Here is a 57,671-nt window from a genome sequence, read left to right on the forward strand (position 1 = left end):
GGTGTCGACCTGCTCGGCGGTAAAGGCGTGGCTCTTGCCCGACAGGTCGGACGTCTGGAAGCTCCACTTGCCGTCGGTTCCCGTGGTCACCGAACCGACCGAGGTCGTGCCGTCCGACAGCTTGATCTCGCTGTTGGGATCGGCCGTGCCCTTGATCGTTGCCGTGTGATCCCAGTGCTGGCGCACATTGGTAACCTCGACGGTTGAGGTGTCCTTGGTGCCGCCACCGCTGGTGCCACCACCGCTGTGCGAGCCAATCGGCGGATCGATCGGCTGCGACAAGGCGCTGGTGTTGCCGGCGGCATCGGTCGCCGTCGCGGTGAAGGTGTGGGACCCGTGCTTGAGATTCGGGGTCGTCACGCTCCAGTCGCCATCACTCGCGACGGTCGCGGTGCCGAGCAGGGTCGTGCCCTCATAGAGCTTGATCGAGCTCCCCGCTTCCGCCGTACCGGATACCGTTGCGCGGTTATGCGTGGTGGGATCGCTCAACAGGATCGGAGCATCGGGGGCAGCGCTATCCACCGTGACATCCAGCGCAGCCGAGGCCTTGCTGGTGACGCCGGAGACCGTGTCGGTCGCGGTGAGGCTGTGCTTGCCGTCCGGCAGCGCGACGGTCGTGTAGTGCCACGCTCCGTTCGCATCCGCCGTGACGGTGCCGAGCTGGGTCGTGCCGTCGAGCACCTTGACCGTGCTGTTGGCAACCGCAGTCCCCGCCAGGGTCACCGTTTTGTCGCTCGTGATGTGATCACCGGCAGTGCCGGTATCGTTGGAGAACGAGGCAATCTTCGGCGCGGCCGGCGCAGTGGTGCCGGTGCCCGACGTGCCCGTGCCGGTGGTACCTGTACCCGAGGTACCCGAACCGGACGTGCCCGAACCGGTGGAGCCCGTCGTCGTTCCAGAGCCAATGACCGCTTCTACAGCCGTCGACGCAGCGCTGACGTTGTCGGCGACGTCGGTCGCCTTCGCCGTCAGGGCGTGCGAACCGGCCGACAGCGCAGACGTCGTGACGCTCCACGCCCCGCTCGCGTTGGTTGTCGCGGTGCCGACCTGGGTCGTTCCGTCATACACCTTGATCGCGCTGTTCGCTTCGGCGGTCCCCGACATCACGACCTGATTGGCAGTGTTGACGGTGTCACTCGCGATGGTCGGTGCAGCTGGCGCCTTGGTGTCGACGCTGACCGCCACCGCAGTCGATGCCACGCTGGTTTGCCCCGATGCGTTGGTCGCGGTCGCCGTCAGCGTATGCTTCGCATCGGTCAAGACCTTGGTGATGTAGTCCCAGCTTCCGGTCGAAGTCGCGGTCGCCGTACCGATCTGCGTCGAACCGTCATAGACCTTCACGGTGCTGCCAGCCGCGGCGGTGCCGTGCAGGGTGATCTGGCTGGCGTCAGTGATGCCGTCGCCGGTCTTGCCCGTATCGGGTGACCAGGATGCGATGGTCGGCGCTGCCGGGACTTCGGGCGTTGCGGGGGGCATCGTGGGTGAGGTCGTCGTCGTACCGCTATTTGCCGACGTGTTGAGCGCCGACGCCAGCGCCGCGCCGTCCGTGTAATTCCCGGAGAACACCGAGCTATTGCCGCGGATCATCGCGTCGCCGTATTGCGCGCCACCGATGTGGTTGTTGGTGAATGACACACCGGTAATCGAGGCAGTGCCCAGGTTGGAGTCCGCGTATACGGTATAGGCGCCACCAGTCAGGAGGTTATTGGTGACGGTGACATTCGAGACCGGCCCGAAGTCGTTGTCGATCATGATCGCGGAGGTCCATCCCCACTGATTGATGATCGAATTGCCGGTGATCTGAATGTTGGAGAGGCCTCCGTCAATCTGGATGCCGTCATAGTGAGGCGATCCGCCTGCGTGGAGATCGTGGATGTAGTTGCCCTGGATGACGGAGTTGCTGCCGGGAACGATGCCATTCTCCACATTGAAGATGTTGTTCCCAATGAACGTGCCGCTTCCCATGATGCCCTGATTGCCGGTGCCATCCGGTGCACGGCCGGTGCCATCGATGGTGCAATTCTGGACCACTGCGCCCGTAACTCCGGAATCAATGGTCACTGCAGCCCAACCGCCGGACGTGACCTTGCAGTTCTCAAGAGTCACATTGTCCGCTCTGATGTAGACGCTGCCGGTGATGTTGAGTCCCGAGACCACCGCCCCCGCCTGCGTGATGATCACATCTCCAGAAGGAGTCAGCGTTACCCCCGCCGGCACCCCGGTGTTCGTCGCGTCAGGCCATGCGTTCGTTGTCGTTGCCAAAATAGTTTCTCCGTCTTCTCTGTATTATCCCCGTTAACTGACACCAGTGCTTATTGCGAGTTTGCGTCCTCGATTTAATTGGTGATCGAGGTACGCCAGGTGCCGTGCTTGTGCGGCGTTAATGGTCGTCTGCAGACGGCCTTTTTTTGACAAGACCACGGCTCCGCTAAGGTCATTTCGCCACAAGCGCCGCCAGATTCCTGTTTCCGGAAATACAGCGCGGAAATCTACGTTACGGAAATTAAAAGCGATTTCGTTTTAGCCGCGATCAAACGACGGCAAAACATGCGCGCGCCACACTTCACAGAAAAATTCTTTCGTGCTGGCTCGTTGCAACGGATCGAGCGACTCCGAAATCGGCCCCGCTCAACGTCGGCGCACATTAAATAAACCATCGGATGTATAAATAACCAGCGACGCGCATTATTAAATACGGCGCGAGAATGTCCTCTGCAGCAGACAGCGGCAAGACATCAGCCGAATTTGCCGTGCTGCTCCGTTGGCTGAGATGCGCGCCTACCGGCGAAGCCATAGGCGATGCAGGATGACTTCGTAAATGGGCTTAGGTGACAAAGCGGTGCGGCTCGATTTCGCCGGGCAACGTCAAAGCACTGCCTGGTCTAAGTCTTCCGGCACAAAAATACTTTTTCGCCGCGGATCAGACCATATTGCGCAACTTGAGGCTCGACCGCCGTATACTCGTCGACGACAAAGCCCGCTCGTTCGAGCCGGCGTCGGAAATCACGACCGAAGAAACGGACGTGATCATGCTGGTTGAAATACAGGATCCGATCTTCTTCTGTTTTCTGCCTCGATCGATCCTCGAACGTTTCTTGCCACCCCTCAATAAGAGGGATCATCGCGATCAACGTCCCGCCCTTACGCAAGATCCGAAAGAGTTCGGGTATGGCCAAGCGATCGTTGACGTGCTCGAGGATATGGCAGCAGATGATCAGATCGAACCTGTCGCTTTCGAGGTCTATCTTTTCGATATTGATGTCGAAATCAGCGCCTTTCCCTCCGAACTCGCAGGTGACGTAACTTCGCGGCCTTCTCGCCTTGATATACTCCGTGAGCCCCTTTTCGGGCGCGAAGTGGAGGATGTCCTTCCCCGCAAACAGGTTCTGCTCGGCGTCGCAAAGCGCCAGCAGACGGTGCCGCTCGTGCGACAAGCAATTCGGGCATAGCGAATCGAAATTGATCCCCAATGCCAGCGGATTTGCGTACGCGAAAAATCGACCTCGATACCCACATACCGAGCAGGTCCTCTCAAAGCGTCCGAACAGGAAACGGATCGTCCGAAGTCCGCTGCGCAATGACCAGACATAAGGTCGCAAACGTCCCTTGATGCCACCAATCGACGATGATGCCACGTCAAAATTGCTCATCTTGCGCTCCCAACATCTGCCATTCCCTGAGCGAAGCACGCACGCCGATGCAAACGCCCCAAAACGTCCACATGTAGTTCCAGAAATGCACCGTCAAACCCGTGAACAGGAACACCATGCAAGCGATCGTAAATCCCGTCTGAATCCCGCTTGGGTGGCGCCCGGGCACAGGCAATACCGCCGAGAGATTCAAAACGATCAGCAGGATGGTGACCGGTACGCCGTAATGAAGGCTCGTGACCAGCCACACGCTGTCGACTGTGCGATCGAGTAAATAATAGCCGAACGTTACGAATCCGGCTCCCGTCAGAGGCGACTGCCACACCTGCGCCGAGACGGCGTCCCAGATCATGAGGCGATAGAATCCCGTTTGAGGCTCCAGTGTCGCGTGGGACAGCAGCCAGCTGAGAGGGTTATTCGTCACGGCGGTAACGGCCAGCAGGAACATGCCCGCTCCGGTCCAAAGCAGAGGCCATCGCCACGGGCAGCGGCACAACAACCGCTCATAGGCGTAGCTCGACATGACGAGGACCATCCCCATGACAGCGGCCGAAGATAACGACAGCAATCCGCCGAAGAAGCACAGACACGCCCACGATAGACGCTTGATGGAACTTGTCGTCGAGAACAGCACGATGGCCGCAGCCAGCGAACAGAACACGCCATAGAGAATAGGATGATCGAACGTCGATATTGCGCGTCGCAGACCTGCTCGGACTCCATCTGCGCCCGACGTACCATCGTCGACGAACGCCTCAGGCTGCGGCATGAGTGCCGCCATGATCTCGCGGACGATCCAATGCCCCGTCAACACGTCCGCTAGCGCAACGCATATCGCAATCGCCGTGAATGCCTTGATGAGGCGAATGAACTGCTGGACCGCCGACGGCTCCAGAACGAAGGCTCGCGCAACAAAGTATGCTCCGACAAAGTCGAGAGCTTCTGCAACAGCAGAAAACGCCGATTGAGGTCCGGCGGCGTAACCGGCCGCCGCCACCATGGCGAGCGCAAGCGTCCCCGCGAGCCCGTCCGACAGCAAGAGCCGACGACTCGGCTGCAATAACCGCGCAACCGCCGGCAACAGCAGGACCAGAAGGCATATTCTGGTCGGCGTTAGTTTTGCCCCGGCGATCAGCACCTGGAGCCCCGACGGCAATACGATGCCCATCAGAAGGAGCGGGACGGCCAGACTGCCCCGTTGGGGAATGGTCGATTGGAATCCGGCCGCAGTCGCGCGGATACGCGGCTGCCCCGCGAGGAGAGCATAGCCAGGATAGCTCATGAGGCTGTCTCCCTGGACAGGCCGGACCAAGCCATTAGATCCGACGAGCGCTTCAATTGGTGCGGAGCACGCCGACGCTTCATCTGATGGCCTCCTGCGCCGCGACGCTGCCAAAGTCCAGATTGCGCACCAGGCGCCAGCCGTCGGTCGCATTTCTGAGATAGGTGGGCCGGTTTCGCCGAAACAGGGTCGGCCCATACTGCCCCGAGCCGATGTGATTGTCGGTGATCGAAACACCCGAGATCGGATTGTCGTTGAACTTCGCGTCCGAGTAGACCGTATAGCTGCCGCCTGCGAGAAGATTGCCTTCGATGACGATGTTGGAGACCGGGCCAAACTCGTTGTCGATCATGATAGCGCCGGCCGCGCCGTGAGAATTGATGATCGTGTTTTGCCGGATGACCGTGTCAGAGATGCCGCCATCGATCTGGATACCATCGTAATGTGGCGCCCCGCCGGCATTGAGATCGTGAATAAAATTGTGTTCGATCAGATTGTCCTTGCCTGTCAGCACGATGCCGTTTTCGACGTTCGAGATGTTGTTGCGCTGGAACGTACCCTGTCCCATGATTCCCTGGTTGCCATTGCCATCGGGACCAGCACCCTGACCGTCGATCGTGCAATCCCTGACGACAACTCCTGTCCGATGCGGATCGATCTTGATAACGGCCCAAGCGCTCGCCGAGATGCGGGACATCTCGATGGTCACGTTATCGGCGTTGACGACGACGCCGCCCTGTATGTCCAGTCCTGAAATCGTCGTGCCGGAAACGGCAATCGTGAGGGGACCGGACGGCTTCAGCGCGAGATCACGAGGCGGCCCCGTGTTGCTTGCGTCCGGCCATTGGGAGGCGAATGCCAGCTTAGATGCGCCGTTCGCCTCAGCTGCCACAGCTGCGGCACTTTGGAGTGCTGCGACCACAACCGCTACACGGGCGGCCTCGAGCACAATCCCGCCCCAGCGCTTATGGCCAACCGCGAGCCTCGTGGCTCCTCGCCATCTCCGTCGCTGTCCTTCTACGCTATCTGATTTCATCGCTCTTCTCGCCGGAAACAACCCGACGCTCTCATGCCGGCTCGACTCTCGGCGCCTCGTAACCACCAACCCACTCTCGCCGACGCCTCCAGACGGCTTCCCAATAAACAGCGTTCTTTTGCCATTCCGCATTCCGCGCCAGGGCGGCCGCCATGCCGTAACCGTACCGGCGTGTAAGCGGCACGATCAGGTGCAAAGCCTGCCCGATCGTCCGTGCCGGCCAGCCGAAATGCCGATTGATCAGGGTGATTCTCCCCTTGAAAACCTTCACCCTCTTGTCGACAGGCACGACGTCGGATGCCCCGCCATAGTGGACGATGGTCGCCTCAGGCGTGACCGCGGGCCGTGCACCGAGCGAGCGCGCGCGATGACAGAGGTCTGCTTCTTCTCCGTACATGAAGAATGTGGGGTCGAACCCGCCGAGTCTCTCCCACACCAGCCGGTCGATCAGCAGAAAGCAACCTGTAACGATGTCGACGTGCCGCGCGGTATCTCGGTCCCATCCGCCATAGGCCTCGGAATTGAAAATCGGACTGCGACGACCGAAATAGGTGAACCCCAGCGCGAAGCACAACAAATTCCACAAACTTATTCTTCGAAAGCACGAGGTGCGATTGAGACTTCCGTCCGGAAACAGGGTGCGTCCGCCCCAGACGTGAAATGACGGATTTGCCTCGGCGAACTCAAAAAGAACATCGATCGCGCAGTCGAGAATAATGGTGTCTGGATTGAGCAGAAGCAATCGTCGGCCCCGCGCTTGTTTTGCAGCCAGATTGTTGGCGCGTGCAAAGCCGATGTTGTCGTTTAGGGCAATCAGCTTGATGTCAGGGAATTGACGGGCAATTGCGGCAGATGACTGGTCGGACGAATTATTGTCGACGACGATGACCTCATACGTCGTACCCATCGTCTCCGCGGCGATCGACGCCAGACAGTCGAGCGTCATGTCGCGGGTATTGTAGCTTACGACAATGATTGAGAGGTCCAGTTGCCGATCCGAGTCCGGACCTTCGTCATCATGGTACGCGCTGCTCATAGCGACTCTGCTCCTTTCGAAGAAACTGCGGCCCGCTCGTCGCGCTATCACCCGCGAACCTGAGTTCGGGTGCGGGTGTCGTCTCACTCCGCTGCACCGGCCTCGATTGTTCCTGTCAGATTGTTGCCCGGCTCATCACGGCGCACGGCGGCCTCACTCCCAACGCCTTGTCGGCTGCCTCGACCTGCAATGTGCGACGACAGCCAACGCGAAACCCACGCCTTTTGCTTTAGCGCCGGCGCTTCGACAAATCGCCAGGAGGCATACGCCAGAACGAGAGTCACGGATGCCGACAGCAAGGCCAACGGCCAACCGACTGCGAGATCGAACAGCGTCAGGAGCGCCAATATGACCGGTGAATGGATCAGGTATACGCCGTAAGACAGATCGTGCTTTAGTGGCACGCGACTAGCGGCCTCGGAGAGCCCGAGATAGATCACGACGTAGGGTATACACAGCGGCATCGCCACCGCACCCAGCCCGCTCGCAAGACCGATCAGCGCGCCCCCCACGGCGACCGCGGCCCCGATTCCGGAGAATGGGATACTTTCGCGGTAGAGATAGAGGGTCGTGCCGGCGATGAAGTAGACGAAGAGACCGATGAAATCCAAGAGCCGCTGCGGACAGGCCGCATGCAGCGATGGCGAGAGCGCCAGCCCAACATAGGTGAAGTATACCAGGGCGAAAGTGATCATCGTCAGCGCACGTCGGCGGAGAAAGCCCACCACGCTCATCGCCGCCAGCACCGCATAGGACCAGACTTCGATATTGAGCGTCCATAGCGGGCCGTTGACCTGCACTTCGTGTCCATGCCGCACCACGCCGGGCAGGTAGTGGGACATCAGGGTAACGGCGTTCTTCAGATACAGGTAAAGCTCGGCGCTGCCGAAATAGTCGGCTAGCGAATAGGTCGTCAGGGCTGGACCCAGCACGAACATCGACGCGATGACCACGACGAAGAGTGCGGGCAGGATACGCAACGACCTGTTTACGGCGAACCGGACGAGATCGCCAGATCGGGCCAGGCCAGGCGCCAGCAGGAAGCCGCTGACGCAGAAGAAAATGACGACTGCAAACAGGCCGAACTGGATGAACCCGCCGCTGAACCGGTAGAGGATGTCGTTTGTTCCCCACCAAGCATGGTGAGCAACCACCGTGAGTGCGGCCACAAGTCGTATCTGATCAAAACCGGGGCCTCTGGCCGAAAGGACGGCAAGCCGATCGCCGATCGTCGTTGCCCCGAGCGAAATCATCGATTTCTCACGCTAAATGATCCTTCTGCCGTTTCATGATTATACAACATTTAATATAAACCACAATTAAATGAGATGCCTATTTTAAATGGACCGAACCTCGCCGGCCGGGCGATTTGACTGAGGCGAGGCCGTTAATTCGGCTACCCCGTCAGTGCCTGGCATTCCTCCGGAGACGGTCACGATGATTGAGGCCGCAAGCCCGAGCGAAACAAACCCAGGCGCGAGCTTGCCCAGCCGGGAGGTCATGCCAAACAATCCATCGCCAGGATCCGCCGGAACTCCGAACATCCCTTCGATTCGCAGGCCTGAAGCGACGCACCACCTCGCCAGCTTGCGCCCCGAAGCGAAATGAGCGCCCACAGCCTCATAGCCGCTGGAGCGCCCGGACTGGAGACGCGCCCCGAGATAAGACCGAATGCCCCTTGGGGACATCGTGTTGGGCATCTGGATCACTGCGAGCGATTGCTCGTGCATGAACGATCGCAGCCTCAGAAGCAGTTTTTGCGGATCCGGAGCGAGGTGCAACAGATTGAGACATAAAACGCAGTCGTAGGTTTCGCGATTGGAGTCGATACTGTCCAGATCGGCGTAGATCATCTCGATCCCATCCCCGGCGGGGCCGGCTGCAATCACTGGATCGAGCGGAATCGCGGTGACGTGCAGGCCTCGCGCCTTCAGCCGCTTTTCCGTCTTGCCAGACCCACAACCGATCGAAAGCACGCTGCGCGCCGATGGCGGCACGAGCGCGATCGTCGCCTCGGATTCAGGTTCATAATAGTCCTTGGAAAAGCTAGCGCGGCGAAGGCGCGTCTCCGTTGGGAGCAACGAGTAGGGCGAACGACGGCCGTCCGCGATTTGCAGCAGAATTGCCTTCTGCCTGCCAATTTCTTCTTCCCCGATCCCCATCCGGCCGACGTACCGGTTGGTGAGGTGATGGACGGTGAAATCCTCCAGGTGTGAGATTGGCACCAGTTTCCGCAAACCACATTGGGTGTATGGATCCGTCGCGGCCGTACAGGCCAGATCATACTTTCCCTGATGCGGAGCTACATCGAAGCCACCCGAATGCAGGACATTGCCTAGCTGCTCCCGGGTAAGGACAAAGCAGGCGGCGTGCTCGTTGGTAAAATGCGCGAGAATATAGTCGCCGCGCCGCCTGACCGATGAGGAATCCCAGTGAAAGTGCGCGTGAATATCAGGATAGTTACGCTGGCCGTCTTCGCCGAATTCAACCCGCAGAAACCCGGCAACTTCGTCCGGAGATAGAAACGACGTTGCATCCAGCCAGGCGCGGATGTTCCTTTCGGTGATCAGAATGTCGTCTTCCGAGTAGATGAACAGATCGTATTGGTCACGACGTTCCGCAAACAGCTTCTTGTGCGCAAACGGCAGGGACCACGGGTTCCTCTCGGGCAGGCCGACAATGCATTCCACCCCGGTCGTCGCGCCCTTGTCGATGTTCGACAGCACGACGATATCAACGACGAGGGACATCGACCCGTATTCCCGGATGACCCGCTCGAGATAGCGGTCATTCGAGGTTCCATGGCTTGCGATCGCGACCAGTACGCGAGGCAGGCAACGGCCGTCTTGGCGCGCCACGTGCCGGGCAGCATGCTCGTTCATCGGATTGGGGTCCCGGTGAGGGTCAAAAGCGGGTCTCGCGTTTAAATCAGTCCAGAGTATATAACCAAATCTGAACCGGTCGACATTTATTATGATTTAAATTTTGATTATATCGCGATATGGTTCCCAGTAATGCCAGGTTGGTCTCTCAGAGTTTTGGCGCAACACCCGGAGAATCCCATCGCATGAAGGTGCTGGTCTATCCCCATTCCATGGAACTGGGAGGGTCACAGCTCAACGCAGTCCAGCTCGCCGAGGCGGTTAGAGACCTCGGTCATGAGGTCACCGTGGCGGCAGAGACTGGCCCTCTTCTGGACAGAGTAAGGGAGACGGGCCTCAGACATATCGAAATTCCTCGGCATCGGGCCCGCCCCTCACCTCGTGTTGGCCAGATGCTCCGCAGCATCGTCAATGAACGCACCGTAGACGTGGTGCACGGTCATGAATGGCCCCCCATTGTTGAAGCTTTTTTGAGCGTTGGACTATCGACGAGGGCTGCCGTGGTGGGAACGGTCATGTCGATGTCCGTCCCCTCCTTCCTGCCGCGCAGCATTCCTCTGACCGTGGGCACGGAGATGATCCGTCGCGCTGCGATCACTGCAGGACATCAGGATGTTACCTTGCTCGAGCCGCCAGTCGATACGAAGTCCGACCACCCCCTCGTCGATGGCACGGGCTTTCGCGCGGCTCAGAATATTGGTCCGGACGAGGTCGTCATAGCGATGGTCTGTCGACTTGTGCCGAACCTTAAACTAGAGGGCCTGCTATCGGCGTGCGATGCCGTCGGCGAAATAGCGCTCGACGGCCTGCCAGTGCGGCTGCTGATCATTGGTAATGGACCGGCACGACCGGACGTCGAGGCGCGTGCGGCCAGAATTAACTCGCTGGTCGGCCGGAACGCCGTCGTACTGGTGGGCGAGATGTCCGATCCGCGCCCTGGCTATGCTGCCGCGGACGTCATCATTGGCCAGGGTGGCTCGGCGCTGCGCGGAATGGCCTTTGGAAAGCCGCTGGTGGTCGTTGGTGAAGACGGGTTCAGCGAGCTGTTGACACCAGAGAGTGCACCGACCTTCCTGCAACAGGGCTGGTATGGATTGGGCAAGGGCTCGCGTGGAGCCGGCGCCAGCGCACTTCGATCGGCTCTCGAGACCATTCTCGCCTCTGCGTCGCTCCGTCAGGAGCTTGGCGGATTCGGCCGGCGGCTGGTGGAGCACCGCTTCGGCCTCGCGCACGCAGCGAAAACGATAGAGCAAACCTATCTGCATGCCCTAGGCAGCAAACCCTCAACCAGCCAACGATTGGCGGATGCCAGCCGATGCGCGGCCAGCCTTGCCAACTATAAGGTGCAGCGAAAATACCGGCGGTGGATGGGCTTGGCTTCTGCCGAAGACGACAACGATCGGGCGCGAATCTCTGCGGTGCTGTCCGCAAAATCGATCGCCCCTCGATCAGACAGGGCCGCGCCAGATCCCGCTCATACGATATCCCGGCAGGCCGATTAGTGACCCGCCACGGCGGCACCGCGGTTTGAGAGGGCAAGTTCAGCCTTCACCGCATCCACGATACGATCCTGATCCGCGCCGGCCATCTGCGCATAGAGTGGAAGCAGGATCGCGTGATCCTGAGCTAGCTCGGATTGCCGAAGATCATCGCGCGGCCCAATGCCGGCATAGGGCGGCTCGCGATGGGAGCACATGATGCCCCTGCGCGTAGCGATGCCCTGATCGAGCAGCGATTGCATCGTCGCCCGCTGATCCAATCGATCGGGCAAGCGTACGCAGTAACTCTGCCAGTTCGATCGTGCCCACGCCGGCTCGAACGGCAACCGCAGCCCCTCGATATTTCCAAGCAGTTCGGCGTAACGGGATGCCAGCGCGCGCCGCCGCGCAATCAGCTGCGGAAGTCGCTCGAGCTGTTTGCGCCCGATCGCAGCCTGCATATCCGTCATTCTATAATTGTAGCCGACGAGGACGTACTCCTCGAAAATGACACGCTGCGAACCATGACGCACGATATCCGGAACGCTCATCCCGTGTTGACGCAGAAGCCTGAACTTGCGATCGAGCTCGGCATCGGCGGTGGTGAGCATTCCCCCCTCACCAGTCGTGATCACCTTTCGCGGGTGAAAGGAAAAGCAGGCAATGTCTCCATGCGGCTTGCCGATCGCCTCCCATTGCCCGTTCATGCAGATCTGCGATCCGGCTGCACAAGCCGCATCTTCGATCACGGCGATCCCGTGGCGACGCGCCACGGCCATGAGCGCTGCCATGTCGCACGGCATGCCCATCTGATGCACCGCGATGATCGCGCGTGTGCGCTCGGTGATGGCTTCAGCCAGCCGAGCGCAATCCAAGTTGTACGTCTCGGGCTCGATGTCGACGAAAACTGGAGTGGCGCCCTGATATCGGATCACGTTCGCCGTTGCGATGAAAGAATGGCTGACCGTGATCACCTCGTCGCCGCTGCCAATACCCAGCGCGGCCAAGGCAAGTTGCAGGGCGGTCGTGCAATTCGCGACGGCACAGGCGTGCGGAGCGCCGACAAGCGCGGCGAACTCGTCTTCGAACGCAGCCACCTGCGGACCTTGCGATACCCAGCCCGACAGCACCACGGCGCGCGCAGCGTCGGCTTCTTCATCCGCTAGCAACGGAGCTGCGATCGGGATCACGATGCCGCCACCTGCCGCTGACGATCCGAAGGGAGTTCGCGTTCTGATCGCCACCATTTCACGAGGTCGGCGAGCCCCTGCTCGAGCGAAACCGTAGTGCGGAACCCCAGCAGACGATCGGCCTTTCCTGTCGATGCCAGCCGTCTCGGCACCGGATTGACCGAGCGCTCAGGCGCAAATTCGGGAGTCAGACCGCGGCGTCCCATCACCGAGGCAAGCACCGTAGCCAGTTGCGTCAGGCTGGTCTCAGTACCGCTCCCGACGTTGAAGACCTCGTCGGAAATCTTCGCCCTGGCCGCAAGGATGTTGGCGCGCGCGACGTCACGGACGTGAACGAAATCCATCGTCTGACGGCCATCACCAAAGATAACGGGAGGTAACCCGGCCTCAAGCCGCTCCATCCAGCGGATCAGGACCTCGGTGTACCGTCCGTAGATGTCCATCCGGCTGCCATAGACGTTGAAATATCGGAATGCCACGTAGTCGAGGCCGCATGCGTCGTTGAAGGCCCGCAGCAGCCCTTCGTTGAACGCCTTGGCCGCCCCATATAGCGTCCGGTTGTTGTACGGATTTTGCCGCTCGGTTGTCGGAAACTCCTCGGCCATGCCGTATACGGACGCCGAGGAGGCTGCGATGACCTTCTCGATGTCGTGCTTGATGCACAGCTCCAGGAGGTCGTAGGTGGCGTCGACCATGACCTCCTTGGCCAGGCGCGGCTCCGCCGCGCAATGAGTGATGCGGAGTGCGGCCTGGTGAAACACGATGTCGGCAGCCTTCACCAAGGCTTCCATCAGCTTGCGATCGCGTATGTCGCCGTGAACCAGTCTCACCGGTCCACGACCGAGCGCGCGCCGGAGATTTTCGGGGCGGCCTCTGACCATGTTGTCGAGCGCAACGATCTCGATGCACCCCTCATCGCAGAGCTGATCGACGATGTGGGAGCCGATGAACCCTGCCCCGCCAGTAATCAGAACGCGCTTTCCCTTGAGCTCAATCAAGACGCCCTCCTGTTGCAGGACCTTGTTGTGAAGCTTTGTGATTGCTGCGCGCGGTTGCTGGCGGCTTCGCTGGGCCGCAATGCTCCGGCGTTCCTCAACGTGGAGACAACGTCGCTCGCCCGGTCCGGCAGCAGCTCCGGATAAATGGGAAGGGAGAGAAAGTCGTTCGCAAGCATCTCGGTTACCGGCAGATCACCGGCCCGATAACCGAGTTCGGCATAGGCCTTCTGCAGGTGCACCGGAATGGGATAGTGAATCCCTGCACCGATGCCGGCCTCCCGCAACAATGTGAGCGCGTCGTCGCGACGCTGCAATCTGATCGAATAGACATGATAAACGTGGCGGGAGTACGAGGGCGATCGCGGACGGGCGAATGGGAGCTCAGAAAGCAGCTCGTTGTATCGTTCTGCGATCGATCGGCGGGCCTCGGTCCAGCCTTCGATGTAGTCCAGCTTGACATTCAGTATCGCGCTCTGAATCTCATCCATGCGATAATTGTATCCGGGAATGACGTGGTCGTATTTTGTCTCCTGTCCCCAGTCCCGCAGCAGTGACACGCGGTGCGCAAATTCAGGCCGATCTGTTACGACGGCCCCACCCTCGCCGAACGCCCCCAGATTTTTGCCTGGGTAAAAGCTGAAGCACCCCAGATCTCCGATCGAACCTGCGCGGCGCCCCCGGTATTCCGCGCCGTGCGCCTGCGCGGCATCCTCAATGACGACCAAACCGTAACGTTGCGCAATCGACATGATGGGATCCATGTCGGCCATCAATCCATGGAGGTGAACCGGCACAATGGCTCTGGTTCGAGGTGTGATTGCAGCCTCGATCAGACCGGGATCCATCGTCCACGTGACCGGGTCAACGTCGACAAAAACCGGCTTGGCGCCGCTGTAGAGTATCGCCGCGGTTGTCGCCACGAAGGTCATGGACACCGTGATGACTTCATCGCCCGGCCCGACGCCCGCCGCCAACAGCGCAAGGTGGAGCGCAGAGGTGCCACTATTCACGGTGAGGCAACGCGCAGTCCGGCAATATTCCGCAAAACGCCCCTCGAACGCCGCCACCTCCGGCCCGAGCACAAAATGCCCGCTGCTGACGACCCGTGCCACGGCGGCGTCGATTTCCGGCTTGATTTGACAGTATTGGGCTTTCAGATCCAGGAAGGGTATCAAGTTTCAAACCTTGGATTGGAGCAACCGTTATTAAATAATTAACTCGCATTATAATATTTAATCAAGCGCCAATTTCAACAAAATAAATTAGGTTAATTCAATCTAGTCCGAAAGACCGGCGGACGGGGGCATGATCGGCGGTGGCCCTGCCTCCGACTGCGGACATGGTCCGAGCGGGTACTCCGGCGACGGTGGCACCCGGGGCAACATCCCTCGTCACGACGGAGCCCGCGCCGACGGTCGCTCCCGCGCCGATCGTGACACCACATAGAATTGTGGCGTTGGAACCGATGGCAGCCCCCCTGCCGACATGAGTGCGCTCCAATGTCCAGTCAGAAGCTTGCTGAGGGCGACCATCCGCGGTCGTTGCCTTCGGATATTTGTCGTTCGTGAACACCACGCCATGACCGATGAACACTTCGTCCTCGATTGTGACGCCTTCGCAGATGAAACTGTGCGACGATACTTTGCACCGCGCGCCAATCTTTGCTCCCGCCTGGATTTCGACGAAAGCTCCGATCCTGCTCTCATCACCAACCGTGCAACCGTACAGATTGACCAGTTCCGGGTGAAAGATGCGGACATCGCGACCAAGTTCTACGTCTTGTGTGATAGGCATATCCCGCACTCCGAATGATGTCGTAGAACCGCTATGGCGCCGTCCGCGAAGGCCACAGCCCCGGCGCCATTCTGGCCAGGCCGGCTGCGACGTGGTGAAACTGCTGCAACAGCGGGTGCCCAGTGACCATCAGTCCAAGCCACCAACAGAGTACAGCGACGGAGGAGGCTGACGCCAACCCAGCGCCCGAGGGAAGGCCTCCAGCTTCCGTCAGCGCCGCGCAAATAGACGCGCCGGCAATCACCAGGCTTGTTACAGCGCCGCTTCGCCACAGGGCGCGTACAAATTCGGCGGGCCGAAGGCCGAGTTGTCGTCCCAGAAAGTAGAATGCAACCATCGCCTGAAATGGCAATGTCACAAGAGCGGATGCAGCAACAGCGTGCACGCCAAGAAACGAGGCGCCCAAGATGACCAGAAGTGATGGTGGCAGCGAAATCAACGACGAGATCAGCGCGTCCTGCACCCTTCCGACCGCAACAAACATCGGGTAGGTCAGGCACGCCGCAAAAAGCGCGAGGTTGCCGATACAGAGCAGCTGCACCAGCGAGACGGTCTCCAGCCACGTCGGGCCGAGCCAGATCAGAATGATCGGCCGCGCCATGATGGCCATAAACACCAAGAACGGCCACTGCACGGCGGAGAGCAACTGAATGGCCTCGAGATAAACGGTCTTGAGATCACCGCCTGCTTTGCTTCGCGCAATAATTGCCGGCATGACGATCGGACTTATCACTTGCGTGACCAGCTTGTCGAATATCTGTGTCGAGGCGGTTGCTCGGCTGTAAAGACCGACGGCGGTGAAGTCGAGCACTCTGGCCAGAAACAGCTGCGGCGCCAGGCCAAAAAACACATTTACGACGCTCACCGCGCCGGAGTAGAGGCCGAAACCGACGATCTCTCGGCAATCGACCAAGGATGGCCGCAGCGCGCCAAAATCTCTCCGCCATATCAACAGCATCACGGCCAGCACCGCGTTGCCGGCCACCCCTCCCCAGAGCGGGGCCATGTAGCTGAAGTGGGCCATTGCGAGGGCGACCGAAACGATAGCGATCGTCGTACCCGCCGCGAGGTTACAGATTGCGAGCACGCCAAACTGCATTTCACGACGGAACAATGCGGCTATGGTTCCGGAGAACGGCAGCAAGAGAAGATTTAGTGAGGAAATCTCGATCCCCGGACCTAAGCGGTCCAGCTCGAAGAAGCGCGCGATCGGCTGCGCAGACACGAACAGGACGAAAGCCGTGACAGCCGAAATCATGAGGGTAATCGTGAACGTGGTCTGCACGCTCGCGCGCGACAACTCTCGCTTCTGAATCAGATAGCTTGCTCCTGCAAATTCCTGGAAGCAGGCCGCAATGATGGACGTGACCGCGTTCGCGACGGCATAGATGCCAAACTCTTCCGGGGACAACAAACGGGCAAGCACGGCGGTCGCAACAAAGACCAGCAGCAGGCCGACGTAACGGTCGAGCGCCGAGAACAGAATGGAGCGCTGCACGGACTTCATTGCGTCGTCTGTCATGTCGGTCAGGTGAGCTGGGTCGCCGCGCGCGTCATGCTATCGCTCTGGCGCGCTGCCGAGTTCCGTAAGGTTCGCGCAGCAATACGGGCGCACCCTGCTTTGCGATCGAGCACGATGCCGCCTCCAGAACCTCGATCACGTGGAGTCCCGAGATGCCGCTGGAAATCGGCTGGTCACCGGTGCGGATGCAATCGACAAAATGATCGACCTCGGTCTGTAGCGCCTCCATAGTCGAGATATGCGGAGCCCACATGTCGCCGGCGCGGTATCCGATCCGGAATTGATGTGCATCTTCGGGAGGCGCGTCGAGCGTAATTCCCTTGTCATAGACCTTGATCTTTTCGGTCGGCTCGAGATCGTCGTAGACAATCATCTTCTTGCTGCCACCGATGAAAGTCTGGCGCACCTTGACGGGCGACAGCCAATTGACGCTGACGTGGGCCACGCATGCGTTGGCAAAGAACAGTGTGATGTGCGCCATATTTTCCGGCGAGCCGACAACGTGGCACGAGCCGGTTGCCGAGACAGCGATCGGCGCTTCATCGAGGATATGGTGGATGATCGAGATATCGTGCACCGCCAAGTCCCAGATCACATTTACGTCCTTTTGAAACAACCCGAGACTCGCGCGCGTGCTGTCGTAGTAGTAGATGTCGCCAAGTTCTCGGCTCAGCAGGAGCTCCCGGATCTTCTGGACCGCCGGCGTGTAGAGGAAGGTATGATCGACCATGAGCGTCAGTCCACGCCGATCTGCCTCTTCGATCAAGCGGGTCACGAGCTCAGCGCTCGGCGCGAGAGGCTTTTCGACCAGAACATGCTTTCCGGCTCTCAACGCCGCAATTGCCAGCTCGTAGTGCGTATGCACCGGCGTGGCGATAGCGATTGCATCGATACGGACGTCCTTCAGCAAGTCTTCGTAGCAAGAGGTCGTTTCCACCGCAGGGTAAAGCTGCTTCATCGCGCCGAGCCTCCCTGGGTGCAGGTCGCTCACGCCAACGACGCGGGTGGCAGGATTGATCGAGAAATTACGAACGAGATTGGGTCCCCAATAGCCGCACCCTACAACGCCGATTCCCAGTTGACTGTCTCGCATGCTAACCTCGATGCATCCAGATGATACGCCTCAACTCATCCCATTGCCGACGATCCCTTCACGCCGGGCACTAGGTCCGCGCTGGCATGTCCTGCCATATGCCCCGGGTATCTATGACGTCGAGATGTCGGCGCTCCGATAGGGGCACCATCTTGAACTCGTCATGATCGACAAGGAGAACCGCGATTTCGCAACTGCGCAGAGCCTCCTCGATGTTCACGAAAGCGACACGGTGATCGGCCAACTGAGGCGGCAGACGGCGAAGGTTCGGCTCAACGACCTTGACTCGTTCTCCGTATTTTGCCGCGAGATGCGTGGCGATCTCCATGGCAGGGCTCTCACGCAAATCGTCGACATTGGCCTTGAAGGTCAATCCACAACAAGCGACGTTTGCATAGGGATGATCGTCGATCAGCGCCTCTGTACGTTCGATGATCTTCTGAGTTTTGGCGTTGTTGACTTCCCGGCTTGTTCGCATCACCCGAGCGAGGTCTGGTGCGGAGTCGATGATGAACCAGGGATCGACCGCAATGCAGTGCCCGCCTACTCCCGGTCCTGGCCGTAATACGTTTACGCGAGGATGGCGGTTGGCGATGTCGATCACCTCCCAGACATTGATGTCGAACCGCTCGCAGATCAGCGAGAGTTCGTTCGCGAATGCTATGTTGGTATCGCGGAAGGCGTTTTCCGTCAGCTTGACCAACTCGGCTGCGCGCGCTGTGGTCCCGACGCAGGCGCCTCGAACGAACATTTTGTAGAAGCGTTGAGCACGCCGCGTGCATGTTGGCGTAATTCCCCCGATGCACCTGTCGTTGTTGATAAGCTCTGTCAGGATCCGTCCCGGCAACACGCGTTCTGGACAGTAGGCGACGTAGATCGCTCCGTCTTCCTTGCCGTTGACACCTATGTGTAGATCTGGCCTGCGTTCGACGATACGTTTTGCTATGGCCTCGGTCGTCCCGATCGGCGATGTCGATTCGAGGATGACGAGATTACCCGGCGCAAGGATGTCGACGATTTGGTCGACTGCAGCATTAACGCTTGAAAGGTCTGGACGGTTTTCACGGTCGATCGGCGTCGGCACTGCGATGATGAAGACGTCGGCAGGCTGCGGCTTGGTGGAGGTGGTCAGGGCACCGCTCGACACGACCTTGGAAACGAGACCATCGAGATCGGGCTCTGCAATGTGAATCTTTCCGGATGCGACCGTATCGACGATACGCTCATTGGTGTCGATACCGACCACCTGCATTCCCCGGCTCGCAATCAGCGCTGCGGTCGGGAGCCCGATGTAGCCAAGTCCAACGACATTGATCTTCTGAAATTCAGGCATCGAGAAGCACCTTCACGATACGCTCGCTCGCGTGCCCGTCACCAAACGGATTATGCGAACGGGCCATGGCGGCATAGGTCTCGTCATCGTCGAGCAGGCGAAATGTCTCGGCAACGATCTTGTCGTAGTTGGCGCCGACCAGGCGCGCCGTCCCGGCCTCCACCCCCTCAGGACGCTCGGTCGTATCCCGCATCACCAGGACTGGTTTGCCGAAGGTGGGGGCCTCCTCCTGCACGCCTCCTGAATCCGTCAGGACCAGATGTGACAACGACAGCAGGCTCACGAAGTCCGTGTATTCCTGTGGAGAAATGAGGACGACCCTCGGGTGATCCGACAATCGGGACGCAAACAAGTCGCGGACATTCGGATTCGGGTGCACGGGGAGCACCACAGCAACGTCTTCCCTGCACAGGATCGTTTCCAGTGCGTTCACGATGTTGACGACACCGCCGCCGAAATTCTCTCGGCGGTGGCAGGTCACCAAGATGATGCGCCGATTGCCGTGTCGCTTTTTGATCCCGTCCCAGCGGCACGAAAGCCCCGGATCGGATTCGACCATGGCTTTCGCGAGGATCAGCGCGTCCACCACCGTGTTTCCGGTGACATGGATGCGGTCGTCCGAGACGTTCTCGGAGCGCAGCGCGCGGGCAGCGCGCTCTGTCGGCGCGAAATGCTGATCGGCGATCGACCCGACGATCTTGCGGTTCACCTCCTCGGGCCACGGAGCGAAGATGTCGCCGCTGCGCAGTCCCGCCTCGATGTGCGAAACCGGTATCCGGTGGTAATAGGACGCCAGCGCGCCGACCATGGCGGTCGCCGTGTCGCCTTGGACGATAACCCTGGTAGGCTTCACTTTGTCGAGGAGCTCGCCGACCTCTCCGAGCAACCGGGCCGTCAGATGATCCAGCGACTGATTGGCCGTCATGACGTTCAGATCAAAATCCGGAACTACCTTGGCGAGCTTGAGGACCTGATCAAGCAACTGTCGATGCTGTGCCGTCGCACAGATCGTTAGCGAAATGTCCTTGCGATTCTCGGCCTTGAGTCGGTTGATGACCGGAAAGAGCTTGATGGCTTCTGGTCGGGTTCCCAAAAGGATGAAAAAATGCTTGCGCACGTCTCACCCTCCGATCCGACTCGGGCCCGGCGGCACGGCGCCCGGCGCGCCAAATGTATGCCCTATCGCTTGCTTGACGAGCGCTTGCACCAGGATGCCCGCAAACAACGTGTTCGTTGTGGCGTATCGCCACCACATCCGCCCGGGCTCTTGATAGATGCGGTAAAGCCATTCGAGGCCCAGCCCCTGAATCCGCGCCGGCGCGCGCCGAACGGTGCCCGCAAGGATATCGAACGCACCGCCGACGCCCATGATAAAGGGTACGCCGAGCTCGTCACGATGGGCGGCGAGAAAGCGCTCTTTCCGCGGTGTTGGCATGCCGATGAAGAGACAATCGGCCGCGCTGGACTGGATGTCCCGCACGACCTCCCTCTCCTGCTCCGGCTTGAAGTAACCATCGTGCCAGCCGGCGAAGACGAGTGAGGGATATCTCTCTCGCGCGCGCTGCATTGCCTGCTGCAGGACGGCGGGGGTGGCTCCCAGGAAATAGGGCTTGTAACCTTCCCGCGCACATACCGCGAGCAACTCGGCCAGGAGATCGACGCCGGCGACGCGTGACCTCGCCGGCAGCCCCAGAGCTCGAGCGCCCCAGAGAATTCCCATGCCGTCGATGCTGACGATGTCGCTGTTGGCGACATCGGCCGCGAGCATGGGGTCCGATCGCATATTGACAAATTTGGCAACGTTCAACGCGACATGTTGCAGCCGTCGGCGGCCGCGCATGGCGCCGCGCGCGAGCTCGACGGTTTCCGCCATTGTCAGCAGGTCGATGGGGCACGCTAGGAACGATGCTCGCATTTGAACCGACCTCCAAAACGCAATTTGTTTAAGTTGCATTTAAGATTATAATAACGATAATAATTGCCTAACATTTAATTGCAAGGATTAAATGCATCAACCTCCTTCAGAGACGCTAAAATATCGCCCCGGCAGATATGCCGCAGGCCAACGTGAATTAAATAGGGGCATCAACAAAATGATCTCGGTCATTATTCCCCACCTCAATCAGACTGACGCCCTGGAAGCCTGTCTGCGAAGCCTGGATGCGCAGACCCTGTCACGGGATTTGTTCGAGATCATCGTGGTGGACAACGGATCGACCGTGCCGCCGATAGACGTCATTGCCGGCCATTCCGGCGTCAGGCTGGAGCACGAGGCGCATCCCGGTCCGGGCCCGGCGCGAAACACAGGCGCCGCTTGCGCGAGAGGCGATATCCTCGCTTTTGTGGATGCCGACTGCCGAGCTCATCCGGACTGGCTGACCGCGATCCGTGAGGCGTTCCAGCAAGCCAGGCCGGCGACGATCCTTGGTGGAGAGGTTCGTATCAGGCCTGCCGCCGAAGGGCGTTTCACCGCGATTGAAGCCTATGAAAGCGTTTTTGGCTTTCGCAATCGCTTGTACGTCACCAAGCACGGCTACTCCGTCACGGCAAATCTTGCGGTTCGCCGCACCGACTTTGCGAAGATCGGACCTTTCCCGGGCATTCAGTTCGCGGAAGATATGCAATGGGGACAAATGGCCATCCGCGCCGGCTGCGAATTTCGCTACGTTCCCGGGATGATCGTGTTCCACCCTGCGCGCCGCTCTCTTCGAGAGCTCTATGCAAAATGGGACCGCCAAATCGCGCACTACCGCAACACCGCACAGGCTGCGCGCGGTTGGCAGCTGCGCTGGGTTGCCACGGCCCTGCTCGTCCTGGTATCACCGGCGGTCGGCGCCATCACTGTACTGACGAGCGGACGCCTTCATGGGATAAGCGCGCGCCTCAAAGCAATCGCCATTCTCTGCGCGGTTCGCAGCCATCGAACGACCAGGATGCTGGCCCTACTTCGGAAAGAGGGCACGGTTGTCTGGAATCGCTAGCCGATCGCGCTGCCGTTGCGCTGCGGCACGCTGCCGGCCGAGCTGGTTGGCTGTTCGAACGCGACGTTGTGACTGAGATCCTGCAGGTCGGTACGCCGACCGAATGACCACAAAATCCAACCGAGCTCGTAGCTGCGACACTCGAGCCGAACGCCCACATTTTGGCGGTCGATCAGCTCTCCCCCGTTCTCGCGCCAGATGTTCTTGATCGCGCGCAATACCCGCGGCGCCTTGGTCGTCAGTTCACCCTTGCGAACCTGCGAGCGGATCGTCAGGTTCAGTTCAGGCACGAGCATGGTCCGGCCCAGCTGGTTCTGACCGAGTACCCAGTTGAATCCCTTGACCAGCGCTTCCCGCGCTCCCCGTCGTCCAAAGCGCTCGGCCCATTCCAGCAGCGCTGGGGCCATTCCATACTGATGGACCGAATAGATCTCGTAGAAATCGAGGATGCGGCCGCTCGTCGCATCGAAGAACCACGGCCATTCACCTTGGGGACCTTGCAGCGCGATCAGATCGCGCACGCAAGTATCAGCCATGACGAGCGCGGACGCATCGCCGGTAAATTCGCCGTACTGATAGCAGGCGATGGAGAGATAGGTTTGCGTCGCAAATGATGCGAAACGGCGACGGAAACCGGACGGCGCGTCGAAGAACAATCCGGAATCGCCATGGAAACGTTCCTTCAGGAAACAGTAGAGCGGGCCGGCGAAGCATAGCCACTCCTTCTCGCCTTCCCTCGCCTGGGCGATGACACCCGTCAGCAGCATGCCCAGGTCCTGCGCCCGAAAAGCGTGCCACCGCGACTGATCCGAGAGAACCGCTTTCAACTCTCGCCTGACTGGCTCCGGAATCGGGAGGCGGAGCTCGGCGGCGGCCCACAGCGCCATGCCGAACGCATATTTGCGCACGGGGAGCGCGGTAAGCCTAAGGGCATTTCGATAGAATATCTCCGGGAGATCAATATCAGCCGGAAGTTTCGCGACCCGCGACATCCCAAGCAAGACGTTGAGAGTGTAGAACACGTCGCTATGCGGCAGCGACTCGTTCGGCGAAGCGGGCCGGTCGAGGTGATAAATATGCGACCAACGACGCTCCGCGGGCAACCAGCACCGCTCAAGCCCCTGCAACGCGTAGTTCACCAGCGGCGAGTTTGCTAACGGCGCCTTCGCCTCAGCGGGCACTAAGAATTTCACACCAGAATTCGGACTGATCATCATTTCCAGTACACCATTGTAAATTCGGCTCAGTACTCCCGGATGCTTTCATCCAAGCCGCGAAGCAGGGGATAGAGGAAATATGAAATCACCGTTCGCTGTCCGACCTTCATCTCGGCGGTGACTGCCATACCAGGCATCAACGGAACGCGCTCGGACGGCAGCCGAAGGTGCGTGTCCCGCAGATCGATCAGTACGCGGTAATAAGGAGCTGACGACCGGCGCACACCTTCGGCCTTCGCCTCTGGCGAGAATGAGTCCTGACTGATGACTCCGACCTCGCCAGTAGCGGTGCCGTACTTCTGAAATGGAAATGCCTCGAACTTCACCCGTACGGCCTGCCCGACCGCCACCTGCCCGATATCCCTGCCCTCCACGTTGACCTCCGCCCGGAGCGTCTCGTCCCGTGGAACCAGCACAAACAAAGTCTCGGCCTCGCGGACCACCGAACCCACCGTTCGATTGGCGATGTCGAGTACCACTGCATCCGCCGGTGCATTCAGCACGATCAGCTGCCGACGGAGCTCCGCCTTTTTGAGCTCTTCGGCAGTGCCATCCCGCTTTGGCAACGTCTCGACAAGTTCCTGATAGGCGCCGCGGCGAAACTCGGCGGCGAACACTTTCTGGTCTGCACGGGCCTTGTCCAGGCGATGCGTGTTATCGACGATGCTGCCACGGACTCGCGCCATATTGCTTTCGACCTCCAGTCGCGCATCCCGTGATAGCAGGAAGTTCAGTCTTGAACCGACCTCCTTGGCCATCAACGCGTTTCGCATGGCTTCAATGGACTGCATCGTGTCCAACCGCTGGGCCAGGACCAACTCCTCGCTCTGAGCCGTTTTTAGATTGGCCTGTGCGGACGCAATCTGCGCGTCATAGTTCTGGATCTGAAGGTCGTAAGCCGCCTTCCTCTGGAGGAATACCCTTCTCTGCAGAGCTTGGTCGGCGTTCGCCGTCTCATCGAGGCCGTAGTCCGTGCCGTCCAACTCGGCTCGAAGCCGGTCGATGGAGGCGTCGAGACCCGCCAGGCGGCCGCGCAGTTGGGCAAGATCGGCCTGAGAGAATGTCGGATCGAGGACCGCAAGGACATCGCCCCGATTAACGGCGTCGCCGGCCTTGACGCGAATCTCCCGAATAACCGACGTTTCCAGCGGCTGTACGACCAGGTTCGGACGCGTCGTGATCAACTTGCCCTGTGCAGTCACAATCATATCAACGCGAGACACGCATGCGAATGTGATCGCAGCAGCGATCAGGGCGACGACGCAATAGAGCGTGATCCGTCCCACACGCGGTGGCATCTGCTGCTCGATCTCGGCTGCGTCTGACTGAAATTGCGCGACAAAGCGAGAATCCGTGGGCGCGGACCTCATGAGCCGGCGTCTCGTCCGTGAACCGGACGGAGGCCCGGATCTGCCTGAGGGTGCTTCAGCTCTGGTCTTTTCAGCCGCAGTCATGCGACTTGCCTCGTCTGCTGGTTCCAGAGATGCCTGTAGAATGTGCATTTCGACAGCAGCGCATCATGACGATCTACATCGACGACCCGTCCACGGTCGATCACCAAGATCTGGCTTGCGTCCGACAGCATCGAAAGCCGGTGCGATACGATGATGACGGTCCGTCCCTCCGCGATACGTCGCAGATTCCGCCGAATGATCGCCTCGCTCTCGGAATCCAGTGCGCTGGTGGCCTCATCGAGGATCAGGATACGCGGGTTGACGATCAAGGCCCGCGCGATCGCAAGCCGCTGCTTTTGCCCGCCTGACAGGTTCGATGCCTGCTCCTCGAGCATGGTGTCGAATCCCCTCGGCAGCCGCTCTATGAACTCGTCCGCACCGGCGAGCTGAGCCGCCCGGACGACCTCCTCGAATGTGGCGTCGCGCCTCACGCATGCGATATTTTCGCGCACTGTGCCCCGGAATAGGAAACTGTCCTGGAGCACGATCCCTAGATTCCGCCGCAGATGGGCAAGATCGATCTCGCGCGAATCGTGACCGTCGATGCGCACCAACCCCTGCTGCACCGGATACATTCCCGCGATCAGGCGTGTCAGCGTCGTCTTGCCCGAACCGCTCCTGCCGACAATTCCGAAGATCGAGCCGGGAGCGATCGAGAACGACACGTCGTCCAGCGCCGGCGTTCCCTCCCCATAGCGAAACGTGACGTTTTCAAACTCGATCTGCCCGGCGAAGTCGGGCCGCACCCCTTCGCGACGACCGTCGCGTTCCAGCTCCGTGTTCATAACCTCGCCGAGCATCTTAACGGCGAGCGCAACCTCCTGATATTCGTGCACCATGGTCACCATCTGCACCAGCGGTCCCGAAACGCGTCCCGCCAGCATGTTGAAGGCGACAAGTGCGCCGATCGTCATCTCACCGCCGAAGACGTCGAGCGCACCAAGTGCGACGATGCCGAGCGTCATCATCTTCTCGAGGAAACCGGTCAAGGCCTGAGCGCCCGCCGAGATCTTTTCGACGCCAAACCGCATCGATACCGACTGCGCGCAACGATCGTCCCATGTCCTGTTCTGGCCGGGCTCCATGGCCAATGACTTCACGGTGCGCATGCCGTGCACGGTCTCAACGAGGAGAGCCTGGCGCCCGGCTTCGGCCTGATAAAGCTGGTAGAGCCGCCGTCGGAACGGTCCCATCAAAATAGCAATCACGCTCGCGCTGATGGCGGTGAAGGCCAGCACGACGCACGTCAGCTTGATGCTGTATAGCGCAAGGACAGGCAGAAAGACGAAAAGCGAAAGCGCGTCCAAGGCGGTCAGAAACAGTCGGCCGGTCAGGAACTCACGGATTCGTCCGGCCTGCTGCATGTGCTTCACCAACACGCCGGCCGAGATGCGCTCGAAGAAGGTTACCGGAAGTCCCAAAAGATGCCGAAACGTCCTGGTCGCGACCCGGATGTCGATCTTGTTCGTGGCATAGAGCAGCAGGTAGCGCCGCAAGAAGCTGAAGACGGCGTCGAAACAGAGCGCAAGGATCGCGCCAGCCGAGAGCACGTAGAGTGTCGTGAGGCTCTCGTGGACAAGAACCTTGTCGATCACGAGCTGAAAGAAGATCGGAAGCGCCAGCCCGAGCGCATAGAGGAAAACCGCAGCAATTGCGACGTCGGAAAGGAGCCGCCACTCCCGCAGCATTTCGGGTATGAACCAGCGCAGCCCGAAGGGCCTGTGGCCTTGCGATGGGGAGCTCTCACGCTTGAACAGAACGACCTTTCCGGTCCACCTGGCGCAGAAGCGGTCCGCATCGACCAGCAGGTGCTCTCCTCTCCGCTCGGCCAGAGGATCGAAGACCGTTACAGCGTCGCCCTCCGGCCCAGCGCCGACCACGAGGACCCAGTTGAGGTTCGAGAGCTGGACAAGAGCCGGATAGGCCTCCCCGAGCTGACGTATCGCCTTCCAATCGAGCTGCGCCGTGCGGGCGCGAAGGCCCGCATCATGAGCCATGCGCAGCAAGAGATCGGTCGAGATGCCGGTCTCGTCGACGGCATAGGCGTGCCGCAACCGATCAGAAGGCAGATCGATCCCGTGATGGGCAGCGATCCTTGACAGGCATTCAAGGGCCGTTTGAGCAGCCCGACGCGGCTCGTCCTCGGACGACGGCGGTTCTGGTTCGAACCTCTCGATTTCAACGGAAGTTGGTTGAGGCATTGGAAGATCGCGGATTGTCCGAAACTGACGAGGCAGGCTCGACGCGCGCACTCGCCTGTGGCGCGGCCATCGGCGTCCTGGGCCGAGAGCGCTGGACGACGCCGGCATCGACCAGACCCTGAAGCGCGTTCTGCATCACCTCCACGGAGTTCGCGAACGACTCCGCCGAAAAGATCAGCCTTTGCCGAAAGACTTTCTTGGGCGCGTTGTTGGCATCACGTTCCGTGGGCGAGAGACTGACCAGGTCGACCCGCACGATCGACCCGCCAATTGTGACCTCGTCAATCCCGTCAGTATAGAGTTCTGTATGCATTGCGGCTCTCCTATGCTGCGAGCTGCGGCCTGAAGAGGACGTCAACCGCGTAGCTCGTCGCGTTAAAGGTGTTGGTGGGGAAGAGGCTTCCGGATCCGTATGCATAGACGCCGTTTCCGCCGCTGGACGCGGATGACGGAGCGGTCAATGGCCCGTTGGTTACCGCACTGGCAAATAGATTCGGATCGTCTGAGTAGTTTCCCGCAGTATGGTAGGAGGCGACATAGGTCGTGCCCGCCGTGATGGTGACCGGCGTTGCAAAGTTGACCTGCTGCCAACCGCTCGCCGTCTCATTGGTAAATGTGGCCGTCGCCAACAGGGTCCCGGTGCTGCTCCAAAGATCGGCGACGTGAGTACCGGTATTGGATGGTCCCTTGTAGAAGCGCAGCCCCATGACGTCGCCAGTGGTAGACGCCTGGAACTTCATACCGAGCTCAACCGAATTCGGATCATTCACCGTCACCACGCTTGGCGTTGGATTCGAGCTGAACAGGCTTACGGTGCTTGCTGACGGCGCGTGAACGGTCACGGTCGCACTTGCGCTCGCCGTCCCACCCCGACCGTCCGAGATCGTGTAATTGAACGAGGCCGGTCCGGTGTAATTGCTCGCCGATGTGAACGTCACCGTATTGTTCTGGGCGCTGAAGCTCGCGGTCCCGTTGACGGCCCCGCTGACCCCGGTGATTGTTAGCGCATCCCCGTTTGGATCGGTATCGTTTGCGAGGAGTGCCGAACCGGAAATACTGAGCGGTACGTTTTGGGTGGCGTTGAAGCCGCTGTCGGCGTTGGCGATCGGCGGCTGGTTCGTGCCGCCGCTCGCATTGCTGAACAACACATCGACCCAATAGTTGGTCGCGCTGAATGTACTGGTTGGAAACAGATTGCCTGTTCCATAAGTGTACACACCATTGTTGCTCGCGGGAGCCGTGAGCGGCCCGTTCGTGCGTGCGGCGGTAAAGTAGTTTGACGTCGTCGCATAGCGGCCGTTGCTGTGGAAGCTCGCCACGTAGGTGGATCCGGCCGCAATCGAGACGGGGCTGCTGAATGTGAGGCTTTGCCAACCGCTGCTGGTCTCGTTGGAGAACGTAGCGCTCGCGAGGAGCGTTCCCGTGCTGCTCCACAGTGAGCCGGTGTGAGAGCCGGTGTCGTTTGCACTCTTGTAGTACTTGATCCCGGTAATCGTGCCGGCCGCGGAGGATGTGAACCGTACGCCGAGATTGACCTGAGATGTGTCGGACGTCGACAGCACCGAAGGCGTATCGGACGCCGAGAACAAGCTGACCGTCGAGGAGGCCGTGCCCACTGCTATGTTGAACGTCTCGCTGGCCGTGAGTCCTCCGAGATCAGTCGCGGCGGCCTTCACACCGAGCGTGCCGACGTCGGCCGACGCCGGCGTGCCACTGAAAGTCCGGGTCGACGCATTGAAAGCCAACCAGGCGGGAAGTGCCGAGCCGTCGGCCGCAGTTGCCGTATAGGCGAGTGAATCCCCGGAATCCACATCGGTGAAGGTGCCGGCCGGCAGCGTCAGCGAGAAGGCCGAACCAACCGTTGCAGTCTGGTTGCCGGTTTGGGCCGCCAGCACCGGCGCATCGTTCGCACCGTGAATCGTGATCGTGAGCGTGGTCGACGATGTCGCGCCGGCGGCATCACGCATCGTGTAGCTGAAGACGTCCGTCAGCGTGGTAGTCGATAGCCGCAAGGCTTGGACGGCAGAGTCAGTTTCATTGACGGTATAGGTGAAAGCACCTGAAGCATTGAGCACGAGACTTCCGTGCGCTCCATTCAGCGCCGAGCCCAGCGTACCGGAAGTCGAACCGAAGCTGACCGCAGTCACGGCCTTCGTATCGCCCGCATCTGGATCGGTGTCGTTAGTCAGGACGTTTCCTGTGGCGGGTGAGCCGCCGCTGCCGTTACTGACACCGCCCTTCTCGGTCGCGTCACCCGTGTCGGCGACGGCGGTTGGCGGAGCGTTCGCGGTCGTCGTCACGACAATATTGAACGTTTCGCTTGCGGTGAGGCTGCCGAGATCCGTCACACTTGCCTTCACACCCAGCGTGCCGACATCGGCTGACGATGGTGTACCGCTAAAGGTTCGGGTTGATGCGTTGAAGGTGAGCCAGGCAGGAAGTGCGGAGCCGGCAGCCGTTGTCGCACTGTAAGTGAGCGAGTCGCTGGAATCGACGTCGGTGAAGGTGCCGGCCGGTAGCGTCAGTGAGAACGCCGTACCCACTGTCGCGGTTTGGTTACCGGTCTGGATCGCCAGCGCCGGTGCATCATTGGCACCGTGAATGGTGACTGTGAGCGTGGTCGAGGATGTTGCGCCGGCGGCATCACGCATCGTGTAATTGAAGACATCCGTCAGCGTGTTGGTCGCAAGCCGCAACGCCTGCACGGCGGGATCCGTCTCGCTGACCGTATAGGTGAAGGTCCCTGAGGCGTTGAGCACGAGACTTCCATGCGCGCCATTCAGCGCGGAGCCGATCGTACCGGAGGTCGAACCGAAGCTGACCGCAGTTACGGTCTTCGTATCGCCCGCGTCCGGATCGGTGTCGTTGGTCAGGACGTTTCCCGTGGCGAGCGAACCGCCGGTGCTGTTATTGACGCCGCCCTTCTCGGTGGCGTCGCCGGTGTCGGCCACGGCGGTCGGCGACCTGTTCGTAGCGGCGGATCCATTGAAGACCACGTCGACAAAGTAGTTGGTCGACTTGTAGACGTTGGTCGGGAAGACGGTCCCCGTTCCGTAGGCGTACACTCCATTTCCCGCCGCTGGCGCGGTCAACTGGCCGTTCGTAACTGAGCTCGTGAAGTAGTTCTGAGTGTCGGAATAGTTGCCGTTGGTGTGGTAGGACGCGACATATGTCGTTCCCGCGGAAATGGCGATCGGGCTCGCGAAACTGACCTGCTGCCAGCCGCTGGCCGTCTCATTCGCGAAGGTCGCCGTACCAAGGAGCGTTCCCGTCGAGCTCCACAGATGCGCGACATGGGTACCGGTATTCGATGATCCCTTGTAGAAACGCAGGCCGGTTATCGTCCCGCTCACAGAAGCGGAAAACTTGACTCCAACCTCGACGGAGCTCGTATCACCCGAATTGGCCACGCTCGGCGCGGCGTTTGTGGCGAACAGGCTTTGCGCGGAGACGGGATAGTTGACGTTGAGTAGAACCTGGCCGGTTCCGGTGGCCTCGCTCGTGTCAGTGATCGTATAGGAAAATTGCGCCGGTCCCGCGAAATTCGCGGTCGGAGTGAACGTGACCGTCTGAGTCTGAGCGTTGTAGCTTACGCTACCGTTGATTGGGCTGCTCACGCCGGTGATTGAAAACGACAGGCCGGCCGGATCCGTATCATTGGCGAGCAGCGCCGATGCCGGAATAGTCAGAACACCGTTTTCGGTTACGTTAAAGCCGCTGTCATTGTTGGCCTGAGGCTGCTGGCTGGTATTTCTGAAGACGACGTCGACCCAATAATTTTGCGCTTTCACAATCGAAACAGTGCTCGGAAAAAGCGGTCCGGGACCGTAGGCATAGACACCGTTGAGGCCGCTGCCTGTCGCCGTCAGCGCACCGTGCGTATGGCCGGCATTGTCGAAATAGAAGTCGGTCGTAGAGTACTGACCGGTATTCGTGTGATAGGAGGCGATGTAGGTGACCCCGGCCTGCACATGGACCGGTGTCGCGAAATTCACCTGTTGCCAACCACTCGCGCTTTCATTGGTGAACGTGGCGCTCGCAAGCAGTACACCGTTCGTCGTCCAGAGATCGCCCAGATGCGTCCCCGTGTTCTGCGGCCCCTTGTAGAACCGGATGCCGGTGATGTCGCCGGACTCGGCGGCGACGAACTTTACTCCCAATTCTACAGCGCCCGCGTCGTTGGTTGTGACTACGGCGGGCGTATCGGTCGGATTGAAGATCGTCAGGTTCGACGAAGGCGTGACGGTGTAAGCAACGCCCTGGCCAGCCGTCTCGAGGTTCAGGCTGTCGTCCACCGCCCGGCTCTTGATACTGTACTGGCCGGAAGCGCCAGCGGAGAATGTATACGACCAGGTCACATTCGCGATGCCGACTCTGCTGCTGGCGGGATGCCACGTCGCTCCGCTGTCTGTCGAGACTTCAACACCGCCTATGACGCCGCCCGCATCGCTCGCCGATCCTGTGACGGTAACCGACTGGCCCTCCGGGATGCTGCTGGCCGAGACGTTCGTGACGGTGGATGTCGGGGCAGTGTGATCAGTCGATTGGGAAGCGATTACCAGACTCGCTTGCAGCGTCGCGGGTTGCACGCCCATGTCGGCGAGCACATTGACCGTTGCTTGCTGGACGTTGGGATCAATCGGCGTAGCGGACCCAACCACCTGGTCGTGATCGGAGGCGAGGCCCCACGACCAGAACACCGTACCGGCCCCGAAAACAAGGGCACCGCTGACCGGATCGCGAAACTCGACCAGATTATGAGTTGCTGTTCCGTTACCGGTGGTGTTGCCGTAGTCCAGGAGATATTGGCCGGTGATCTGCAGCGTCGAAGACGACACATTTACCAGTCCAGCCGGGCGGAAGCCGTTATCAGGCGACGAATCCCACTCATAGCCGAGCAGATTCTGTACAAGCGAGGCGGTTTGGCCCACCGGTGTATTGGCGACCGACGTATTGCGCCAGAAGCGCAACTTCGTCATGTCGTACGGAATCCGGATAATATCCGTGCGATCGGAGTCCACCTGAAATACCTGGCCGGTAAGGGCATTGGAAGGGATTCCCGACAGGCCTCCAGTCGACGCGAAGCGCGCGTCCATGAAAGTGCCAGTCGCCGTTCCAGTTGGGTCGATCAACTGATTGGCGTGGGTGTCCTTGTACGAGATCAGGGTGCGGTTGGCCGTCTGGCTGGCATCGATACTGGGCGCGAGTCTCGTTTGCCAATACACTTCGTTGCCACTGAGAAACATCAGATTGACGCCGGCACGGCCGGCCGCCTGGACGTTGGAGAACTGGCTATCGGTCCAATATTCATCGTGACCGACATCCATGTAGACTTGATGGTTGAGCAGGAGTGATCCGCTGGTCGCGGCGTCGATGCCGGAGATATAGGAGACGTCGTATCCGTTCTGCTCGAGCCAGTAGATCGCCGGATACTCCGCCGAGAACACCATATCGTTGGAGGTGCCGTACAGACCGCCGTCCCGTGTCGTAATGGGGCGGTTGTAGCTTACGGCATAGGCCGAACCGTTGATGCCAGGTCCGTTGCCGGCGTAAAGATTGGCTCCGCCCCAGGGGTTGTAGGCTTGCCACGTCTGATCGGAGGTCTGAAAAACCACAGCGCTGTGCGACGCATCGTTGCGGATGACGAATGGAATCTGGAAGATCTGCGTTCCGTCGATGACGTTGGCGATGTACACGCCGGAAACGGCGTCCGTCGGTATGCTCCAGGAGTCGGTCACGCTCCAGTTGCCGGCGTCGACGAGGCCAGTCGATGCGTTCTTCAAGGGCGTCGGCTGCACAACCGAAGTTGCGGCCTGATGCTGTACGGTCGTAATCAGTCTGGCGCCGTTGCCGCCGTAATAACCCAGCCGGTAGATATCGATACGATAATTTGGATTACCCGTCTGGTTGTTGATCTTGAATTGAACGGTGCCGCCGATATTGGTACTTATCGCTGTCGTGAACCCCTGGATTTTCGTTGAGTCCGCGCCAGGGTCGATCTGCCAGATATTTGGCGATGTGCCTTGTTTCTGATTTTCCAGGACGATCGGGTTCGTGACCGGGTCTGCAACGATCGTGCCGCCCTGCCCATCACTTGCAAAGGTCCAATTTGGGTCGTTCCCGGAGAACAGCAGGGTGACATTGCCGACTCCATTGCTGAAATCGACTGTGCTGATGTTTGAGCCCAGGTCGTAATGAACGGAGGCGGACATCGTCGACGTGAAAGCGAAATCCCTGAGGTCGATCAGATTGCCGGTTGAAAGCGGTCGATCCGGCGACGAACTTCCGATCAGGCCGTGGAATTGGGCAGAGCGATCGAGGACCAGGGTGCCGACGTCCGTCTCGAAGGAGACGGTTATTCCGTAAAACGAACCGTTCACGAGCTGCCCGGAGACCGAGCCTCCGATCTCGAGTGCCGACTTGTCGGAAATCGCGAAGGCGCCCGACCCGCGAACATCACCTTTGAAGTCCGCTGCGGCAACCCCGTCGCCGCCGGGTGATCCGACCTTGATGCTCCCGTTGTTTATGGCGTCACCTTCCACCACGAACGACGAGTCTTCCCCAAGCGCGATCGTCACACCTGCTTCAACGATCAAACTGCCCACATCGACATTGGCTCTGGTCGTGACAACATAGGATCCAGGCGCGTCGATGAAGGCGCCGTACGCCGCCATCGGAATACCCGCACTCCAATTCGTGGCGACATTCCAATAGCCGCCGCTCGAACTTATCCAATGTGTCGTACCGGCCCGCGAACGCGAAGACGCGACCACCGCTCGCGGATCGGAGCCTGAGGAGAGTAGCGAGCCGAGGCTGTCCGGGCGCGTCAGGGTGCTGGTCGTCCTCCACAGCCAAGCAGCGTCTCTGCTCCGGATCGCATTCCAGAGGGGCGCGCCGAGCAAGTCAGTATCTATCTGGCCGAAATCACCCTCTTCCGGGAGGAGCGGCCTTGCCGATCGATAGAAGACGCTCGCCTTTTGATTCAACATGGCCAGCCCTCGAGCTTCGCAAGCGAAGTATTTAATTTAAAAGAACCACGCCGGTCAATTATTTAAATCAAAAATAATAACTTTAAATCAGCCATCGATTGCGACGTCGGAGCGCGCGCCGGGCAACCGCAGGATTTCATTGAGATATCTGCCGTATCCGCTCTTCTCCAGCGGCTGAATCAGTCCAAGAAGCTGATCTTCATCGATGAATCCCTGCCGAAAGGCGACCTCCTCGAGACAAGCCACCTTCATGCCCTGTCGTTTTTCAAGCGTCTGCACAAAGGTCCCTGCGTCGAGAAGCGACTCGACCGTGCCCGTGTCCAACCATGCAAAGCCCCGTCCCATGCGCTCTACGTGGAGAGCGCCGGCCGCGAGATAGCGCATTTGCAGATCGGTGATCTCGAGCTCTCCCCGCGACGACGGCTTGACACGGCGGGCATATCGCACGACCCGGTTGTCGAAGAAATAAAGACCGGTGATCGCCCAATTCGATGTCGGCTTTCTCGGCTTTTCCTCGATTCGTAGTGGGCGGCCCGCCTCGTCGAACGTAACGACGCCGTATCGTTCGGGATCGCGCACGTGATACGCGAACACGGATGCACCTTCCTCGCGGGCTGCCGCCCTTGTGAGAAGTTCGCGCAAGCCGCCGCCGAAGAAGATATTGTCTCCGAGCACCATTGCGACGCGATCGGTTCCGATGAAATCGGCACCTACGATGAAGGCTTCCGCCAGGCCGCCGGGACGAGGTTGCTCCGCATAGCTGAGGCTAATCCCCCACTGACTTCCATTTCCGAGCAATCGCTCAAACTGAGACCGGTCTGCCGGGGTCGTGATCACCAGGATTTCGCGGATTCCTGCCAGCATCAGTGTCGACAGCGGGTAGTAGATCATCGGCTTATCATAGATGGGCAGCAACTGCTTGCTGACCACACGCGTGATCGGATAGAGCCGCGTTCCGCTGCCGCCGGCCAGGACAATTCCCTTCAGCATCGGTGTCTCCTTTTCCGACAAGTTGGTCGAGGCAGGTTTCGAGAGAGTGGCGCCAGGCCGGCAATCGAATTCCAAACACGCGTTCCACTTTGGACGAGTCCAGGCGGGAGTTCAGGGGCCTGCGCGCAGCGCAGGGGTACTGTTCAGTCGTGATCGCTTCCAGCGCTGGTGGCCGCACTCCACGACGGGATAAACCATCGAAAATTGCCTCGGCGAAGCCGTGCCAGCTCGTTGCTCCCTGGCCGGACACATGGAAGATGCCCGCCGCGATGCGGCGATCATCCGTGATCGACCGCTCTGCGATCTTCAGGAGCGCTGCGGCCAGCTCCGCTGCTGACGTCGGGCTTCCGTGTTGGTCGCAGACGACCCTTACGATTGGACGCGTTTCGGCCAGCTGCAACATCGTCCGAACGAAGTTGCTTCCTGTTGCGCTGTAGATCCAAGACGACCTGACGACAGTCGCGAGAGGATGCGCCGCCAAAACGGCCGCCTCGCCGGCCAACTTTGATGCGCCATATGTGTTCAACGGCGCCGGAACGTCGGCTTCGTCGTAAGCCTCGCTCTTGGCACCGTCAAAGACGTAATCCGTCGATAAATGCACAAGCGGAATGTTTCTCTGCCATGCGACATCCGCTAACGCGGCCGCACCATCGCGGTTGACACTGAAGGCTTTTCCGACTTCCGACTCTGCCCGATCCACAGCCGTATAAGCCGCGGCATTAATGATCATGCAGGGGGCGATCGAGGCGACCGTCCTGTCGATCCCGTCCCGGACTTCCAGGTCGAGCTCCTCACGTCCGAGGGCCACTGCAGATAGGCCGCTAAGCGCAGCGAGATCACGAAGGCAACTGCCCAATTGGCCGTTTCGACCAGCAATCAGAATCGGTCGTTCGATCATGGCAACCTCAGTGGCGGGTGGCTGGGAGACCAAGGCGCGCGCCGTCGTAGACCATATTGCGAGCCCGCGCCCACCAGGCGCCGCTGGCCAGATACCATTCCACCGTGCCGGCGAGACCTTGCTCGAAGCTGCGCGTCGGCTGCCATCCCAGCTCGCTGCGAGCCTTGGACGCATCGATTGCGTAACGTGCGTCGTGTCCCGGACGGTCCGGCACAAACGAGATCAATGATCGCCTCGCCGCCGGCCCCGGACGCAATCGATCTAGCACGTCACAAATCTGGGTGACTACCTCCAGGTTCGAGCGTTCGCTATCGCCGCCGAAATTGTACTTCTCTCCGGCCCTGCCCTCGAACAGCAGCCTGATCAGGCCTGCGGCGTGATCGTCGACATGAAGCCAATCGCGCACATTGCTGCCGTCGCCATAGACAGGCAACGGCTTGTGCTCAATCGCGTTGAGAACCGTCAGCGGAATGAGCTTTTCCGGGAATTGGAATGGTCCGTAATTGTTCGAACAATTGGAGACGATCACCGGCAAGCCGTAGGTCTTATACCAGGCGAGCGCGAGGTGGTCCGAGGCGGCCTTGCTCGCCGAATAGGGTGAACTCGGCCGGTAAGGGGTATCTTCCCGGAAGCAGTCGACCGGCCCCAATGAACCGTAGACCTCGTCCGTCGACACGTGAATGAACCTGAACTGTCTTTGCCTCTGGCTTGAAAGCCCGTCGTAATATCGTCTGGCAGCTTCCAATAGAGTATAGGTACCGACGATGTTGGTGCTAACGAACGCTGCCGAGCCTGTAATCGACCGATCGACATGGCTCTCCGCTGCCAAGTGGATGACTGCGCTTGGCTCCCACTTGTAAAACAAACGAGTGACCGCCTCCTGATCGCAGATGTCATGCTGCTCAAATCGATAACAGCTGGTACCTTCTATGGATGCCAGCGAGGCCAAATTGGCCGCATAGGTCAACTTGTCGACATTGACGACCGAGGCACCGGCTTCCAACACCAGCTGTCGACAGACCGCAGACCCGATAAATCCCGCTCCTCCGGTCACCAGGACACGCATGCCACGCCCTCTATTCAAACACTGAAGCAAGCTGGTCGAAACGGGGAAGCGCCCGATCCTTCGGTGAAAGCTGGGCCGCCGAGGCCCTCACCGGCCACTCGATAGCCAATTCGGGATCTGCCCAATGGATGCCGGCGTCGTGGTCCGGAGAGTAGACCTCGTCCACCTTGTAAAAGACCGTAGTTTGAGGCTCGAGCGTACAGAAACCGTGAGCGAACCCTTTTGGAACGAGCAACTGCTCGTCAGTCTCGCTATCCAGTTTGACCGAGACGTGCTGGCCGAATGTCGGCGACCGCCGCCGAAGGTCGACCACCACGTCAACGATCGCTCCCCTTAACACGCGAACCAGCTTGGTCTGCGCGAATGGAGGCTGCTGGAAGTGCAATCCGCGAACCGTCCCGACTCGCTCCGAGCAGGATTGATTGTCTTGGATGAAATCGTGGGAAATTCCTCTTTCGGCGAAAGCAGAGCGACGAAACGTCTCGCAAAAATAGCCTCGCGCATCGGAAAAGCGCTTCGATCGGACCAGCTTGACATCCGGAATCGCCAAACTTCGCACTTCCAGCATGACCGCACGCTCCGATAAGCGGCGCTAGCGCCCGGACGGTCGGCCTAATCTCCCCAATGTCCTCCCAACCGAGCACCGCAGCGGACCAAGTCCGCCTGGTCAGTTCGCGACAAATATCGGGTTTAATCGGACGCCGGCCCTTCATCGAGTTAATTTTCAAGGCAATTAATGCCTGAGATAGATTTAATTGGCAATACAAAATTTATCAGATATATTATTTTAAATACGGCCGCGGATTCGAATATCGCCTACGGCTCCGTGCTCCCGCGCGACTGTCAATAGCCGAGAGAATTGTCCGATGCTTCAGACCAATACGCTCCAGACCGATGGGGCACGTCTGCCCTCCTCCATGCCAATGCAGTCGGATCGACAAGACGCCGCGGGCATCGGCGAGCTCATTAAATTGGCGCTCGTCTTTATAAGGCGGCAATACCTCGTCATCATTTTCACCACCGTCCTGGCAGGTGCCGCCAGCCTCATATACCTCCGACTGGTCTCGCCAGCCTATACGGCGCAGGTTCAGGTCCTGTTCGAAAACCCGAGGGCGCAATTCCTCCAGAAGCAATCGTTGCTCTCCGAACCGATCGTCGATGTCACTCAGATCGAAACGCAGCTGCAGATCATCAAGTCGCAGGCAACCGCTGCGACCGTGATCAAGCAGCTGAAATTGAGCGATCATCCGGATTTCAAGGAGTCCCGGTCGCTGCAAGCCTGGCTACTGAGCTGGCTTCGACGATGGCGATCGAATCCGTCGGAAGCTGCGCAATCTGCCGCGCCAGAGCAGCTCTCAGAAGCCGCCATTGCGAGCTTTCTGGATCGCCTATCTGCAGGTCGAGTTGGCTATAGTCACGTTATTGAAGTCAACTTCACCTCGAGCGATCCAGCGCTAGCGGCGGAAATTGCGAACGCAATTGCCAAAGCCTACATCAACGATCAGCTCGACGCGAAATTTGAAGCCAGCCGCACTGCAACAAGTTGGCTGCGGGAACGGCTGCGAAACCTCGGTGAGGAGGCGTTGACCGCGGAACGTGCCGTTGACGCTTACAAATCTCAGAACAACATCGTTTCGCCCGGTGGAAAACCGATCGACGAGCAGCAGATCACGGAACTCAACACTCGGCTGGCGACCGCCCGTGCGCAGAGTTCGGAGGCTGCGGCCAAGCTGTCCCGCTACGAAACTCTCCTTGGCACCGACCCGGCAAAGCCATCCGCGATCAACAATCTGGATGCCATCGGCTCCGACGCGATGAACAGTCCAATCATTACGTCGCTACGCCAGCAATATCTGGAACTCGCCAGGCGTGAGGCCGAGTTATCGGCACGCGTCGGGCGCGACCACCTGGCGGTCGTTAACATCCGCAACAGGCTCCGTGAATTTCGGGTCTCTATTCTAGACGAGGTTAAGAGACTATCTGAGATCAGCCGCAGCGAAGCCGAACTCGCAAAGCAGCGGCAGCAGGAGATCGAGAAACGTCTGTCCGTGGCCATTGCGCAGGCGCGCCTCACGAACTCGGCAGAGCTGACGATAAGAGATTTGGAAAGTCGCGCGAAGAGCCTGCGGGCGCTCTACGACACCTTCCTTCAGCAGTACATGGGCTCGACGCAGCAGGAGACCTTCCCTATCTCGGAAACCCGGGTCATCTTCCCCGCCTCCGCCGCTCAAACCAAGAGCAAACCGAAGACGAAGGTCGTGCTGAGTTTCGGTCTTCTGGGTGGCCTCGCGCTGGGACTGCTACTCGGTTTCGTGAGAGATGTAATGGACCGCGTTTTCCGGACCTCTTCCCAGCTCGAGGCTGCGCTGGAACTTCCGTGCCTGTCTCTCGTGCCAATCCTGAACTTACCCAAGCCGCAGAGACCGTCGGCCCGGCTTCAACAGACGCAGGAAGACTCGAGCCAACGAATGCTTTCGACCGCTCCGGACATTCATCGCGCCGTCGTAGGCATGCCTCTCTCTCGGTACACGGAGGCCATCCGTGCGATCAAGATTGCGATCGATCACAGCCCGGCGAAGACCCCCAACCAGGTGATTGGCCTGACGTCAGCTCTCCCAAATGAGGGCAAGACTACGATTGCTGCTTCCGTGGCGCAACTCATCGGACACAGCGGAAAGAAGGTCATCATAGTGGACTGCGATCTCCGGAATCCATCGCTCTCGGCCCGTCTCGTCCCGAAGGCCGTGGATGGCATTATTGAGGTCATGAACGGTGCTCGCCCACTCGAGGAGGTGGTATGGCGGGACCCGAGGACAAATCTCGCCGTTCTTCCGGCCGTTCAACGCGGGCCCGTACTTCACTCGAGCGAACTGCTGTCCGACAGCTCGATATGCAAGCTCTTTGATCGCCTGCGACAAAGCTATGACTATGTCATTGTAGATCTTCCGCCGCTGAGTCCGCTTGTCGACGTACGGGTCACGGCGCCTCTGATCGATTGTTACGTTCTCGTCGTCGAGTGGGGACGCACCAAGATCGAGGTCGTTCAGCATGCGCTGCACACCGCCCCGACGATCTCGGACTCGCTGATCGGCGCAGTCTTGAACAAGACGGACATCAAGGCAATGGCGCGATACGACACCCATCGAAGCGACTATTACGACGACAGTCACTATGTTCGTTACGGTCTTTCGAGCTCTTGAGCGGCCCCTCGCCGTGCACTCATCACGATTTGCGCGTTAGACGGTCTGCCGATCGGAGCATCCGGAGGAACGCAAAGCCAGAGAGGTGACGTGGTATGCTCGTCAGGTTCCTGATGCTGGCACTCGTTGTGTCCGTCGCAGCAGCTTTTGCAATGCCCGGGATCCCGCAGCAACGAGCTCTATCCTCTGCTCTCCTCGCAACCGCGGCGCTGGCAACCGCAATCTTCGCCTCATCCTCCGTAATCGCGAGTCTGGTACGGCGGTCGGGACTCGTTCTCATCCTCATTCTCGCTGTACCGGCGATCTACATGGCCTTCCAGCTCGCGCCAGTTCCTATCCACGGGCTCGGCAATCCGATTTGGGAAACCGCATCGGCCGCCTTGAATGCCCCCCTCGCCGAACGGCTCACGGTGGACGTCCGTGCAACTGTGCAGGCATTCTTGCAGTACAGCATTGCCGTCGCCCTCGCGCTCATCACGGCTGTCGTCGCGCTGGACAGACAGCGTGCGTGGCAACTCCTCTGCATGCTGGTCTCAATCTCGACGATCGTCAGTGCGTACCTGCTGTTGCGGCAGACGATCGGAGCGGACGGTTTTTCGCGCGGCGATGCTCCTGTCCTCGCCGCGACCGGCGCAGTCCCGGCAGTGCTGGGGCTGGTGCTGTCCGCAGCGATGATAACCCGTGCGTTCGAGGACCACCGCCGCCGTGTCAAGCAACGCCCATTTCGAGTGGCGACGACTCTGTGGTTCGCACTCCTCGCAACCCTTCTCTGTCTGTCGGCAACCCTCGCCAGCGGAGACGGGATGGGAACGGCCACAGCGGCATTGCTCGGAGTGGGAATCGTGCTCGCCGCGTTCGCGATCCGGAACTGGTTCTCTGGGCTATGGGGTATCGCGAGCGTCCTGGCCACGGCTGCAGTGTTGTTTCTGGCGGCCTTCACCCTCATGCCAATAAGGCCTAATGCCGATCTGACAGTCGCCCTGTCCGAGCACGCCCCGGGGGCGACTGAGCGGATGTTGCAGGATGCCGGCCATGCCGGCTCCGGCGCGGGAACCTACGCGGCATTGCTACCGATCCATCGCGATATTGCGGCGCCGTTGTCACGAGAGCGCCCGACGGCTGCCGCGGCCATCGCAATCGAGATGGGCCGCCCCTTTCTGTACGGCGTGTTGATCGTTGCGGTGGTTGGCGCCGGGGCCTTGCTCAGATGCTCCCTGCGGCGAAGGCATGACTACGTCTACGCGGCCATTGGCGCCGGCGCTGCGACTTCATTGGTTGTGCTGGCCTTGGTCGAAGACGGCATTCTCGAGTTCGGCGCATCGCTGTTGGCTGCTGCGCTGTTTGGACTTGCGGTCGCCCAAAGCCAGCGTGATACAGGCGCCGTGACCGAGCAGTCGCGGTCGACGCGGCCCGTCGTTGGACTGGATAGTCCGGGCCCGGCATGCGCGCCAATACGCTCATATGGGATTGGTAATGCATCGATGCGTATTGGATTGGGCTCCATCGCAGTCGCGCTGATCGCCCAAACGGTCTGGCTGCTCGCTCAGCCGTCGTATCCCGGCGGTTTGCCGGTTGAAGCGCTCGCTGCCAATGATGCCTCACGCCAAGCACTTCTGAGAGTGCTGCCGCAGAACTCACTGCGCAGTGATGGCGATTTGCGGTCTGGGAGACCCGCTCCCGCCCCGCAGCCCGCGGCCAATGGAGCAGCAGCCTCAAGACCGGAGTTCGGAGTCCATCCTGCCGCGCCGACTGTACTGGCGCAGGCACTGCGGTCCTCGCCATTACGAGGGGATCTTTGGCTCATGCTTGCGGCCCTGTCGAGGGAACAAAAATCGGTCGAATACGACGTCGCGGCCTTGCTGAAACTCTCGTACTACACAGCTCCAAACGATTTGGCACTGCTTCCGCTACGACTGACTGCCGCTCTCGGCGAGGCTTCGGTCGTCAGCGATCCCGAATTGCGTGAACTGGTGCAGCGCGACGCCAAGATTGCCTTTGCTAGGCAGCCCGCTCTTCGACCCGCTCTCATTACTGCCTATCAATCGGCGTCAGCGGAGGGGAAGGCCCTTGTGGAGAATCTGATTTCGGAATGGGATTCAGCAGCTCTTCAAAGCATGCGCAAGGAAGTCCCGATCCCTGGGCCTAAAACGGATCTACCTTTGCCGAACCGGACATGGGGTCGAGGGGCGGCGCGGTAGTTCCAAACCTGTTCCGCTTCGATGGGCAGTTCTTCGAGCAGCGCCAGATCCGAAAAGCGGCATTTGGCAACATTTAAATTAAGATATTTTGCTTGATATATTCAATATTAATAATAAATTAAATGCTAATTCCGAGTGCGCCACCATGAACTTCGTGAACCGGCACCTCCCCGATCGAAACGATACGGCTCGTGTCAGCCTCGAGCCGTCGGTGTCCCCCAGGCATAAATGGCCCCTCCGTTATGACTGGATCGAACATGTTGCACTCTGTGCCGATATCGCGACGATTTTGTTGGCGAGCGTCGTCTCCACATTACTGTACCGGCTCCAAAACGGGCAAGCTGAGGGACACCATGGCAACGCATTTGGCTTAGCGCTGGTCAGCGCAGCTTGCGTTGCATCCGTGCTGAAGGCTCAAGGTCTTTATCGCCCGATTGAGCTCCTCGTCCTCAAAAACCAGGTTCGGGCCGTCTGCGTGACGTGGGCGTCATTGCTGCTCTTGATTTGGGCCGCCGACGGCTTTGCAATTCGTCCGGGCGTATCTCAGGAAGCAGGCCCGCTCTTCGCCATCCTTGGCTTAGGGTTGCTTGTAGCCGAGCGTTGGGCTGTCAAATCGCTGCTGATAAGAGGCCTGAGCGAAAGAAGATTTGCCAGCACGAATATCGTTCTAATCACGGACCAGCCGCTTTCGAAGAATGCCGGCCTACCGGAAACCTTGGCTATGCATGGATATTGCATCAAGGGGCGGTTCAGCCTGCCGCCCATTGGGTTCGGTCCCGCCGGTCGCAAGCGCCTCACGTCTCGCGTAATCGACCACATTCGCAACGCCCGGCTCGACCAGGTGGTGGTCGAAGCCAGCCCGGAGCGATGGCCCGAGCTTCGGGCATTTGTTGCCGAGTTGCGGGTATTGCCGTTTCCGGTCATATTCGTGCCGGTCGGCACAACAGCCGAATTGCTTCGACATCCTACGCGCAGCCTTGGTAGTGCCGTTTGCGTAGAATTGCAGCGCGGTCCCCTTACCCCGTTCGAGTGCGCAACCAAGCGAATCATTGATATTCTTGGCGCAGGGCTCGCCTTGGCGATATCCGCACCGTTGCTTGCGCTTGCCGCAATCGCAATCAAGCTGGATTCTCCCGGCCCCGTGTTCTTCCGACAACAACGCTGTGGTTTTAATGGTCGGACATTCTTGATCCGCAAGTTTCGGACCATGCACGTGCTCGAGGACGGCAGCGTGATAGTTCAGGCCACCCCGGCCGACCAACGCATCACCCGCGTGGGCAGATGGCTGCGTCGAACTAGTTTCGATGAACTGCCGCAACTGCTGAATGTGCTCGAGGGCAGCATGTCGCTGGTGGGTCCGCGCCCCCACGCCTTGGCCCACGACGGACAGTTTGACAAGCTCGTGCGAAACTACGCGTTTCGCCGCAGGGTCAGGCCAGGACTGACCGGATGGGCCCAGATCCACGGCTGCCGCGGCGCAACACCTACAGCGTCCATGATCGAAGCACGTGTACAGTACGATCTCTGGTACGTCGACAATTGGAGTCTTCGGCTGGATCTTGCAATCCTGTTGCAAACTCCGATGGAGGTCTTGCGGGGCCGCAACGCCTACTAGGCTCGATCCCCGCTCAAAGTGCCAAGCTGCGCCAACCTGCTGGCGTAACGACGTCTCACGCCCGCTGCCGAAGCTTGGGAGTCGCGGCCGCTATGCGAAACTCCTCGATCCGTCGGCCCGATTTCATGGCAGCAACCAACCACCGCGGCCGCTTGCCACGTCCTGACCAGGTTTCAGAAGTCTGGGGGTTGCGATACTTCGGCAGCACACGCGGATACTTGCGCCTCTGCTTGCCGGTCGGGGCGACGGCCGGCCCGCCGGTTTCAAACACGGCCATTCCCCCTCCGAGAACCGCCAGGCGCTTCTCCAGTTCCTGCTTTTCCGCCTTAATCCGATCCGACAAAATGCCGCTAATTTCCTCATGAAGCGACCATAGATCGTCCAGAGACATCGCTTCTAGTTCGAGCTTCTTGGTCGACATGCTAGCATCCTGTAGTTGCGCCCATTTAATATTGTCCCGGTCGGCTAATCAAGAACCAAGTGGTCAGCTTAAACAAAAATATGTGGAACCGAACGGCAAGTTCGTGCTCCACATAACTGCGCCGCCGGTTCTAATCAAGACAAAAAAATGAACTTATCCGCTCAATTTAATAGCGACCAAAGTAACATTACGCGCCTTACGTGCACCGACGCCCCGACTCAAGTGAAGAACGACACGTTAAGCCGGGCCTGGGATCAATCTGCCATGCCGCACTTTCGACAAATATGCTCGGACCCGAGGCCGCCTTGCATCGTTCTTACCCTCGGCAACCGGGAGCTTACGACTGAGTTTCTCTCAGCGCGAGCCATCGCAGCTGGATTGGTGGCTTCAAAGCCTGGATATCAATCAACCTAGCCGCGGGAGCGATCAACCGGCTGATCGCTTCCTGAAGGCGCCCCAAAGGGCAATCAATAACATCCAATGTTTCTCGTCGGGCCGGCATTAAAAACTGATGAAAATAATCCTCGCAATAAATAATTAAATAATATATTATTATTTATTGTCACGCCAATTTGAAAGACCAGCCTTGGACCTATCCGTATTTGGCGCTCGAAAACGATACTCGGCGTGGAAATGACAAGGTAGTCGGGAGCGTGGGTTGAACGGTGACGAGAATGCTATGCGCAGGCAAGATCTCGAAGCCATGGATTTTGAAGAACTATGGCTCCTCCACGAGGAGCTAACAAAGATTCTTGCTGAAAAGATCACGGCCGAAAAGCGGGAGCTGGAGAAGCGCCTGGCGCAACTCAACCAACCGGAACAGGTCGGTGGCCCCGAAAGCGGGACGGCAGAGATGGGCCTAGGCCAGCCTCCCCGCCGCAAATACCCAAAGGTCGTACCGAAATACTTCAACCCTCTCAAACCGACAGAGACTTGGTCTGGGCGTGGCAAACAGCCGCGCTGGCTGGTCGCCGCACTACAATCAGGGCACACATTGGAGGAGTTCAGGATTCACGAGAACGGTGAAGCCTCCAACCAGAATGCTGGTGGTCAAGAGCATTGATAGCCCTGCCGCTGCAAATCCCCGCATGCGCGAAATCGTTAGATTCACGGATCCGGAAGCTGGCACTCGCTCGGAACGCGGCCAGTTGAAAGCGTTCGCTTCGGAGCTGCCGCCCTAACGGAGGGGCTAGTGATTAGGCCTTCCCTGCGCGCACCGCGACGGCCGCCTTCAACAGAAACTGCAGGGTTCCCATCCTCGGCAGGGACCACAATCCACGCCGGCGCGCAGTGGGTTGGATGGTGTCATTCGCCACCTTCCGGTAGTTTCCGAGATCCAGCATCATCATTGCGAGGAAGGGCACGCGTGTGGCCGGAAATCGTGCTTGCATCAACTGTCGCATGAACTGCAGACGGGGAATCAGCCGAGAGCGCAACTCTTGCGGAATCTCGACGCCAAGCAACTCAGCAAGAGCAAACAGCTGGGTTTCAACCGCGTTCTTCATCAATTCGCCCGACACAAGAGAGGCAAGCTCTTTCCAATCCAGGCCCTCGGCAGAATTGCTCATATCGCGCAATTCAACAAGGTGCCGCAGGTCGAGGTCGCCCAACCAATAACCGTAGTCTTGAAATTGATCATGGATGATCAACATGAGCGCCCGGTACGTGGGCGTGGGGATATAGACGCGTCCGCGCCCCAGCGGCGCGGGGACGCAATGGTTCAGCGGGTGCCCGAGCCTCTGGTAGAGGTATGCAGGACCCGGAGCTGCCCGCTGCAGATCGATGGTCCCGACATCCCGCGAGCGATTCAGCTCGATATGCCATCTGTGGCTTTCGGGAGGGGTCTCATAGTCAACATCGTAGCCAATTGCGCATAGAGCGGAGACTGCCATTCTGGCTTCGTGCGGCATAACCATAATATCCAGGTCAGACATTAGCCGAACGCCTCGTCGCTCTTCAGGCGCGGTCACCAGCGTCGATGCCCCCTTGAGCATGATCGGCGTAATTCCCAGGTCGTTCATCGCAACGACGGCTTCTTCGAGTTGAGCGACGAGCCGATTGTTCCGCAGCACGTTTCGGCCGTGGATCTGGCGAATATATCCGCAGACGTCCTCCGACAAGACCGGTGCAAATTTGTCGACAAAATCGATGAGCGCCGGTGTCGTCAGAGTCTGATTTGCGAGCCCGATTACCGACGTCCATTCGACATCGACAGGTGGCACGCCTTGCAGGCAATTGCAGAGGCTCGTCAGCGCCGCGCTATGCCTTGCCATTGCATAGATCCATAAGCACGCGGCGAGCCTCCACGGCCTCGCAATAGGTGAGTTGAAGCGATGGCGCGCCCGCGACGATCCGCTTCAAAGCGAAAAAGCCGGCCTGCGAAAGTTTTCCGTCAGCAGCAAATCCGTTGTCGATGAGCCGCTTCATCGAATCCAGTTGATCTATCGCGGTTAGTTTGGCCGGACCGCTCGCGACACGGTTCAAGAAGATGATCCAGCTTGCGGAAAAGCTTTGGTGGTACGCATCCGCAACGGGTACGTATCGCACCAGAACGCCGTCGGAGCGGCAATGCGTCGCGTCGTACCGGCCGCCATGTAGTCGCGAGAGCAAGTCCCACGATCCCTCCTTGAGGGTGAGAGCAAACGGGATGCCGCAGATCGCTCCGTCAGCGCCAACCAGCGCAACGTCATCGCCGGCGTACCGAAGTCCGGCATCCACCAGCTGCAATGTGAGGGTAGACTTTCCAGCTCCCGGTTGGCCGCACAACAATAGGCCCATACCGTCCTTTACAAGAGAAGCGGCATGAAGGGAGAAGGTCCAGCGATCGCTTCGAATAAGCCGCTCGGTGATGTGAGCTTTGATCGTTGGGGCAAGCGCTTCGACTTGACATCTGGAGATGCTGGAATCCTCTCCGCGCAAGAGCACTTGCTCCTCCAGCATCATTGCCTCGATCGCAATGTCGTCGTCTCCGCCGGCGTTCTGGTCCGAAACACAAAACAGCGAACACAGCCGCCTCAAGAGGTCCCGATTTGCAGCCCGGACCCCTATTCGGTGGCGGCCTAGTACCGCTGAGAAGGCAAAATCGGTCGGCATTCGCCAGTCGACCTCGAGCAACGCTCGATCGATCCAGACATCTACGACCTGTCGGGTGAACTGGCGCGCGGTCTGCTCGTCAATGCCTAGCGTCCCAAGCCCCTTACAGGTGTCTTCCAGAGAGGCGCCTTGCGCCAGCTTACACCAGATGAATGCCCCTACTCGGTCCAGTTCAAAGATCTTCTGCCCAGCTTCGCTGAAGAGCATTGGTCGACGATCCAGCAGCGCGAACACTGCATCCGAAGCCGGTCTCAACACCATCTCTGCCGACGATCTTTCCAGCACGGCTCCAACCAATGTGAAGACATCTGCCTCGTCCTGTGCCGACGAAGCGACGACAGCGCCCGGGATGCTAGCGTCGCGCCCCTCGACAGCCACGAAGTTCAATCCGAACGGTCCGCGGCGCGGCAATTCCCGTCTGCCGGGCACACATGACCCAATCGGTCTCGTTTCGAAACGACAATCCGGTCCGGCATGCCACAGCGGGCCGCCCCTACCCCCTCCCTCCGGAGAAATGTTCAACACCTGCTCTCAAAGAAAGCGCGCTCGCGCTCGACCGATGAGCATCCAGGAGGTACCGATAGGCTTCGCGATCGGCACTGCGTTCTCGCAGAATGCGCTCCTTCTCGCCAATACCTACCAATTCGGCACGCATCTGGGCCAACTGCGGCGCATCGGGGGCGAAATCGTACTCGCTAAGAGTTAAATCCCACATTGTCTCCTCCAGCCGAACGAAACCTGGGCGAGCTTAGCTTACGTGATCGGCAGCAATTAACAACGAGATTACAGCGCGACCATATAATCAAAATTTATTTCATATTTGAACCGAACTTAACCACCCGTTACAAAAGCTAAATGGCGGCGCGAACCGAACTGATGGCAGGTAGCGAAGGATGGGGCTGAGCGTACGAAGGGCCCGACCTTTTCGATGACGACATCCCGCCGCGACAGCCAAATAAATCGGTCTAGAGTCGCAAACCGGACCGACATCACGAATTTAATTGCGCATTAAATGTAAAAAGATAATGTTAACGAGTTGCGTGAGGGGGAGTGAGACCAGTGATCCGGTTGGCTGATCTGTCCGTCAAGAGGAAGATATTGGCTTCGTTGCGAGCAGAATATTTGGCACGAAGCCGCAGGAATTTGGACATGCTAATTGTGAGGGGCCTCCCAGAGGCCTTCGGTTGAAGCCGAAGCCTCATTTCATGGGCCTGCCGGCTAAACCGGCGGTATCCCGAGAATTCGCCAAGCAGGAATCCGGTCGGTTGGAGAAGCGTCGTCACGAGCAAGTTGCCCTTTGCTCGACAACGACCCCAGGTGCGATGCCCCCCCAAGTAACCCGCACCGACGAGAACGCACTCCAGCCGGCCGGCCCCTTTTTCAGCAGTATGTTTCTGGGAGGCTCACATGGGTATGGTCATGGTCGAGTGTCCGCAAACGGGTCGCGCGATTCCTACCGGCATCAAATCCGATCGCGAGACTTTCCTGCGGAGCATCGTGTTTTTCGGCAATACTCGTTGCCCAATCTGTGAGGCCAATCACAATTGGTTCGCCCGCGAGGCCTGGGTCGAAGAGCCAATCGCCCGGACGGTGGATATCCTTCGTGCGGCCCCTTCGCGCTGATGCAAATGCGAAGGCCGTTTCAAAGAGCGCGTCCAAATTCCCTTTTTCGATGCGAGCATTTTTGGTGCAATGCACTAGAGTGCTCGAAAATATTTCTGCGTATCGTCGTAAAGCGAACGGACGGCTCCGGATCCATTGCTTAGAAATTATTGGCACGTCGTCACAAATTCGATCTTCCCGTCACGGATTCGGCAAGGCCTGTTGGGGTTGTTATAGTGAGTAGTGGGGTTTGCAGCCTGGCTGTTCTGCATCATACAGCGATCGAGCTCGTTAGCCAGCTCGCTCAATTGAAGCGGCTCCGGGACAGAGTACGAAGGGCGGAAGCACGGCGCTCGGGAGAAAGACGGCAATCGGCGTCGCGTGCGCGAAAGTCCCGAGCAACGAGATATCGCACGCGAACGATTCCCAAGTCAGCGCAATTCTGATCACCATGCTGGCTGAATCAAAGACCAGCATGGATGCACAAGGCCTATTCACCGCAAGCGTGCCGTGTTCTCTCTAGCCCGCTTTCGACAGGCGCCGGCTCCACTTGCCTTCGATGGACTTTCTTTGATCTATCGGCGCACACATCGCGCCCACGAGAGCGGCGGCCATACGCGCCACTTGCACGGCGGTATATATCGCAGGCTTGAACCCCGGTTCCGGCTTTCATCACGACCAAAGCCGCATCACAACAGACGGCGCAGAGCGTGTTGGCGCGAGCCCGATCGAGCTCATCCAATTTCCTCGCTTCGTAATCCCGGCGTCGTTGGACGGAACGCATCGACGAATTTGGAACCGCTGGCTGTGAAGTGGCTCACATTGCGCAAGACAACATACGTGTATCCGTCGTGCTGGGTGGACATGGCAGACGGAGATGCGCATGAAACGCCTCATGCTCTCGCTCATTGCAGCCTTGCTTCTCGCCGGAGCGGCCAACAGCATGCTCAGATCGCACGCACTATTCGATCAGAGCGGCATGCCATCCATCCAGGAACTGCAGACAGGTCAGGCAAACAAGCTCCCTGAACAGGAGATGCAGGACCGTTCGATCTTGTTTGCGAAAGAACCGGCGCAATAGAGCGAACCGCCCGCTTTCGCGGCTGTCCGTCTTACTCGGCCGCCTCGGTTGCGGGTCGGGACTGTCCGTCGTTAGGCCCCGCTCGTGCCGTCTCCTGGTCGAACCAGAGGCTATGGTGCTCGCGAGCCCAATTGACGTCGACCTCGCCTGAGCCCATCGCCTCGAACGCACCTTCCATTCCGATCGTGCCAATATAGATGTGCCCGATCATCGCCGCGACAAACAGTACGGCCACAATCGAGTGGACGATCTGGGCCATCTGCATGGCCTCGATCCCGGTCATATAGAACGGGAACATCAGCGCGTACCCCGTGATTGCAACCAGACCGCCGCCGATTACGACGATCCAGTAGATCATCTTCTGGCCGGCATTGAAGCGATAGGCCGGCGGATGATCGTGACCGATCAGGCCGCCGCCGCGCCTCGCCCAATCGACATCCACCTTGTTCGGGATATTGCCGCCGATCCACATCAGGAAGATCAGGACGACGCCGATGGTGAACGGGAAGCTCAGATAGTTGTGGGCGTACTTGGCCCATTGCGACCATTCGGAGAAAGCTTCGAAGCCGATCAGCGGCAGCAGCAATGGCCGGCCGAACGTGATGTTCAGCCCGGAAATGGCCAGGACAATGAAGCAACTCGCGGTCATCCAGTGCACGAAGCGTTCAAACGTGTTGAAGCGCACGATGGTGCGGCCCGACCGTCCGGCTTGGAGACGCACCATCCCGACGGAGAGATAGAAGATCACGATGATCGCGATCATGCCAAGGATGGCAACGCCCCCGACCCAGCGCAATGTCACGTTGCGGAACTCACGCCATTCCCGCCCCTGCGGCTGCTCGAGAACGCCCGACCGCTGATCGGGAATGCTGACGCGACCCTGGATCCGGTTGAGCTCCTGCAGAAGCTGCTGCTCCTTGACCGCACTCGCGGTCGGATTGACCTGCTGAGCACCTGCGGGCGCCGCCATGACCAAGAGGAGCAGCACACACGCGCCGAAAGCCAGGCGAATGATCCTTTCAAATGACGCCATCACGTCCTCCCGGTGTTGTGCGCCCTTCGGCTATCCGTTTCAGGACTCGATCGTCTCGCGATACGCGGTCTTCCAACCCCACGCGCCCGAGCCGTAGCCGCGCTTCATGACGCGCTCCTTGTAGATCTGGGCAATGATCTCACCGTCGCCCGCAAGCAACGACTTGGTCGAGCACATTTCGGCACACAGCGGCAGCTTGCCCTCGGCCAGGCGGTTCGCGCCGTACTTCTCGTATTCCTCCTTGCTTCCGTCGGCCTCCGGGCCGCCGGCGCAGTAGGTGCATTTGTCCATCTTGCCGCGCGAGCCGAAGTTTCCGACCTTCGGATATTGCGGCGCGCCGAACGGACAGGCGTAGAAGCAATACCCGCAGCCGATGCAGAGATCCTTGGAATGCAGCACCACGCCATCGGCGGTGGTGTAGAAGCAGTTCACCGGGCACACCGCCGCGCAAGGCGCGTCGGTGCAATGCATGCAGGCCATCGAGATCGAGCGCTCGCCTGGCTTGCCGTCGTTGATGGTGACCACGCGGCGCCGGTTGATGCCCCAGGGCACCTCATGCTCGTTCTTGCAAGCAGTGACGCAGGCATTGCATTCGATGCAACGGTCGGCGTCGCAGAGGAATTTCATACGTGCCATCGTCGTTGCTCCTTATGCCGCCGCGATCTGGCAAAGCGTGACCTTGGGCTCCTGCATACCGGTCGCGGGATCGTATCCATAGGTGGTGATGGTGTTCGCGCTTTCGCCAAGAACGATCGGATCGGTCCCCTTCGGGTAGGCGCTGCGAAGATCCTTGCCTCCCAGCCAGCCGCCGAAATGGAAAGGCATCCAGGCGACGCCCTTGCCGACGCGCTCGGTGACGAGCGCTTTCATCCTCGCCCTGGAATTGTTCTCCGCGCCCGTGACCCAGACCCAGCCGCCGTCCTTGACACCGCGATCGGCAGCATCGGCCGGATTGATCTCGATGAACATATCCTGCTGCAGTTCGGCAAGCCACGGATTGGTACGCGTCTCCTCGCCACCGCCCTCATACTCGACCAGACGGCCCGAGGAGAGGATGAGCGGGAACTGCTTGGCAATCCCCTTTTCCACGGCAGCCCTCTGCACCGAGAATCCGATATTGGGCATGCGGAACTGCTTGGCATCGGGCAGCGTCGGATATTTCTCGACGAGATCGACGCGTGGCGTGTAGATCGGCTCGCGATGGACCGGAATCGGATCAGGCAGGCCGAATGCGTTCATGCGAGCCTTGCCATTGCCATAAGGCACGCAGCCGTGCTTGAGCGCAACCCGCTGGATGCCCCCTGAGAGATCGAGCGACCACGACACCGAATCCGGAGTGGTCGGATTGACCTTCATGATCGTGGCCATCTCCGCTTCGGTGAGATCGGTGTCCCAGCCGAGCTTCTTCAGGCTCGCCAGCGTGAATTCGGGATAGCCGTCCTGGATCTCGGAATCCTTGGAATAGGATTTGTCGGCCAGCAGGCTGACCTTGCGCGTGGTTCCGTCCGGCAGCTTTTCCTCGCGTTCGATACCGAAGCGCGGCCGGAACGTGCCGCCGCCGTCCATCACCGCGAGATTGGTGTTGTAGAGCAGCGGCGTGCCGGGATGCCTGACTTCCGGCGAGCCCCAGCACGGCCACGGCAGGCCGTAATAATCGCCGCCGACTTCGGGATCGTCCTTCGGCGCGCGCATCGTCAGCATGTCGAACTTCGCCTGGTTCTTCATGTGCGCCTTGAGCCGCTCCGGCGACTGGCCGCAATAGCCGGTCGACCAGCTGCCGCGGTTCATCTCGCGCAGCACGTCTTCTGCTTCAGGCAGGTTGTTTTCGACCTTGATCTTCTTGAACATCTGGTCGGCGAAGCCGAGCTTCTTGGCCATGAGATAGATGACCTCGAGATCATCCTTGGATTCGAAGATCGGCTTCACGATCTGCTCGCCCCATTGCAGCGAGCGGTTCGAGGCGACGCGAGATCCCTTGCACTCGAATTGCGTGGCCACCGGAAGAATGTAGATGCCGTCCTTGCGGCCAGCCTCCACCGCCAGCGACACCCAGGTCGTGGGATGCGGGTCGGCAATGACAAGCAGGTCCAGCGCCTTCAGGCCCTTGAGAGACTCCGGAATGCGCGTGATGCTGTTGCTGGCGTGTCCCTGAACGAACACGGCCCGCACGTTGTCCTTCTGAGCGACTTGATCTTTCGGCAGCGTCACCGCCTCGAACCAGCGGGTCAGCGGAATGCCGGGAGTTTCCATGATCTGCTTGGAATCAAAGCGCGACTTCAGGAACTCGTAGTCGACTTCCCAGACCCGCGACCAGTGCTTCCAGGCGCCTTCGGCAAGGCCGTAGTAGAAGGGCAGCGTCACAATATCGAGCCCGACATCGGTCGCGCCCTGCACGTTATCGTGGCCGCGGAAGATGTTGGCGCCCATGCCCTGCCCGCCGACATTGCCGGTCATGAGCAGCAGGATGCAGCTCGCCCGCACATTGGCGGTGCCGACGGTTTTCTGGGTCTGGCCCATGGCCCAGATCAGCGTCGACGGCTTCTCGGTGGCGAACATCTTAGCCACCCGCTTGAGCTGTTCGCCGGGAATGCCGGTGACGCGCTCGACCTCCTGCGGATTCCATTTCTCCACTTCCTTGCGGAGATCGTCGAAGCCGTAGACGCGCTGCTTGATGAATTCCTTGTCCTCCCAGCCGTTCTGGAGGATGTGCCACATGATGCCATAGAGCACCGGAATGTCGGTACCCGGACGCATCCGCACGTATTCCGTCGCGTGCGCGGCGGTGCGCGTCATGCGCGGGTCGATGACGATGAAGTTGGCCTTTTGCAGCTCCTTGCCCTCGAGCAGATGCTGCAACGAAACCGGATGCGCCTCGGCCGGATTGCCACCCATGATCATCTGGGTCTTGGCATTGCGAATATCGTTGTAGCTGTTCGTCATCGCGCCGTAGCCCCAGGTGTTGGCGACGCCGGTGACGGTGGTGGAATGGCAGATGCGTGCCTGATGATCGGTGTTGTTGGTACCCCAGAACGCCCCGAGCTTGCGGAACAGATACGAGCCTTCATTGGTCATCTTGGCCGAGCCGAGCCAATAGACGGAATCCGGCCCCGATTTTTCGCGAACCTCGAAGATCTTGTCGCCGATCTCGTTGATCGCGGTGTCCCAGGAGACGCGCGTCCATTGCCCATTCACGAGCTTCATCGGATAGCGTAGACGCCGCTCGCTGTGCACCAGCTCGCGCACGGAAGCGCCCTTCGCGCAATGAGATCCGCGATTGATGGGGGACTCCCAGCTCGGCTCCTGGCCAATCCAGACCCCGTTCAATACCTCCGCGGTCACGGTGCATCCGACCGAGCAATGCGTGCAGATGCTCTTCTTGACGGCGGCGCCGGCGGTCAGCGGACCCGCCACGGCCGCTTCCGCCTTGCGCACGCCCGAAACCGGCAGGGTGCCGAGGGCTGCGAGCGCGCCACCCGCAAGACCGGACCGGCGCAGGAAGGTACGGCGATCGAGACCGGAGGTCTGGCTTGCAAGGGTGTTCGCGACAGAACCGCGGCGATTGGAATTCTGGTGGGTTCGCTTGATAAGCACGGGCGGCCTCCCTCTCAAGTCGGGTAGCGATTGACGCGGTAATAGGCCTTCACGTGGTCGGATTCCTTGTAGCGCGCCTTGCGCTTCTCATCGTTGTTCTCGCTGTCCGCTTGCGCGGAGCCGACCAGCGGCGTCGCGAGCGTCGCGCCGGCGCCGACCGTACCGATGCCGACCTTGCGCAAGAAATCGCGGCGTCCGACCTTGGCTTTGGTTTCTTCACTCATCGCATCTCTCCCGGACCGACGCGCGTCGGTCAGTTGGCGAATGTGAATGCTTCCGTCTCGATCCCGATGAAGGTGCGACCGAGCGCGCCGACCGCCCGATAGAAACGGGCGTTCCCGGCACTCTCGATGTCGGCGAACAGCCGCGCCATCCAGGGCGACACATGTTTTTCGAAGAAGGCGCGCTGGGCCTCGGGCGAGACGCCGAACTGTCCGTCGGCAAGGCCCGACATGATCTCGCAGAGGATGGCGGCGGAATCCTCGGGTTCGGATTTGTTGGCAACCCGCTCGATGCCGAGCCTCGCCAGGTCCGCACGCAGGCGCGACAAAGGCCGCTCGTTGAGGAATCCGGTGAGATAATAGGAGGCGTAAGGCAGCAATTCGCCGCGGCCGAGCCCGACGAACAGGTCGAAATATTCGCGCTCGACTTTCGCCGCGACAGCGCTTGAGGCCGCCTCAGCCAGCGCAACATGCGCGCGCCCGAGCGGCGTCGCGTCGCCCGTCAACATGGAAAGCTGGTCGAGCAATCGTCTCGACGGCGGCGCAGACAGCAGCATTGCCAGCAGCGCGTATTCCTGCGCCCGCGCAGCATCGACGGGATCGACGAGCTCTGAGGAAACGGCCTGTTCGCTGTAGAGATCGGGCCGCAGGTCGTTGCGAGGAACGCCGGTGGCGGTTTCGACCGCAATCACCCGTTGTGCGGGCACGCGCGTCCAATTCGAGACGGACGGCTGACTGATGCCGATTTTGCGCGCAAGCTGGGCGATGCCGCCCGCGGCATCGATCGCGCGATCAAGCCCGTCATCACGCACGTGGACCTCCCATCCAAGAGTCCCGTCTGCTTGATTTTTGCTTTTCTAACAAAGCACTAGGGTGAGCGTAATCCCGGTTCCACGAACCGTCAATCGCCCGCCCATAGCCCAAGCCTATAGTCTTTGGTCGTGCTCCTCAGTGCGGCAGTGCACCACCGTGCGTACGCGGCCTGACGGGCTCGGCAAACTCCGCTGATCTGTCCGCCAGCGTCGGCTGTGCTGCAACAGGGATCGCCGGGCATTCCGCCTCGACCGGCGGCTCGACGACGTCGGATACGGCTGTCGTATCGGCTTGATGCAAGTGCGCTGAAGAATCCGCGGTTTCAACCGGCGCCTCGGGGAGAGATCGGACTGCCTCACGCACCCCGCCGACGATGCGATCGACGAGTGCGGCCAGTTCCTCCGAAGAGCAATCGAGCGGTCCAAAACCCGGCATCGCGGTCGGATCGTTGAAGTCCCACGCATTCTCCGCGAGCCCGATGAAGTCGCGAATGGCGGGATCGGCCGCCCAGGCGCGGCGAAGGGCCGCACGGCTCAACTCCTGCGGAATACCCTTGCTCAGAAAGCCGGTGATGTCGGTCGCAGCGGTGATCTCGTCGATCGACGGCAGCATCGAGAGATCGACCTCGCTCTCGTTGTCCTTGGCCTCGGGCGGCGGCGCGGGCTGCGCCTCGGCAGGCTTCGCCGGTTCCGCCTGCGACTCACGCTTGCGGCGTGACCAGCGTGCAAGGAACTCCTCGTCGCTCATTCCTGTCCGCCTTCATGTTCGCGGCGCGCCAACGCCTCCGGGTCGGCGCGGCGCCGCTCGCGTTTGACGAATTCCCGCTCGACATGGTGCTCGGCCACGAACCTTTCAATGACTTCGCGCAGCACCTCCGGCATCGGCACGGCCTCGACGAGATTGTCGGCGGCTTCGGTAAACCCCTCGCCCTCCGCGGGATCGGCGGTAACCGCCGTGATGGCATAGGGCCAGGCGCCTTCCGAGGGCGACAGCACGATCCAGATGCTCGGACTGCCGGAGGCGAGATTGTCGCGATAGCGCGCCGTCTCAGACGGATAAAGATCCACGGCCGCGCTTCCGGCATAGAACAGCGTCGTGCCGTCCTGCTCGCGAAGCACGCTCCAGGGTCTTGTGGCGGGCTCGTCCGGCAGGATGGCGACGCCACGCCAGATGAAATCGACCCAAGGGGAGACGGCCTTGCGCCGCTCGACCACGACACCGACCGGAATCGACAGCAATGGCAGCGCCGCGGGGCTCATGTCACCATCTCCAGACGTTTGACCGGCAAGCCTGTCAGCAGATTCTGGGGCTTCATGCGCAGTTTTTGATCCGCCGACATCGACAGGATCAGGTAGACCGGCTCGTCCTCGACATCGTCGAGCGCAAGCATTGGATCGACAAAGGAGAGGCGGAACAGCGCGAGCACACGCTCGGCGCTGGGCCCGTCGAGTTCCTCGCCGTGCCAGAGACGATCGCCGAGCATTGTGGCATCGGCATCGAGCCCGACATACCAGGTGAGCTTTGCGTCCTGCAGTGCCCGCAGCGGTTCGATCGTGACGTCCAGACCGAGCAGATGAGAGAGCCAGCGCCTCATCACCTGCGCCAGGGCAGTCGGCCCCAAGCCGTCGGCCGTGAGGTCGAAGGCCATGTCGAATTGGTCGCTGCGCTGCCAATAGGCAGCAACATTCTCCGCGTTCAAGACATCGACCACCG

General features: G+C 59.9%; 44 protein-coding genes (1 of these 44 running past the window's edge). 8 read left to right on the plus strand and 36 right to left on the minus strand.

The genetic code is table 11. The features are described from left to right. The 7 genes from RAD04_RS33245 to RAD04_RS33275 all read right to left on the minus strand — a co-directional run. A partial coding sequence (locus RAD04_RS33245; RefSeq protein ID WP_461627170.1) for an Ig-like domain-containing protein occupies positions 1 to 2,181 on the minus strand: 2,181 nt, incomplete at its 3' end. Positions 2,182 to 2,882: 701 nt separating this feature from the next. Continuing rightward, positions 2,883 to 3,650 (minus strand): methyltransferase domain-containing protein, encoded by a 768-nt coding sequence (locus RAD04_RS33250; RefSeq protein ID WP_461627171.1) that lies wholly within the window; start codon positions 3,648 to 3,650, stop codon positions 2,883 to 2,885. Continuing rightward, positions 3,637 to 4,932, minus strand: a complete 1,296-nt coding sequence (locus RAD04_RS33255; protein WP_461627172.1) for an O-antigen ligase family protein — start codon at positions 4,930 to 4,932, stop codon at positions 3,637 to 3,639. The genes RAD04_RS33250 and RAD04_RS33255 overlap by 14 nt, the downstream gene beginning before the upstream one ends. A 79-nt stretch (positions 4,933 to 5,011) precedes the next feature. Continuing rightward, entirely contained in the window at positions 5,012 to 5,881 is an 870-nt protein-coding gene (locus RAD04_RS33260; protein ID WP_461627173.1) for a right-handed parallel beta-helix repeat-containing protein, read from the minus strand. 118 nt (positions 5,882 to 5,999) lie between these two features. Then, positions 6,000 to 7,004, minus strand: a complete 1,005-nt coding sequence (locus RAD04_RS33265) for a glycosyltransferase family 2 protein (RefSeq protein WP_461627174.1) — start codon at positions 7,002 to 7,004, stop codon at positions 6,000 to 6,002. Between the two features lie 83 nt (positions 7,005 to 7,087). After that, a complete protein-coding gene (locus RAD04_RS33270) occupies positions 7,088 to 8,257 on the minus strand; it encodes an acyltransferase family protein (RefSeq protein WP_461627175.1) in 1,170 nt (389 codons plus the stop codon). Positions 8,258 to 8,341: 84 nt separating this feature from the next. Then, on the minus strand, positions 8,342 to 9,886 hold the full coding sequence (locus RAD04_RS33275; RefSeq protein WP_461627176.1) for a class I SAM-dependent methyltransferase: 1,545 nt from the start codon (positions 9,884 to 9,886) through the stop codon (positions 8,342 to 8,344). A 185-nt stretch (positions 9,887 to 10,071) separates the two neighbouring features. Here RAD04_RS33275 and RAD04_RS33280 point away from each other — a divergent pair, with 185 nt between their 5' ends. Next, positions 10,072 to 11,388 carry a glycosyltransferase family 4 protein gene (locus tag RAD04_RS33280; protein WP_461627177.1) on the plus strand — a complete coding sequence of 439 codons (1,317 nt, stop codon included), beginning with the start codon at positions 10,072 to 10,074 and terminating at the stop codon, positions 11,386 to 11,388. Here the strand turns inward: RAD04_RS33280 and RAD04_RS33285 are convergent. The 9 genes from RAD04_RS33285 to RAD04_RS33325 all read right to left on the minus strand — a co-directional run bounded on the left by RAD04_RS33285 (position 11,385) and on the right by RAD04_RS33325 (position 21,209). Then, entirely contained in the window at positions 11,385 to 12,611 is a 1,227-nt protein-coding gene (locus RAD04_RS33285) for a DegT/DnrJ/EryC1/StrS family aminotransferase (RefSeq protein ID WP_461627178.1), read from the minus strand. The genes RAD04_RS33280 and RAD04_RS33285 overlap by 4 nt on opposite strands. Further along, a complete protein-coding gene (locus RAD04_RS33290) occupies positions 12,551 to 13,552 on the minus strand; it encodes an NAD-dependent epimerase/dehydratase family protein (protein ID WP_461627179.1) in 1,002 nt (333 codons plus the stop codon). Before RAD04_RS33290 ends, RAD04_RS33285 begins: the two co-directional genes overlap by 61 nt. Continuing rightward, entirely contained in the window at positions 13,549 to 14,727 is a 1,179-nt protein-coding gene (locus RAD04_RS33295) for a DegT/DnrJ/EryC1/StrS family aminotransferase (protein WP_461627180.1), read from the minus strand. Before RAD04_RS33295 ends, RAD04_RS33290 begins: the two co-directional genes overlap by 4 nt. Before the next feature lie 97 nt (positions 14,728 to 14,824). Beyond that, on the minus strand, positions 14,825 to 15,346 hold the full coding sequence (locus tag RAD04_RS33300; protein ID WP_461627181.1) for an acyltransferase: 522 nt from the start codon (positions 15,344 to 15,346) through the stop codon (positions 14,825 to 14,827). Between the two features lie 31 nt (positions 15,347 to 15,377). Next, positions 15,378 to 16,853: an oligosaccharide flippase family protein gene (locus RAD04_RS33305; RefSeq protein ID WP_461627182.1), complete on the minus strand. Its 1,476-nt coding sequence runs from the start codon at positions 16,851 to 16,853 to the stop codon at positions 15,378 to 15,380. Positions 16,854 to 16,899: 46 nt separating this feature from the next. Then, positions 16,900 to 17,961: a Gfo/Idh/MocA family protein gene (locus RAD04_RS33310; RefSeq protein WP_461627183.1), complete on the minus strand. Its 1,062-nt coding sequence runs from the start codon at positions 17,959 to 17,961 to the stop codon at positions 16,900 to 16,902. A 70-nt stretch (positions 17,962 to 18,031) separates the two neighbouring features. Next, positions 18,032 to 19,294 carry a UDP-N-acetyl-D-mannosamine dehydrogenase gene (wecC, locus tag RAD04_RS33315; protein ID WP_461627184.1) on the minus strand — a complete coding sequence of 421 codons (1,263 nt, stop codon included), beginning with the start codon at positions 19,292 to 19,294 and terminating at the stop codon, positions 18,032 to 18,034. Beyond that, positions 19,287 to 20,411, minus strand: coding sequence for a non-hydrolyzing UDP-N-acetylglucosamine 2-epimerase (wecB, locus tag RAD04_RS33320; protein WP_461627185.1), 1,125 nt, complete (start codon positions 20,409 to 20,411; stop codon positions 19,287 to 19,289). Before wecB ends, wecC begins: the two co-directional genes overlap by 8 nt. 3 nt (positions 20,412 to 20,414) lie before the next feature. After that, entirely contained in the window at positions 20,415 to 21,209 is a 795-nt protein-coding gene (locus RAD04_RS33325; RefSeq protein WP_461627186.1) for a WecB/TagA/CpsF family glycosyltransferase, read from the minus strand. 178 nt (positions 21,210 to 21,387) lie between these two features. Between RAD04_RS33325 and RAD04_RS33330 the strand changes: the two genes are divergently transcribed. Beyond that, positions 21,388 to 22,275 (plus strand): glycosyltransferase family 2 protein, encoded by an 888-nt coding sequence (locus RAD04_RS33330; RefSeq protein ID WP_461627187.1) that lies wholly within the window; start codon positions 21,388 to 21,390, stop codon positions 22,273 to 22,275. On the opposite strand, the gene RAD04_RS33335 is transcribed toward RAD04_RS33330, so the two are convergent. The 9 genes from RAD04_RS33335 to rfbC form a co-directional block, all read right to left on the minus strand. Then, positions 22,272 to 23,492 carry a hypothetical protein gene (locus RAD04_RS33335; protein WP_461627188.1) on the minus strand — a complete coding sequence of 407 codons (1,221 nt, stop codon included), beginning with the start codon at positions 23,490 to 23,492 and terminating at the stop codon, positions 22,272 to 22,274. The genes RAD04_RS33330 and RAD04_RS33335 overlap by 4 nt on opposite strands. Positions 23,493 to 23,518: 26 nt before the next feature. Beyond that, positions 23,519 to 24,862, minus strand: a complete 1,344-nt coding sequence (locus RAD04_RS33340) for an HlyD family type I secretion periplasmic adaptor subunit (RefSeq protein WP_461627189.1) — start codon at positions 24,860 to 24,862, stop codon at positions 23,519 to 23,521. Between the two features lie 80 nt (positions 24,863 to 24,942). Then, positions 24,943 to 27,147, minus strand: a complete 2,205-nt coding sequence (locus RAD04_RS33345; RefSeq protein ID WP_461627272.1) for a peptidase domain-containing ABC transporter — start codon at positions 27,145 to 27,147, stop codon at positions 24,943 to 24,945. Beyond that, entirely contained in the window at positions 27,125 to 27,460 is a 336-nt protein-coding gene (locus tag RAD04_RS33350) for a hypothetical protein (protein ID WP_028143639.1), read from the minus strand. Before RAD04_RS33350 ends, RAD04_RS33345 begins: the two co-directional genes overlap by 23 nt. Before the next feature lie 10 nt (positions 27,461 to 27,470). Further along, positions 27,471 to 33,527, minus strand: coding sequence for a DUF4082 domain-containing protein (locus tag RAD04_RS33355; RefSeq protein WP_461627273.1), 6,057 nt, complete (start codon positions 33,525 to 33,527; stop codon positions 27,471 to 27,473). A gap of 696 nt (positions 33,528 to 34,223) precedes the next feature. Continuing rightward, on the minus strand, positions 34,224 to 35,126 hold the full coding sequence (gene rfbA, locus RAD04_RS33360; protein WP_461627190.1) for a glucose-1-phosphate thymidylyltransferase RfbA: 903 nt from the start codon (positions 35,124 to 35,126) through the stop codon (positions 34,224 to 34,226). Next, a complete protein-coding gene (gene rfbD / locus RAD04_RS33365) occupies positions 35,035 to 36,024 on the minus strand; it encodes a dTDP-4-dehydrorhamnose reductase (RefSeq protein WP_461627191.1) in 990 nt (329 codons plus the stop codon). Before rfbD ends, rfbA begins: the two co-directional genes overlap by 92 nt. Before the next feature lie 7 nt (positions 36,025 to 36,031). Next, positions 36,032 to 37,090, minus strand: a complete 1,059-nt coding sequence (rfbB, locus tag RAD04_RS33370; RefSeq protein ID WP_461627192.1) for a dTDP-glucose 4,6-dehydratase — start codon at positions 37,088 to 37,090, stop codon at positions 36,032 to 36,034. 10 nt (positions 37,091 to 37,100) lie between these two features. After that, positions 37,101 to 37,658 (minus strand): dTDP-4-dehydrorhamnose 3,5-epimerase, encoded by a 558-nt coding sequence (gene rfbC, locus RAD04_RS33375; protein ID WP_461627193.1) that lies wholly within the window; start codon positions 37,656 to 37,658, stop codon positions 37,101 to 37,103. 298 nt (positions 37,659 to 37,956) lie between these two features. Here rfbC and RAD04_RS33380 point away from each other — a divergent pair, with 298 nt between their 5' ends. From RAD04_RS33380 to RAD04_RS33390, 3 genes are all read left to right on the plus strand, one after another. Beyond that, entirely contained in the window at positions 37,957 to 40,290 is a 2,334-nt protein-coding gene (locus RAD04_RS33380; protein ID WP_461627194.1) for an AAA family ATPase, read from the plus strand. Positions 40,291 to 40,598: 308 nt separating this feature from the next. Then, positions 40,599 to 42,488: a hypothetical protein gene (locus RAD04_RS33385; protein ID WP_461627195.1), complete on the plus strand. Its 1,890-nt coding sequence runs from the start codon at positions 40,599 to 40,601 to the stop codon at positions 42,486 to 42,488. A 145-nt stretch (positions 42,489 to 42,633) separates the two neighbouring features. Then, complete coding sequence (locus RAD04_RS33390; protein WP_461627196.1) at positions 42,634 to 44,103, plus strand: exopolysaccharide biosynthesis polyprenyl glycosylphosphotransferase; 1,470 nt, start codon at positions 42,634 to 42,636, stop codon at positions 44,101 to 44,103. 55 nt (positions 44,104 to 44,158) lie between these two features. Here the strand turns inward: RAD04_RS33390 and RAD04_RS33395 are convergent, their stop codons facing one another. Next, positions 44,159 to 44,524, minus strand: a complete 366-nt coding sequence (locus RAD04_RS33395) for an H-NS histone family protein (RefSeq protein WP_461620860.1) — start codon at positions 44,522 to 44,524, stop codon at positions 44,159 to 44,161. Between the two features lie 679 nt (positions 44,525 to 45,203). Between RAD04_RS33395 and RAD04_RS33400 the strand changes: the two genes are divergently transcribed. Beyond that, positions 45,204 to 45,587: an H-NS histone family protein gene (locus tag RAD04_RS33400; protein ID WP_461627274.1), complete on the plus strand. Its 384-nt coding sequence runs from the start codon at positions 45,204 to 45,206 to the stop codon at positions 45,585 to 45,587. A 133-nt stretch (positions 45,588 to 45,720) separates the two neighbouring features. Here the strand turns inward: RAD04_RS33400 and RAD04_RS33405 are convergent, their stop codons facing one another. Continuing rightward, positions 45,721 to 46,797, minus strand: coding sequence for a nucleotidyltransferase family protein (locus tag RAD04_RS33405; RefSeq protein WP_461627197.1), 1,077 nt, complete (start codon positions 46,795 to 46,797; stop codon positions 45,721 to 45,723). After that, positions 46,784 to 47,995: a serine/threonine protein kinase gene (locus tag RAD04_RS33410; RefSeq protein WP_461627275.1), complete on the minus strand. Its 1,212-nt coding sequence runs from the start codon at positions 47,993 to 47,995 to the stop codon at positions 46,784 to 46,786. The genes RAD04_RS33405 and RAD04_RS33410 overlap by 14 nt, the downstream gene beginning before the upstream one ends. A 1,029-nt stretch (positions 47,996 to 49,024) precedes the next feature. Here RAD04_RS33410 and RAD04_RS33415 point away from each other — a divergent pair. Both RAD04_RS33415 and RAD04_RS33420 read left to right on the plus strand, forming a co-directional pair. After that, positions 49,025 to 49,240: a hypothetical protein gene (locus RAD04_RS33415; RefSeq protein ID WP_461627198.1), complete on the plus strand. Its 216-nt coding sequence runs from the start codon at positions 49,025 to 49,027 to the stop codon at positions 49,238 to 49,240. Between the two features lie 862 nt (positions 49,241 to 50,102). Next, positions 50,103 to 50,300: a hypothetical protein gene (locus RAD04_RS33420; protein WP_240536272.1), complete on the plus strand. Its 198-nt coding sequence runs from the start codon at positions 50,103 to 50,105 to the stop codon at positions 50,298 to 50,300. Positions 50,301 to 50,331: 31 nt separating this feature from the next. Here the strand turns inward: RAD04_RS33420 and RAD04_RS33425 are convergent, their stop codons facing one another. From RAD04_RS33425 to RAD04_RS33460, 8 genes are all read right to left on the minus strand, one after another. After that, positions 50,332 to 51,333, minus strand: coding sequence for a formate dehydrogenase subunit gamma (locus tag RAD04_RS33425; protein ID WP_461627199.1), 1,002 nt, complete (start codon positions 51,331 to 51,333; stop codon positions 50,332 to 50,334). A 39-nt stretch (positions 51,334 to 51,372) separates the two neighbouring features. After that, on the minus strand, positions 51,373 to 51,969 hold the full coding sequence (fdh3B, locus tag RAD04_RS33430) for a formate dehydrogenase FDH3 subunit beta (protein WP_007592757.1): 597 nt from the start codon (positions 51,967 to 51,969) through the stop codon (positions 51,373 to 51,375). A 12-nt stretch (positions 51,970 to 51,981) separates the two neighbouring features. Continuing rightward, positions 51,982 to 54,924 (minus strand): formate dehydrogenase subunit alpha, encoded by a 2,943-nt coding sequence (locus RAD04_RS33435; RefSeq protein WP_461627200.1) that lies wholly within the window; start codon positions 54,922 to 54,924, stop codon positions 51,982 to 51,984. Between the two features lie 14 nt (positions 54,925 to 54,938). Then, positions 54,939 to 55,148, minus strand: a complete 210-nt coding sequence (locus RAD04_RS33440) for a twin-arginine translocation signal domain-containing protein (RefSeq protein ID WP_026201605.1) — start codon at positions 55,146 to 55,148, stop codon at positions 54,939 to 54,941. 29 nt (positions 55,149 to 55,177) lie between these two features. Continuing rightward, a complete protein-coding gene (locus RAD04_RS33445; RefSeq protein ID WP_461627201.1) occupies positions 55,178 to 55,957 on the minus strand; it encodes a molecular chaperone TorD family protein in 780 nt (259 codons plus the stop codon). 136 nt (positions 55,958 to 56,093) lie between these two features. After that, positions 56,094 to 56,705 carry a DUF3306 domain-containing protein gene (locus RAD04_RS33450; RefSeq protein WP_461627202.1) on the minus strand — a complete coding sequence of 204 codons (612 nt, stop codon included), beginning with the start codon at positions 56,703 to 56,705 and terminating at the stop codon, positions 56,094 to 56,096. Next, positions 56,702 to 57,217: a DUF3305 domain-containing protein gene (locus RAD04_RS33455; RefSeq protein ID WP_461627203.1), complete on the minus strand. Its 516-nt coding sequence runs from the start codon at positions 57,215 to 57,217 to the stop codon at positions 56,702 to 56,704. Before RAD04_RS33455 ends, RAD04_RS33450 begins: the two co-directional genes overlap by 4 nt. Next, positions 57,214 to 57,671, minus strand: partial view of a DUF6352 family protein gene (locus RAD04_RS33460; RefSeq protein ID WP_461627204.1) — the 3' end only. It continues 550 nt past the right edge of the window; the window shows 458 of its 1,008 coding nt (coding positions 551-1,008); its start codon lies beyond the right edge, outside the window; it ends in the stop codon at positions 57,214 to 57,216. Before RAD04_RS33460 ends, RAD04_RS33455 begins: the two co-directional genes overlap by 4 nt.

The organism is Bradyrhizobium sp. 25ACV (genome assembly GCF_054863005.1).

Coding starts and splice junctions, on each gene's coding strand:
- RAD04_RS33450 (WP_461627202.1), bottom strand. CDS start 56,705: ATGAGCGACGAGGAGTTCCTTGCACGCTGGTCACGCCGCAAGCGTGAG.
- RAD04_RS33415 (WP_461627198.1), top strand. CDS start 49,025: ATGGGTATGGTCATGGTCGAGTGTCCGCAAACGGGTCGCGCGATTCCT.
- RAD04_RS33345 (WP_461627272.1), bottom strand. CDS start 27,147: ATGCCTCAACCAACTTCCGTTGAAATCGAGAGGTTCGAACCAGAACCG.
- RAD04_RS33250 (WP_461627171.1), bottom strand. CDS start 3,650: ATGAGCAATTTTGACGTGGCATCATCGTCGATTGGTGGCATCAAGGGA.
- rfbD (WP_461627191.1), bottom strand. CDS start 36,024: ATGATCGAACGACCGATTCTGATTGCTGGTCGAAACGGCCAATTGGGC.
- RAD04_RS33390 (WP_461627196.1), top strand. CDS start 42,634: ATGAACTTCGTGAACCGGCACCTCCCCGATCGAAACGATACGGCTCGT.
- RAD04_RS33440 (WP_026201605.1), bottom strand. CDS start 55,148: ATGAGTGAAGAAACCAAAGCCAAGGTCGGACGCCGCGATTTCTTGCGC.
- RAD04_RS33420 (WP_240536272.1), top strand. CDS start 50,103: ATGAAACGCCTCATGCTCTCGCTCATTGCAGCCTTGCTTCTCGCCGGA.
- RAD04_RS33285 (WP_461627178.1), bottom strand. CDS start 12,611: ATGGTGGCGATCAGAACGCGAACTCCCTTCGGATCGTCAGCGGCAGGT.
- RAD04_RS33275 (WP_461627176.1), bottom strand. CDS start 9,886: ATGAACGAGCATGCTGCCCGGCACGTGGCGCGCCAAGACGGCCGTTGC.
- RAD04_RS33380 (WP_461627194.1), top strand. CDS start 37,957: ATGCTTCAGACCAATACGCTCCAGACCGATGGGGCACGTCTGCCCTCC.
- RAD04_RS33330 (WP_461627187.1), top strand. CDS start 21,388: ATGATCTCGGTCATTATTCCCCACCTCAATCAGACTGACGCCCTGGAA.
- RAD04_RS33405 (WP_461627197.1), bottom strand. CDS start 46,797: ATGGCAAGGCATAGCGCGGCGCTGACGAGCCTCTGCAATTGCCTGCAA.
- RAD04_RS33455 (WP_461627203.1), bottom strand. CDS start 57,217: ATGAGCCCCGCGGCGCTGCCATTGCTGTCGATTCCGGTCGGTGTCGTG.
- fdh3B (WP_007592757.1), bottom strand. CDS start 51,969: ATGGCACGTATGAAATTCCTCTGCGACGCCGACCGTTGCATCGAATGC.
- RAD04_RS33255 (WP_461627172.1), bottom strand. CDS start 4,932: ATGAGCTATCCTGGCTATGCTCTCCTCGCGGGGCAGCCGCGTATCCGC.
- RAD04_RS33300 (WP_461627181.1), bottom strand. CDS start 15,346: ATGCCTATCACACAAGACGTAGAACTTGGTCGCGATGTCCGCATCTTT.
- RAD04_RS33270 (WP_461627175.1), bottom strand. CDS start 8,257: ATGATTTCGCTCGGGGCAACGACGATCGGCGATCGGCTTGCCGTCCTT.
- wecC (WP_461627184.1), bottom strand. CDS start 19,294: ATGCCTGAATTTCAGAAGATCAATGTCGTTGGACTTGGCTACATCGGG.
- RAD04_RS33350 (WP_028143639.1), bottom strand. CDS start 27,460: ATGCATACAGAACTCTATACTGACGGGATTGACGAGGTCACAATTGGC.
- RAD04_RS33305 (WP_461627182.1), bottom strand. CDS start 16,853: ATGAAGTCCGTGCAGCGCTCCATTCTGTTCTCGGCGCTCGACCGTTAC.
- rfbC (WP_461627193.1), bottom strand. CDS start 37,658: ATGCTGGAAGTGCGAAGTTTGGCGATTCCGGATGTCAAGCTGGTCCGA.
- RAD04_RS33400 (WP_461627274.1), top strand. CDS start 45,204: ATGCGCAGGCAAGATCTCGAAGCCATGGATTTTGAAGAACTATGGCTC.
- RAD04_RS33425 (WP_461627199.1), bottom strand. CDS start 51,333: ATGGCGTCATTTGAAAGGATCATTCGCCTGGCTTTCGGCGCGTGTGTG.
- RAD04_RS33280 (WP_461627177.1), top strand. CDS start 10,072: ATGAAGGTGCTGGTCTATCCCCATTCCATGGAACTGGGAGGGTCACAG.
- RAD04_RS33325 (WP_461627186.1), bottom strand. CDS start 21,209: ATGCGAGCATCGTTCCTAGCGTGCCCCATCGACCTGCTGACAATGGCG.
- RAD04_RS33265 (WP_461627174.1), bottom strand. CDS start 7,004: ATGAGCAGCGCGTACCATGATGACGAAGGTCCGGACTCGGATCGGCAA.
- RAD04_RS33340 (WP_461627189.1), bottom strand. CDS start 24,862: ATGAGGTCCGCGCCCACGGATTCTCGCTTTGTCGCGCAATTTCAGTCA.
- RAD04_RS33385 (WP_461627195.1), top strand. CDS start 40,599: ATGGCCTTCCAGCTCGCGCCAGTTCCTATCCACGGGCTCGGCAATCCG.
- RAD04_RS33310 (WP_461627183.1), bottom strand. CDS start 17,961: ATGCGAGACAGTCAACTGGGAATCGGCGTTGTAGGGTGCGGCTATTGG.
- RAD04_RS33395 (WP_461620860.1), bottom strand. CDS start 44,524: ATGTCGACCAAGAAGCTCGAACTAGAAGCGATGTCTCTGGACGATCTA.
- rfbB (WP_461627192.1), bottom strand. CDS start 37,090: ATGCGTGTCCTGGTGACCGGAGGAGCGGGATTTATCGGGTCTGCGGTC.
- RAD04_RS33335 (WP_461627188.1), bottom strand. CDS start 23,492: ATGATGATCAGTCCGAATTCTGGTGTGAAATTCTTAGTGCCCGCTGAG.
- rfbA (WP_461627190.1), bottom strand. CDS start 35,126: ATGCTGAAGGGAATTGTCCTGGCCGGCGGCAGCGGAACGCGGCTCTAT.